At 41.8% G+C, this 57,671-nt stretch carries 41 protein-coding genes, 2 tRNA genes and 2 rRNA genes (1 of these 45 running past the window's edge); 11 read left to right on the forward strand and 34 right to left on the reverse strand.

Annotated features, from left to right (window positions below; all coding sequences use genetic code 11):
• From DCO56_RS17960 to DCO56_RS17980, 5 genes are all read right to left on the reverse strand, one after another.
• Nucleotides 1-2,211: ribosomal RNA gene (locus tag DCO56_RS17960) — 23S ribosomal RNA — on the reverse strand; the annotation flags it as partial.
• 227 nt (nucleotides 2,212-2,438) lie between these two features.
• A tRNA-Ala gene (locus DCO56_RS17965) sits at nucleotides 2,439-2,512 on the reverse strand.
• 11 nt (nucleotides 2,513-2,523) lie between these two features.
• Nucleotides 2,524-2,597: transfer RNA gene (locus DCO56_RS17970), tRNA-Ile, on the reverse strand.
• A gap of 122 nt (nucleotides 2,598-2,719) precedes the next feature.
• A 16S ribosomal RNA gene (locus tag DCO56_RS17975) occupies nucleotides 2,720-4,249 on the reverse strand.
• Nucleotides 4,250-4,578: 329 nt separating this feature from the next.
• Nucleotides 4,579-4,764 carry a hypothetical protein gene (locus tag DCO56_RS17980; protein WP_146191078.1) on the reverse strand — a complete coding sequence of 62 codons (186 nt, stop codon included), beginning with the start codon at nucleotides 4,762-4,764 and terminating at the stop codon, nucleotides 4,579-4,581.
• A 513-nt stretch (nucleotides 4,765-5,277) separates the two neighbouring features.
• Here DCO56_RS17980 and DCO56_RS17985 point away from each other — a divergent pair.
• On the forward strand, nucleotides 5,278-5,664 hold the full coding sequence (locus DCO56_RS17985) for a hypothetical protein (RefSeq protein ID WP_108635147.1): 387 nt from the start codon (nucleotides 5,278-5,280) through the stop codon (nucleotides 5,662-5,664).
• A 121-nt stretch (nucleotides 5,665-5,785) separates the two neighbouring features.
• Nucleotides 5,786-8,125: a hypothetical protein gene (locus tag DCO56_RS17990; RefSeq protein WP_108635148.1), complete on the forward strand. Its 2,340-nt coding sequence runs from the start codon at nucleotides 5,786-5,788 to the stop codon at nucleotides 8,123-8,125.
• Nucleotides 8,126-8,324: 199 nt separating this feature from the next.
• Here DCO56_RS17990 and DCO56_RS17995 read toward each other — a convergent pair whose 3' ends face one another.
• From DCO56_RS17995 to DCO56_RS18065, 15 genes are all read right to left on the reverse strand, one after another.
• The gene (locus DCO56_RS17995) at nucleotides 8,325-9,746 is read right to left on the reverse strand and encodes a discoidin domain-containing protein (protein WP_108635149.1); all 1,422 of its coding nucleotides are present in this window, start codon (nucleotides 9,744-9,746) and stop codon (nucleotides 8,325-8,327) included.
• A 56-nt stretch (nucleotides 9,747-9,802) separates the two neighbouring features.
• Nucleotides 9,803-11,572 carry an alkaline phosphatase family protein gene (locus DCO56_RS18000; protein ID WP_108635150.1) on the reverse strand — a complete coding sequence of 590 codons (1,770 nt, stop codon included), beginning with the start codon at nucleotides 11,570-11,572 and terminating at the stop codon, nucleotides 9,803-9,805.
• Between the two features lie 9 nt (nucleotides 11,573-11,581).
• Nucleotides 11,582-13,591, reverse strand: coding sequence for a M60 family metallopeptidase (locus tag DCO56_RS18005; RefSeq protein WP_108635151.1), 2,010 nt, complete (start codon nucleotides 13,589-13,591; stop codon nucleotides 11,582-11,584).
• A 15-nt stretch (nucleotides 13,592-13,606) separates the two neighbouring features.
• Entirely contained in the window at nucleotides 13,607-15,337 is a 1,731-nt protein-coding gene (locus DCO56_RS18010; RefSeq protein ID WP_181390597.1) for a DUF4983 domain-containing protein, read from the reverse strand.
• 20 nt (nucleotides 15,338-15,357) lie between these two features.
• A complete protein-coding gene (locus tag DCO56_RS18015) occupies nucleotides 15,358-16,947 on the reverse strand; it encodes a DUF5008 domain-containing protein (RefSeq protein WP_108635153.1) in 1,590 nt (529 codons plus the stop codon).
• Nucleotides 16,948-16,962: 15 nt separating this feature from the next.
• Entirely contained in the window at nucleotides 16,963-17,718 is a 756-nt protein-coding gene (locus DCO56_RS18020; RefSeq protein ID WP_108635154.1) for a hypothetical protein, read from the reverse strand.
• A gap of 11 nt (nucleotides 17,719-17,729) precedes the next feature.
• The gene (locus DCO56_RS18025) at nucleotides 17,730-19,247 is read right to left on the reverse strand and encodes a RagB/SusD family nutrient uptake outer membrane protein (RefSeq protein WP_108635155.1); all 1,518 of its coding nucleotides are present in this window, start codon (nucleotides 19,245-19,247) and stop codon (nucleotides 17,730-17,732) included.
• Nucleotides 19,248-19,260: 13 nt separating this feature from the next.
• Complete coding sequence (locus DCO56_RS18030) at nucleotides 19,261-22,422, reverse strand: SusC/RagA family TonB-linked outer membrane protein (protein WP_108635491.1); 3,162 nt, start codon at nucleotides 22,420-22,422, stop codon at nucleotides 19,261-19,263.
• A gap of 29 nt (nucleotides 22,423-22,451) precedes the next feature.
• Nucleotides 22,452-23,492 (reverse strand): DUF5007 domain-containing protein, encoded by a 1,041-nt coding sequence (locus DCO56_RS18035; RefSeq protein WP_108635156.1) that lies wholly within the window; start codon nucleotides 23,490-23,492, stop codon nucleotides 22,452-22,454.
• 1 nt (nucleotide 23,493) lies between these two features.
• The gene (locus DCO56_RS18040) at nucleotides 23,494-24,165 is read right to left on the reverse strand and encodes a hypothetical protein (protein ID WP_245935870.1); all 672 of its coding nucleotides are present in this window, start codon (nucleotides 24,163-24,165) and stop codon (nucleotides 23,494-23,496) included.
• A gap of 14 nt (nucleotides 24,166-24,179) precedes the next feature.
• On the reverse strand, nucleotides 24,180-25,697 hold the full coding sequence (locus tag DCO56_RS18045) for a RagB/SusD family nutrient uptake outer membrane protein (RefSeq protein WP_108635158.1): 1,518 nt from the start codon (nucleotides 25,695-25,697) through the stop codon (nucleotides 24,180-24,182).
• 21 nt (nucleotides 25,698-25,718) lie between these two features.
• A complete protein-coding gene (locus DCO56_RS18050) occupies nucleotides 25,719-28,652 on the reverse strand; it encodes a SusC/RagA family TonB-linked outer membrane protein (protein WP_108635159.1) in 2,934 nt (977 codons plus the stop codon).
• 672 nt (nucleotides 28,653-29,324) lie between these two features.
• Nucleotides 29,325-30,899 (reverse strand): signal peptidase I, encoded by a 1,575-nt coding sequence (lepB, locus tag DCO56_RS18055; RefSeq protein ID WP_108635160.1) that lies wholly within the window; start codon nucleotides 30,897-30,899, stop codon nucleotides 29,325-29,327.
• 35 nt (nucleotides 30,900-30,934) lie between these two features.
• Nucleotides 30,935-31,669, reverse strand: a complete 735-nt coding sequence (locus DCO56_RS18060; RefSeq protein WP_108635161.1) for a hypothetical protein — start codon at nucleotides 31,667-31,669, stop codon at nucleotides 30,935-30,937.
• Between the two features lie 294 nt (nucleotides 31,670-31,963).
• Nucleotides 31,964-32,437 carry an LIC11966 family surface protein gene (locus DCO56_RS18065; protein WP_241254897.1) on the reverse strand — a complete coding sequence of 158 codons (474 nt, stop codon included), beginning with the start codon at nucleotides 32,435-32,437 and terminating at the stop codon, nucleotides 31,964-31,966.
• 265 nt (nucleotides 32,438-32,702) lie between these two features.
• Between DCO56_RS18065 and DCO56_RS18070 the strand changes: the two genes are divergently transcribed.
• From DCO56_RS18070 to DCO56_RS18080, 3 genes are all read left to right on the forward strand, one after another.
• Complete coding sequence (locus DCO56_RS18070) at nucleotides 32,703-34,880, forward strand: TonB-dependent receptor (protein WP_108635163.1); 2,178 nt, start codon at nucleotides 32,703-32,705, stop codon at nucleotides 34,878-34,880.
• Between the two features lie 65 nt (nucleotides 34,881-34,945).
• Nucleotides 34,946-35,422 (forward strand): DUF4625 domain-containing protein, encoded by a 477-nt coding sequence (locus DCO56_RS18075; RefSeq protein ID WP_108635492.1) that lies wholly within the window; start codon nucleotides 34,946-34,948, stop codon nucleotides 35,420-35,422.
• 62 nt (nucleotides 35,423-35,484) lie between these two features.
• Complete coding sequence (locus tag DCO56_RS18080) at nucleotides 35,485-36,504, forward strand: DUF4625 domain-containing protein (RefSeq protein WP_108635164.1); 1,020 nt, start codon at nucleotides 35,485-35,487, stop codon at nucleotides 36,502-36,504.
• Between the two features lie 83 nt (nucleotides 36,505-36,587).
• On the opposite strand, the gene DCO56_RS18085 is transcribed toward DCO56_RS18080, so the two are convergent.
• The 3 genes from DCO56_RS18085 to DCO56_RS18095 form a co-directional block, all read right to left on the reverse strand.
• Nucleotides 36,588-37,040 (reverse strand): PepSY-like domain-containing protein, encoded by a 453-nt coding sequence (locus DCO56_RS18085; protein WP_108635165.1) that lies wholly within the window; start codon nucleotides 37,038-37,040, stop codon nucleotides 36,588-36,590.
• Between the two features lie 62 nt (nucleotides 37,041-37,102).
• Entirely contained in the window at nucleotides 37,103-38,389 is a 1,287-nt protein-coding gene (locus DCO56_RS18090) for a sensor histidine kinase (RefSeq protein ID WP_108635166.1), read from the reverse strand.
• Entirely contained in the window at nucleotides 38,386-39,063 is a 678-nt protein-coding gene (locus DCO56_RS18095) for a response regulator transcription factor (protein ID WP_108635167.1), read from the reverse strand. The genes DCO56_RS18090 and DCO56_RS18095 overlap by 4 nt, the downstream gene beginning before the upstream one ends.
• Nucleotides 39,064-39,269: 206 nt before the next feature.
• Here DCO56_RS18095 and DCO56_RS18100 point away from each other — a divergent pair, with 206 nt between their 5' ends.
• The gene (locus DCO56_RS18100) at nucleotides 39,270-40,130 is read left to right on the forward strand and encodes a helix-turn-helix domain-containing protein (protein ID WP_108635168.1); all 861 of its coding nucleotides are present in this window, start codon (nucleotides 39,270-39,272) and stop codon (nucleotides 40,128-40,130) included.
• Nucleotides 40,131-40,246: 116 nt separating this feature from the next.
• Nucleotides 40,247-41,593, forward strand: a complete 1,347-nt coding sequence (locus tag DCO56_RS18105; RefSeq protein WP_108635169.1) for an amidohydrolase — start codon at nucleotides 40,247-40,249, stop codon at nucleotides 41,591-41,593.
• Nucleotides 41,594-41,864: 271 nt separating this feature from the next.
• Here the strand turns inward: DCO56_RS18105 and DCO56_RS18110 are convergent, their stop codons facing one another.
• From DCO56_RS18110 to DCO56_RS18135, 6 genes are all read right to left on the reverse strand, one after another.
• Nucleotides 41,865-42,905 carry an acyltransferase family protein gene (locus DCO56_RS18110; protein ID WP_181390599.1) on the reverse strand — a complete coding sequence of 347 codons (1,041 nt, stop codon included), beginning with the start codon at nucleotides 42,903-42,905 and terminating at the stop codon, nucleotides 41,865-41,867.
• Nucleotides 42,906-42,981: 76 nt separating this feature from the next.
• Nucleotides 42,982-43,842 (reverse strand): glucose-1-phosphate thymidylyltransferase RfbA, encoded by an 861-nt coding sequence (gene rfbA / locus DCO56_RS18115; protein WP_108635171.1) that lies wholly within the window; start codon nucleotides 43,840-43,842, stop codon nucleotides 42,982-42,984.
• A gap of 78 nt (nucleotides 43,843-43,920) precedes the next feature.
• A complete protein-coding gene (rfbD, locus tag DCO56_RS18120) occupies nucleotides 43,921-44,778 on the reverse strand; it encodes a dTDP-4-dehydrorhamnose reductase (protein WP_108635172.1) in 858 nt (285 codons plus the stop codon).
• 87 nt (nucleotides 44,779-44,865) lie between these two features.
• Nucleotides 44,866-45,417 (reverse strand): dTDP-4-dehydrorhamnose 3,5-epimerase, encoded by a 552-nt coding sequence (gene rfbC / locus DCO56_RS18125; RefSeq protein ID WP_108635173.1) that lies wholly within the window; start codon nucleotides 45,415-45,417, stop codon nucleotides 44,866-44,868.
• Nucleotides 45,418-45,419: 2 nt separating this feature from the next.
• Nucleotides 45,420-46,475, reverse strand: a complete 1,056-nt coding sequence (gene rfbB, locus DCO56_RS18130) for a dTDP-glucose 4,6-dehydratase (RefSeq protein WP_108635174.1) — start codon at nucleotides 46,473-46,475, stop codon at nucleotides 45,420-45,422.
• A 193-nt stretch (nucleotides 46,476-46,668) separates the two neighbouring features.
• On the reverse strand, nucleotides 46,669-48,645 hold the full coding sequence (locus DCO56_RS18135; RefSeq protein WP_245935871.1) for a polysaccharide biosynthesis protein: 1,977 nt from the start codon (nucleotides 48,643-48,645) through the stop codon (nucleotides 46,669-46,671).
• Nucleotides 48,646-49,030: 385 nt separating this feature from the next.
• Between DCO56_RS18135 and DCO56_RS18140 the strand changes: the two genes are divergently transcribed.
• Nucleotides 49,031-49,828 carry a tyrosine-protein phosphatase gene (locus DCO56_RS18140; protein WP_108635176.1) on the forward strand — a complete coding sequence of 266 codons (798 nt, stop codon included), beginning with the start codon at nucleotides 49,031-49,033 and terminating at the stop codon, nucleotides 49,826-49,828.
• 302 nt (nucleotides 49,829-50,130) lie between these two features.
• Here DCO56_RS18140 and DCO56_RS18145 read toward each other — a convergent pair whose 3' ends face one another.
• The 3 genes from DCO56_RS18145 to DCO56_RS18155 form a co-directional block, all read right to left on the reverse strand.
• Nucleotides 50,131-50,955 (reverse strand): helix-turn-helix domain-containing protein, encoded by an 825-nt coding sequence (locus tag DCO56_RS18145; protein ID WP_108635177.1) that lies wholly within the window; start codon nucleotides 50,953-50,955, stop codon nucleotides 50,131-50,133.
• A gap of 145 nt (nucleotides 50,956-51,100) precedes the next feature.
• On the reverse strand, nucleotides 51,101-52,696 hold the full coding sequence (locus DCO56_RS18150) for a FimB/Mfa2 family fimbrial subunit (protein WP_108635178.1): 1,596 nt from the start codon (nucleotides 52,694-52,696) through the stop codon (nucleotides 51,101-51,103).
• 43 nt (nucleotides 52,697-52,739) lie between these two features.
• Nucleotides 52,740-52,925: a hypothetical protein gene (locus DCO56_RS18155; RefSeq protein ID WP_108635179.1), complete on the reverse strand. Its 186-nt coding sequence runs from the start codon at nucleotides 52,923-52,925 to the stop codon at nucleotides 52,740-52,742.
• 1,172 nt (nucleotides 52,926-54,097) lie between these two features.
• Between DCO56_RS18155 and DCO56_RS29330 the strand changes: the two genes are divergently transcribed.
• The 3 genes from DCO56_RS29330 to DCO56_RS18170 all read left to right on the forward strand — a co-directional run bounded on the left by DCO56_RS29330 (nucleotide 54,098) and on the right by DCO56_RS18170 (nucleotide 57,236).
• Nucleotides 54,098-54,265, forward strand: coding sequence for a hypothetical protein (locus DCO56_RS29330; RefSeq protein ID WP_181390600.1), 168 nt, complete (start codon nucleotides 54,098-54,100; stop codon nucleotides 54,263-54,265).
• Nucleotides 54,266-54,303: 38 nt separating this feature from the next.
• Nucleotides 54,304-56,184 carry a fimbrillin family protein gene (locus tag DCO56_RS18165; protein WP_108635181.1) on the forward strand — a complete coding sequence of 627 codons (1,881 nt, stop codon included), beginning with the start codon at nucleotides 54,304-54,306 and terminating at the stop codon, nucleotides 56,182-56,184.
• A gap of 431 nt (nucleotides 56,185-56,615) precedes the next feature.
• Complete coding sequence (locus tag DCO56_RS18170; RefSeq protein WP_108635182.1) at nucleotides 56,616-57,236, forward strand: hypothetical protein; 621 nt, start codon at nucleotides 56,616-56,618, stop codon at nucleotides 57,234-57,236.
• Here the strand turns inward: DCO56_RS18170 and DCO56_RS18175 are convergent.
• Together DCO56_RS18175 and DCO56_RS18180 are read right to left on the reverse strand one after the other, a co-directional pair.
• Nucleotides 57,231-57,638, reverse strand: coding sequence for a hypothetical protein (locus DCO56_RS18175; RefSeq protein WP_108635183.1), 408 nt, complete (start codon nucleotides 57,636-57,638; stop codon nucleotides 57,231-57,233). The genes DCO56_RS18170 and DCO56_RS18175 overlap by 6 nt on opposite strands.
• Before the next feature lie 31 nt (nucleotides 57,639-57,669).
• Nucleotides 57,670-57,671 carry a 2-nt sliver of a helix-turn-helix domain-containing protein gene (locus tag DCO56_RS18180; RefSeq protein ID WP_108635184.1) on the reverse strand. Its footprint extends 832 nt past the window's final position, so only 2 of the gene's 834 nt are visible here; its start codon lies off the right edge, out of view; the stop codon is cut by the window's right edge — 2 of its three bases fall inside, at nucleotides 57,670-57,671.

The raw sequence follows: 57,671 nt of genomic DNA on the forward strand, positions 1-57,671 counted from the left end.
CGAGTTAGAAACCGGATACAGAAAGGGCGGTATTTCAAGGTTGATTCCACGACTCCTGGCGAAGCCGCTTCAACATCTCCCGCCTATCCTACACATCCTGTACCCAATCTCAATGTTAAGCTATAGTGAAGGTGCATGGGGTCTTTCCGTCCCGTTGCGGGTAATCGGCGTCTTCACCGATACCACAATTTCACCGAGCTCATGGCTGAGACAGCGCCCAGATCGTTACACCATTCGTGCAGGTCGGAACTTACCCGACAAGGAATTTCGCTACCTTAGGACCGTTATAGTTACGGCCGCCGTTTACTGGGGCTTCGATTCAATGCTTCTCTTGCGATGACATCCCCTCTTAACCTTCCAGCACCGGGCAGGTGTCAGGCCTTATACCTCATCTTGCGATTTTGCAAAGCCATATGTTTTTGTTAAACAGTCGCCTGGGCCTTTTCACTGCGGCTGCTCATCACTGAGACAGCGCCCCTTCTCCCGAAGTTACAGGGCCATTTTGCCGAGTTCCTTAGCCATGACTCACTCGAGCACCTTAGGATTCTCTCCTCGACCACCTGTGTCGGTTTGCGGTACGGGTCTTCATAACCTGAAGCTTAGCGGGTTTTCTTGGAAGTCTGTTTACCTGCTCTATCAGCGCCACCGGAGCTTTGCTGTACTATTGGGTTTCAGCTAGAGTTGCGGATTTGCCTACAACCCAATACCTACGCCTTTCAACGAACTATTCCGTCAGTTCGCGGCAGTGTCACTACTCCGTCACCACATCGCAGTTATGAAGAGTACTGGAATATTAACCAGTTGTCCATCGGCTTGCCCCCTTCGGGTGCGCCTTAGGTCCCGACTGACCCTGATCCGATTAACGTTGATCAGGAAACCTTGGTCTTTCGGTGGGCGGGTTTCCCACCCGCCTTATCGTTACTTATGCCTACATTTGCTTTTCCATACGGTCCAACACCCATTACCAGGTATCTTCGCCCCATATGGAATGCTCCCCTACCAGATGCATATATCTCAATGCAAATCCATAGCTTCGGTACCGTTCTTGATGCCCGTTTATTATCCACGCCCGGCCGCTCGACTAGTGAGCTGTTACGCACTCTTTAAATGAATGGCTGCTTCCAAGCCAACATCCTAGCTGTCTGGGCAACCGGACCTCGTTAGTTCAACTTAGAACGGATTTGGGGACCTTAGCTGATGGTCTGGGTTCTTTCCCTCTCGGCCTTGGACCTTAGCACCCAAAGCCTCACTGCCGGCCATATCTGATAGCATTCGGAGTTCGTCTGGATTTGGTAGGATTTGACTCCCCCGCACCCAATCGGTAGCTCTACCTCTATCAGACTCCATGCCGACGCTGTTCCTAAAAACATTTCGGGGAGTACGAGCTATTTCCCAGTTTGATTGGCCTTTCACCCCTACCCTCAGGTCATCCGGAAACTTTTCAACGTTTATCGGTTCGGTCCTCCATTACATGTTACTGCAACTTCAACCTGCCCAAGGGTAGATCACAAGGTTTCGCGTCTACCTCATCTGACTATGCGCCCTATTAAGACTCGCTTTCGCTTCGGCTGCGTCCCTGAAGGACTTAACCTTGCCAGACAAGAGTAACTCGTAGGCTCATTATGCAAAAGGCACGCTGTCACAGGACCTGCCTGCTCCAACCGCTTGTAAGCACACGGTTTCAGGTTCTTTTCACTCCCCTGTTCGGGGTTCTTTTCACCTTTCCCTCACGGTACTGGTTCACTATCGGTCTCTCAGGAGTATTTAGCCTTACCAGATGGTGCTGGTGGATTCCCACAGGATTTCTCCGGTCCCGCGGTACTCAGGATACCACTATGTCAACATTCTTTACCTGTACGGGGCTCTCACCCTTGTCGCGCAGTTTCCCACCTGCTTCCAGTTCATAGCGCTGTACAATGTCGTGGTCCTACAACCCCGACCATGCCGTAACATGATCGGTTTGGGCTATTTCCCGTTCGCTCGCCACTACTTGGGAAATCATTGTTATTTTCTTCTCCTACGCCTACTTAGATGTTTCAGTTCAGCGCGTTCGCGTTTTATACGACTATTCTTCAAATAGTCAGGTTGCCCCATTCGGAAATCTCTGGATCAAGTCGCATTTGCCAATCCCCAAAGCTTATCGCAGCTTATCACGTCCTTCTTCGCCTCTGAGAGCCTAGGCATCCCCCGTGTGCCCTTATTTACTTTCTTCACCGGCATAGCCTTTTGCTACTATGCGGCTGCTTTTGATATATACACCAGCATGCTACGCAATGATTCGTTCGGCCTTGACCGAGGGTCTCCTCATCACATCAGGCACATACCAGCATTGTCTCTACTGTTGTCTTCTCTTGTAATTTTTTTTCTCTTTCAATATGTCAAAGAACTCTTTTTCCGGTATTTTATGATGTGTACCGTTATACGCATCCCCGGAGACGTGGAGAATAACGGATTCGAACCGTTGACCCCCTGCGTGCAAGGCAGGTGCTCTAGCCAGCTGAGCTAATTCCCCTTATGTTTTCGTAGTCCCGAGCAGATTTGAACTGCTGACCCCTACATTATCAGTGTAGTGCTCTAACCAACTGAGCTACGGGACTAGCTATTCTGTTCATCTCTTCTCTCAGGGACCGCTCCATTAGGGGCGGGCACTTTCTTCTGATGTTTTTTCTTCTTTTGCAATCATATGTAACGTGACGAGCACCGGTCCGCGATACTCTAGAAAGGAGGTATTCCAGCCGCACCTTCCGGTACGGCTACCTTGTTACGACTTAGCCCCAATTATCGGTTTTACCCTAACACGCTCCTTGCGGTCACATGCTTTAGGTACCCCCAACTTTCATGGCTTGACGGGCGGTGTGTACAAGGCCCGGGAACGTATTCACCGCGTCATTGCTGATACGCGATTACTAGCGAATCCAACTTCATGGGGTCGAGTTGCAGACCCCAATCCGAACTGTGAATGGCTTTTAGAGATTAGCATCATATTGCTATGTAGCTGCCCGCTGTACCATCCATTGTAGCACGTGTGTAGCCCCGGACGTAAGGGCCATGATGACTTGACGTCGTCCCCACCTTCCTCACTGTTTGCACAGGCAGTCTGTTTAGAGTCCCCACCATTACATGCTGGCAACTAAACATAGGGGTTGCGCTCGTTGCGGGACTTAACCCAACACCTCACGGCACGAGCTGACGACAGCCATGCAGCACCTAGTTTCGTGTCCCGAAGGACGGATGCGTCTCTGCATCCTTCACTAACTTTCAAGCCCGGGTAAGGTTCCTCGCGTATCATCGAATTAAACCACATGCTCCTCCGCTTGTGCGGGCCCCCGTCAATTCCTTTGAGTTTCACCCTTGCGGGCGTACTCCCCAGGTGGATAACTTAACGCTTTCGCTGGGACGCTGGCTGTCTATCGCCAACATCGAGTTATCATCGTTTAGGGCGTGGACTACCAGGGTATCTAATCCTGTTCGATCCCCACGCTTTCGTGCATCAGCGTCAATACCAGCTTAGTGAGCTGCCTTCGCAATCGGAGTTCTAAGACATATCTATGCATTTCACCGCTACTTGTCTTATTCCGCCCACTTCAAATGGATTCAAGCCCATCAGTATCAAAGGCACTGCGATGGTTGAGCCACCGTATTTCACCCCTGACTTAATGGGCCGCCTACGCACCCTTTAAACCCAATAAATCCGGATAACGCTCGGATCCTCCGTATTACCGCGGCTGCTGGCACGGAGTTAGCCGATCCTTATTCTTCCGGTACATTCAGCCAGGTACACGTACCTGGGTTTATTCCCGGACAAAAGCAGTTTACAACCCATAGGGCAGTCATCCTGCACGCGGCATGGCTGGTTCAGGCTTCCGCCCATTGACCAATATTCCTTACTGCTGCCTCCCGTAGGAGTCTGGTCCGTGTCTCAGTACCAGTGTGGGGGATTCTCCTCTCAGAGCCCCTAGACATCGTCGCCTTGGTAAGCCGTTACCCTACCAACTAGCTAATGTCACGCGAGCCCATCTCTATCCTATAAATATTTAATAACCAGACGATGCCGAATAGTTATATTATGCGGTGTTAATCTCTCTTTCGAGAGGCTATCCCCCTGATAGAGGTAGGTTGCTCACGCGTTACGCACCCGTGCGCCACTCTCACCATCTTTGAGCAAGCTCTCCGATGGATCCCGTCCGACTTGCATGTATTAGGCCTGCCGCTAGCGTTCATCCTGAGCCAGGATCAAACTCTCCATTGTAAAATGAAGTTTTTGATTCCAACTATTTATAATAATCAGAATTCTTTTTTTATATCTCTGATCTTGGATCGAATTGAACTAATTCTTGAATTTGTTCATGACTTTCGACTTTCGTCTGTCTACTCGTCACGCTTACATGATTGTGTTTTCTTAAAGAACTTTTGTCGCTTCAACTTCCGTATCCGCTATATTCCGATGGCATTGCGCCGTCTTTATCTTTTTTGTTTTTCCCTTCGTTTCCGTTGGGACTGCAAAGGTAGAAATCTTTTCTGAACTTCCAAAAACTTTTTGAAGTTTTTTTTTCTTTTCTCTTTTCTCGATTTCCGCGTTTAAAATAAACTCAGCGGGATTTTAAATCCTGTCAAGCTCTCGTTAAACCCTTCTTTTTTCATGATTTCTTCTTTCGAAGTAACCGTTCCTCCCTTGCGGAGTGGTGCAAAGATAGGGAGTTTTCGGGCAGACTTCCAAGCCTTTTGTTTTATTTTCTTTTCATATAACCCTAACTGGCTGGACATGTGGCTGATTGTTTTTCCGCAGGAGGCCTTTCCGCGCCCGAAAGGCGGGTTATCCGCGGATCCGAAGCGGAAACGCGACAAAACGGAGAACAACAGCGCAGCCCAGCGTTTAATGCCTTACATATGTATAATAGAGATAGGATGTGATTGAACCCCGAAACCAAAGAAACAGAGGGTGGCAGAGCTTGCAATATCTAGTACCCGCTCTGCAGTTATAGCAAGAGCAACAAAACCGTCTACCAGTGCACTTGGTTCAGTTTGGAATTTACGTAGGATTCCCGGACCTGTAATTTTTGGTGCAGGGATTAGCTTACCGTAGACTTTGATCAACCTTTACTTTAGTATATGCTTTACTTAGGTTTTATTTAGGTTTAGTTTAGGTATAGATTCCTTTTATTAGAAAAAACAAACATGATCCCTAGAGTATTTTACGCAATCGATTGATTTCTTTATTTATTTTTTTTATAACCAACAAATTACTTATTTCAACCTGACCAATAAACTTAAAGAAATATGAGGGCCATAATTCTCTTATTAGCCATGTTGTCGATTTTGAGCAAAATAGACGTTAAAGGCCAAAATCTAATTTATGCAAAAGACATTCCAACTGAAAAGCTTAGGATAATTCCCGAAACAACACAAGGGGGAACCGTCTCCGATCTGTTAACTGACCTTGAATATATTCCTTTAAAAGGAAACAAGAATCAGCTCCTAAGCAATGTCGTTGAAATGAACTGCAATGCTGAGCGAATAGGAGTATTAAATTCAAAAGGTGAATTTTACCTCTATGATATCCGCGGCAATCTGTTGAAAATTATAAATAGTGTAATCGGTAATCTTTACTCAAGGAAAATAGAGGATTGTATATCGACTTACCGAATTTACATAGGGCTATCGTAATAATTTAACGCAATATTTTATGCTATCTTTAACTTATTTCCCTCGGAAATTCGGTTTCAAATAAGATGCGATAAGAATAATAAATTTTATCAAGAAAGCCAGTAACTAAAATTTAAGAACCATGCGCCTTATTTTACTCACCATAATTACTCTATTTGCTTCACTGCACTTAAAGGCACAAAGCCGCAGCATTTATATTCACACCGACAGGGATTATTATATTCCTACCGACACGGTCTGGTTTAAAGCCTACCTGCTCGAAGATGGAAGGCCTGCCAATACAGTATTCAACCTCTATATGCGCATGGCCAATGACGAAGGAATAGAATTTCAACGATCTGTCGCGATGGTCACCGAGGGCATAAGTGCAAGCTTTTTTATTATTCCTCCAGACTTCAAAGGAAACAATATTTACATCAATGCTTACGCACGAAGTCAGCCATATTGTGTACAGAAGCCTTACTTTAAAAAACTAGGCGTATTACATTTCGATGAGGCACAAACATCATCTGCTGCTCACCCAAAATCCAAACAAACATTCTTACATATAAAGCCCAGCGGTGGAATATTATTAAGCGGAATTGAAAATCAGGTTCTATTTCATGCACTCGACCAATCTGGTTTACCTTTTATGACAAAGGGGAGCTTGCTGGACGATCAAAACAAACAGATCACGACATTTGAAACCGATTCAGCAGGACTAGCCGAAGTAACCTTCATCCCATCGACGTCAGCCCGCTATAGGATCGAATGGGTAGACGCCAAAGGGGATCTTCGAAGAAATAGCTTGCCGCAAGCAGTCCTAGGCACTAAAGCCCATATCGTGGCAGACACAAATTTAACAAGCATTCAATTACAAAGTAATAATGAAGCACAAACAGTCTATATAAAAGCGAGCATTGGTCAACGGCTCCTGTTTTCGCAGAACATTGAGGTCTCAAGCGCCAAGAAAACCAATATTCCAATTCAAAATAGTGATTTGGAATATGGAATTATGCAAGTACAAATAAGCGATAGTCAGGGAAATGTACTTTCCAAACAAAGTCAGCTGATTGGGCAAAATACAATCGAAATCACGCCTCGAGTAAGTATTGAGCAAGGCACAGGAAGCAAATCTGCAAATAGGCTGTCTTTAACACTTCCGAAGACAATTGAGCGAGCAAGTTTGTCAATTTCGATCACCGACATCGACGTACCTATTGACAGCTCTAGTAATATCGTAACCGATCTTATTTTCAAACCCATAACTGCATATGAAATTCCAAGTGCATTAAAAATCTTGCAATCGACCAAACATAAAGACCTTTTTATTCAAAGTCAATCCTGGCTTTCGGAAGTTTGTCCCACAGACTCAGTTATACAACCTGATACCTTGATTGTATTAAGCGGTCAGATCAGCATGCAGGCTAATACATGGCCAAAATTCTACAAACGCTATCTGAAATACAACCAGCGCAACTTCAAAGAAACCGGAAAAAGAAGGGGGATCTCTTTTGGTTACAAAGATTTTCAAAGACTTGGGTTCAAATACACCGAAGCCGAAATGGATTCTCTCGGTAGGTTTACAGTGCCCAACTTAATTGTCTTTGATTCTATGGATACGCGCGTCAGCCAGATCCATTCTTTATTGAAATTTTATCCTTTCAAAGTCAATTACACTTTTGTAGCCCCAAACAAATATAAGACTCCATTTTACATCCCTATTTCTAAAGCAGGTCAAAAGCCAGGATATTCTAAACCGCAGGAGCATACAAATTTTAAGAGCTATTACTATACAGATGCTAAAGGAAATCGCATTCTCCCAACTGTTAATGTTAAACGCTTAACAAAGAGACAACGCGATATCTCACTTTTAGAACGTCGATTCAAGCTGCAAGATATTCCAACCAATCTCGAACCGGATCAAATATTGCTTCCATTACTAGACGAGGAAGTCCAGAAAAGAGACATGTCCTTGTACGATTATCTCCGTCGACATTTGAATGGATATAATTACGTGACTTATCTAAATGGACAGAGAAAACGTGATCCAGACCGAGCTTTTTTAATGGCCGACGTTTCTAACTATGCCTATATCAAATGTTATCGCTCATTTCCGCCTGCAAACGGAGCCGCAGCAGTCTTAATTTTCGAACTAGCACCATCAGAAAAAGATCGAGATTTTGGTAAATATGTAGACGAACAGACCATATTGGGTTATATGCCTATCAAGCAGTTCACCCAACGCGACTATTCTAGTGAGATTGACAAGGAACTAACGCCAGAGGATAATCGCATGACACTCTATTGGGATCCATTTGTTTCCATAGATAGTACTGCGGCATCCAAGCAGATCAAATTTTTCAACAACAGTAAGGCCAAAGGGTTCTGTATTACTATCCAAGGTGTCTGCAACACCGGTCAGCTTGTTTACTATCGCCGTATCTTCAATAGTCCAAGATCTGAACGCCCAGAAAAATAGGAATACGATTCACTTAGCCTATGGCTCCGGAATCCCGTCGAAATACTTACTGAATTAAAATCCTTCTGTCACTCATCGGAAGAATCAAAAAAAATTTCCCCAGAAAGTCATTCACTCGCTGGGGAAATTCAAATCAGACATCTTATCCCGGTATATGGATTAGCCGGGTTGTCCTTCCTTTTCTAGATTTAAAAACGGATTATTTAAGCACTATTGGGGCATATCCCGCAGCTCTAAATTCCGCCAAATGCGTTGATGTCGCACCAGCGCCCATTGGCTCCGTCATAGTTATGCGGATATACCTGGCTTTGACCATCGATACATTATAATCATGCCATACTGCTGGACCAGCCGAATCAAAAAACAGGTCTTTACCAACCATAGTCCAACTCGCTTTGTCCAACGACGTTTCAATATTAAATGTTTTAAAACCACCCGTATTATTATTATGTCGCCGTATCATTCCAAACTGCGCAAAATTTTCCACGTTCCCCAAATCAACTATAAACCAATGTGGGTAGACCGGATTATTTGACGAAGACCAGGTCGAATGCCAATATGTTCCAATATCACCATCAATCAACGAGCTCGCTTTCCCATTTGCGGCCCCCTCCTGGGATTCGGTCGAAGATACCTCTGCAGACCAAGTCGACCTACTCAACAATGTGGGTGCCTTTACTTCAGCATTTTGCACAGGCGAGGTCAGGCCATCCGTTTCTACTGTAAAAGTAAAAGCGGTAGGCTTACCCTGAAGGTCGAATAATACTCTTTTTTCGACATCTGTGCTGTTATCTATCCGTACAGTTTTCGCTGCGCCATTCAATTGGTAATTCACGATAATGGTAGCCGGATCCTTAGCCGAATTTGTCCAAGCCAGTCCCCCATTATTCCCGTCCATAAAGGCAACCACTGTTTTTAGTATTCCTTTATAAGCCAATACTCCGGGCGCTTGCTTCCGCTCGTCCACAACTGCTACTTTCAATTCTTCATCCATAGTTAAGATCTTGAAAGCTACTTCCTTGGATTCGTCTGTCAGATTCGAGATAACGACCTCACTCTCTTTATTCGAATCAAAGGTTCGTACGATCTCTTTCCCATCAAGTTCATAGCTAATTTTTGTTGTAATGGCTCGATCTGAAGTTTTAGGGAATACAAATTTTATTCCTCCGGGAACGGGTTCCAAAGTAAGTCCAGTCAGCTTGTAGGCCGCTTCATAAGGTCCCGGCTTCAATGAAACCTTACTTAATTTTGATGCAGTTCCGTCCGAAGTGAAATATTGAACTGTAACCGTATAAACCTTATAATCTTTGAAAATGATAATTGTCGGCTCGTCAAATTTGCTCACCGTAACCATTTTCTCCTCAGCTCCCTCTGTATAGCGAATCTCTGCTTTGACGACGCGATCTGACAAAGCGGGCCAATGTATTTCTAGTTTTTGGTTAAAAGCCGATACAAAAGTCAAATTTGTTGGCTTTGCTGTTGGGCGTGTCTCCGTCACAATGGCTTCCTGATCCCCTTGCTGCGGAAACACAAGTTCTTCTTCTTTACAACTCCCCATACTCAGTAAAAAAGCTCCTAAAATGACATTAAATGCCCAGCTCATTTTAAAATTCCTTTTCATCTTTAAATAACATTTATTCCACCAGTACGATGGAGCTTAGTTTATAATCTATTTTCTTATTGCTTTGGCAAGAGGAACTCTACTTCGTATTTATTTAAAAACACCTGCCCTTCCAATTTCCAGTCCTTTAAGGTCCGCACTTCCAACCAATAAAATATCTGTGGAAAAAAGTCCGCTGCCTGAATAAACACGGCATTGTCACCTAACTCACAAGGCACTACTTCGGAAGTCATCCTGGAATGAAAGTCTCCAGTAAGTCCCATTGCACTTTTGCCCGCTACCTCATTTTGAATTGAACCATTTTCAGCAGGCGACATCTTCCAATAACCTTTCAAATTATTGGCGAAAGGAGATTTTGTCAATTCTTCCGCAGAACATAATGAGTTACGGATTTCATCTTGTGTAAAAGCCTTATTAAAGATGGATACATTCGACACATCAAAATCCACCAAATCATAGGATATATTTGGTCTATAGCCAAAAATCAAGGGATCATTTGTTTTGATATTGGCCACATTCATTCCAGATGTCGTCGTTTCTTGGGCTAATGTCCCATTGTTATAAATCTTGATATTGACCTGGTCATTTCCGATCGCTTTGATGACTGTGGTCATGGTATACCACTCGCCATTAACTTTCGCTGTTTGGCAAGTAGCCTCCTTAACACCATCACTGATCTTCACTTGCAAATCATTTCCCCAAGTAAAATACATCCAACCCGGAGTACCCAACGATGTATTCGAATCCTTGCCGAATATACCGGAGTACCAATAGTTATACGTATTTGGTTGATAGGTCGATGAAATAATGGTATTATTCAAATTAAATCTGAAGCGGGCAGAAATCGTTAATTCTTTGGTGGTCGCCAAATCATAGTCGCTCGAATTACCCAAATTATCACTGACAGCCCTTACACCCAGCGGCTTATTTCCAGTACCATCGTACCCCCACATCCGGACATAACTCATGGCTTTACCTGTCAATTCAACACCTTTAAAGTTTTTATTTTGAAATATGGCAAATGTATTCCGTTCTTCCATAGTTTTTCCGCCGTAAGAGTCGCCAATTCCGCCGTGGTTTGATGTTAAAATCACTAACCAGTCTTCATTTGGATAATTCTTGCGGGCAGATAGCCCTTTTGCTATTTCACCGATATAACCATCAACTTTCTTTAGGGCATTCGCATAATCGTTATTGCTCATTGTAAAGCCACCTTTTTCGCCCGCTTCCAATAAGGATGTAAATTGTACAATCATAAAGTCACTATTCTTGGTGTTAAACAAATCTAACACCTTCTTCTTGACGTCTTCATCAGTAGCTCCATTATAGGTTTCATTTGCACTTACAAGCAGCTTATCATTCAAGGTAACCGATCGTGATACGACGCTTGTCTTCATTGATGGGGCTACTGTTGCAATACGATACAACATAGACGGATAACCCGCGACATTTTCGTGTGGATCATCTTCGTTTGGTCTTGGAATATAAGACTCGTCAATAATATGATGGTTGGCGTATGTCACTCCACTCATCATAGTCATCCAAGAAGATGGGTTACTTGTATTTTCATCCGCCAGGGCATTAAAGGTGTACTTACTTGTCTTGAGTAATTCAGCAATATTGATTGGTACGCTCTTTTTTAATTCCTGTCCTACCAACCCATCAATGGAGATAAAAAGCACCTTCCGTTTAACCGGTTGCTGCAAATTCTGTTCATAGTCTTCATATATGGCAGGCGGGTTGGCATACTTTGTACAGCCAACCAACGAAGACGCCGCAATAACGACAAGAACTAAGGCTTTCTTTATATTGAATAATCTTTTCATAACTTAAGTTTATATATCGTAAAACACCCCTAATTCGGCAATCGCCACGTGTACTGCTCCGCCAGTATTTGGATCAGGGAACACAAATTTCACGTACTGCGCCTCCACGAGGTTCGAAAACGCAAACTCTTTCATTGCTGCATTCTGAGCTGTTGTTTGGGAGGCGCTACCCAACGCATATTGCCCCATATCCGTCCAGTTTTTATTATCCTTACTAATAAAAACGTTAACCTTAGTCGCGAAGGTCGCATTTACTCTATTTTTGTAATAAAAACCTTTAAAAACATTGACTTCCTTCATATTCATGGTTAATTCCACAGGTAAAGTCGTCGGGATAGAGCAGCCAGACCAGCACGTATGCCAATAGGTATTTGGATCGCCATCCGTCATTGCACTAAACTTACCGGTACTTTCGTTGGTTGCTGTTGCAACATTGGCCGTAAATTCGAACAAACCACTAGGTAAGAAATAGCGCGGTTGCAATACGCCCTCGCCCCCTGTAAATGTCAAGGGATTGTATTCCCAAATCGCGCGATCCATCGGCGGGTATTTTTCACGCATTTCACGTTTGGCTGAACTACTTACTGGAATCCCCCAAGCGATAAAAAAGCGATTGAAATCCTTTCCTGTAAAGTTACAGAGCTGACGATAGAAGTAATCACGTTTTCCCTGATCCAAAGAATTGGTAAAATTTTCATTCCTCGCCTTGCTATAGATATAAGGGAAGAAATCCCAGCCTGACTCTCCATTTTTACCCGTTGTTTTATCAAAAATCTGAAGAAATGGTGTTAATCGCGCAAAAGGGTCATCAGCATCGATACCCAATTCTTCAGGGAAATTGGAAAAATTCTTCGCCGAAGTCAGGGCAGCAAATCTTAACGCTGCAGGAATTGATGTCTTCAATGCAGGATGGAAATCTATGCGTGAAGTATTGCCACGGTTTCGCGCAGCATTAAAAATAAACAGGTTGTTTGTTGTCTCCCCCAAATCAGACCAGCTCCAGGCCCAGCTCGCCTGATAATTGTGCCCCACTTCATGATACGATCCCCATGAAGTTCCCTTTCTGATCGTATTCGGATTGGTCAATTCATCCAGCCAATATTCATCTTCTTGCATCACCCATGGACTACCACTATGGGCATAACCTAAGGATGGATGGATATCCATCACACCTCTTTCCCAAAACTCTGGATAGCGATTTTTTGGATCGGCGGCATCTGCAGACAGTCCCATCCAATTGTAATAATCTTTGATATAGCTCTCATCCCACAAATGCAAAGCCTCATCCACCTGATCCATTTTTCCCGACTGGATAAATTTAACGACAAGCGAACGTGGGACAGAAAAGGCGACTCGTTGCCCGATGAGATCCATCCAAGGAACATCTTGTGATAAGACCTGTTTTTTCCAATCGGCCACAGTGGACTTCCCTAAAATAAAATCTGTGGTTTTAACAGCACCCGCTACCTTAATATTAACAGGGGTCGTGTTGGCTTTCTGATTAATAATCCATATTGTTCCACCATAGAGGTTCTTGATGTAATTTGTTCCCGGGAATAATTCCTTTCTCGTGTACAGAATAGGATCCCTACGTGGCGCATCTTTACCTGTTATATTATCTGTATGTACACCTATCTGCACGGTCATACCAATAGCACCAGCTGGTACCGTGATGCGAATTACCTCGCCTGCGGGAGCATATAATCCTGTGGTATAAATTGGCGCTGGCGTTACGCTGACTTTATAATCAAAAGATGACACATACTTTCTATTCATTAACATAGAAATTGTGGTATCCTTAACACGGGTCACATTTTCCCCTACCAATCCGGGATATATCCGAGCCTTGTGATACAAACTTTTATCAGCTTTACCCATGGTCGTATCCGATTGAAGTGGGGTTTCGGTAGAATCTCCAGATTGATAACCATCTGGAAACTCAGTACCATATTTACTGCAGGAGGAGGCAAAAGCCATCAACCCAACAAATAATCCAAAAACTAAATATCTCTTTCTCATTAGGTCAAAATTTGGTTATTTTCTAATTTGTGTATAGTTTGGTGTCCAGCTTTTGCCGTCCAAATTCCATGACGATTCTACCGATACCCCCAACCATTGATAAATCATAAAGGGAATATCTACGGCATTCGGCACTAGACGATAAAAGGATTTCTCAATTGGTGGTTGAAAGAACGGCACCAATTCATTGAAACTTGTCCAGGAAACCGGGCCCGTCAGTTTAATATTACCTGCACCTTTACCCGTTTTCTCCGTTAAAATTGATGTATTTACATCATCGTAACCAGGCCAATATGCTTGCAAATTATTCCAAAAGGGAAAACTTTCATCTATATGTGTGACACCACCATATTTCACTACTTCCTCATAACTAAATGCCCTGTTATAGACTTGTAAATTACACATTGATAAATTTAACGAATTGCCATCTCTTTCAGTATAACCATAAGTCAGTGGAACATTGTTACTCAAATTTGCATTTGCTAGCCGATTACGGGATACTTTTCCTGAGATCGCATTCTTCGTACCATCGGTATAGGCAAAGATGGAATCTTGTGCACCACTACCATGGATGACTACCGTGAGAGCATGCCATTCACCGTCATTGATATAATTGCCAAAAGTCTGATCATTACTTTGGCTATTAAAGCCCCATCCTCCGTTTTCGGAAAAGATATTCCATCCCGCATCTTGAAACCCCTTCAATCGCTTGGCTAAAAATGTTGCATAATTATAATTAGTATTCGGTTCATTGTGCTTAGCAAAGAAAGTAATAGTCCAATCCGTCCCAGGCGTAATATTAAACAATGTTGCATCGGCAACACTTCCTGTTACTTTGCCATTGCCAGAGTAGGTAAATCTCGTCGCATTTGCCACAAAAGGAATATCTTTAGAGTTGGGTCTAGGAACTATTTTACGTGCAAACTTTGGTGAATAAAATAAAGTGTATGTATCTCTTTTACTATCACCATATGGAGTAAAATCGGTTACAGGATCGGTAGATACCCCACCCTGAGCCGAAGTAATGATCACAATCCAGTTTTCTGTATTGAAACTCGCTCTTTTCTTGATCGTTTCCCATAAGGATTTAACCTGCTTGTCCAATACATTGACTGCAGCGACATATTTTGTATCCTCGGCGGTATAAGCGGAAGATTTTCCGGCTTTATCAACTTCCGTCAAATGGATAACATTTAGATCGGATTCGGTAGTTGACAACGAAGTGTTCGCCGCAGTTACCACCGCAGCATCATTGCTTTCCACCTTAACTTCGGCATCTTTACCCAGAGCAGCACCATATTTTGTATCGGAGGTGAAGAGGCTCGATTTACGGCTTACCGCGTTTTGCTTTAACTTCGTGAAAATTGTCGGATACTTATTCAAGTCAATCGGGCTTAAATCTGTGCCTACGACTTTATTTTTAGCACTATTAACACCGGTCAGCAATGCAGCGGTAACCGATTGATTGGTTACCTCAAAATCCATTGTCGGATCAGCCAAACTACCATAAGTCACCAAACCGTTACGCGCCATCAAATCGATATTCGTTGGAGCAATGTCCTGCATGGCAGGACCTGAAAGCCCATCAACGACAACCAATAACACCTTATCACGACTTTCTGGACTATCTTTTGCTTCATTGAAATTCTGCAACAAGTTCGGAAAATCTTTATTACAAGCAACTAATACCATTAAGGTAGCAAGAGCTAAAGAAGTATGTTTCAAAGTTTTTAAATACTTAATCATAACCAGTTTCATTTATTGGGTTAATTCTTGATTTCCAAACGTAGGAAGTTTCCTACTGTTTTTTGCCCATATTGGAGAATGCTTCCTCCTAACAACAATGCAGGTTCTCCTAAAGAAGATTTCGTCTCGATTACTTTAAAAAGTGCACCCGTGAATGGTCCTAAAGAATTATATTTTTGCAGTAATTCGCCGTTTTTTTCCAAGATCAATAAATTGGCTCTTGACACACCAGCATAGCTTTCTTGTGTTCCGTCAACAATGACTTGACCGTTATTCAATATCTGTGCATAATTAATAATTCCAGTACCGATATCCTTCAAAATGAAAGTCTCATCAACTGTACCGTCTGTATTCATCAAGGCAATATTATTTACCTTTCCTGAAGCACCAGCGCCTGTAAATATGCCCGAAACAGCTAATTTTTTCAAGGTACTATTATAGCTTACCTTAAATAATCTGGTAATATTTCCTTTTAAGGTGAAAGTTTCATCCAATGAACCGTCTGATTTGATACAGGCAATTCCGTTGGCCGCCTTACCATTGTAAGTCGTAAATGCGCCGACGATGACAATACGTTCATTATCAATCATGGCTGCATCCATAATCCGTCCATTGGCACCGGAGTTATTCAGTGCAAAAGTAGAATCCAGCGAACCATCCTCTTTCATGCGAATGATACTCTTCGCGGTCGAGATAATATATTTACGGGAATCACGAGAAGAATAGTCGTAATCAATCCTATAGTGCGATGTAAAGTTACCTACCGCAATTACCTTATTATCCGATACAGTAAAAGCTCTGATAATCATATCGTTTACACCTCCATTAAAGGCAGACACCGTATCCAATGAATTTTTCGGGTCATTACCCGGATTGATCACTTCTACAATCATGGAATCGATCGCACCGTCATTATTGATACGGACAATGTTATTTACAGCTCGTTTTGCAAAAGTTCCCAAAGCACCGGCAAAGATAAATTTACCATCGCCTGTCTTTGCGATAGATCGCACAAAACCGCCACCGAATGCCCCCTGTCCAAAATCCATATTAGTACTGGTCTTGCCATTCGCATCAATAAAATGTACCCCGTTGCGATAGACCTTTTTATCCACTGCTTCATTTTCGAAATTGTAGAAAGATCCAGCGACAATAAAACCACCAGCATTAGGCAGAATATCATATACTGAGCCTCTAAATCCGTTTACCATACCATAGTTTTCGTCTACGGAAGTATTCCCCTCAATTTCCAGCCGTGGGCCATAAAAGATTTCTTCACCCACAACGATTTTGGCATTTCCGGAGGTAATCTGCGCAGGTATTTTAATCGTGACCAGTGAATCTTTCGCCGACACCACCTCTACCGCTGTGTTATTCACAAAAAAGTTAATTTGATCTAATTTTCCTTTCAGGCCTTTTACATAAAAATCCACCAATTCACCAGGTTTGGCCGTTCCTGGTTCTGGATAGTTGATATAAAATCCGACTCCCAGTGGTTCTTTACCTCCTGCGTACGGATCTGTTCCGGTTACGATATCCTTGCTACAAGCAGCACATGCGATTAACGCTACAATCAGGACAGCTATTTTGGTTATTAAATTTCTTTTCATAGTAATATCAGATCGTTATTTAGGGAGCACACCCAACAAGTAAGCCTCATCTGCAAATTCGTAATTCTGAAATCCGAAGGAATGTTTCGAGAATTGCAGCACATGTAATACACCATTGGTCGGTTGAATATCCGATGTTGCTACCGGTGCTGTAATATAAGGGACAAAATAATCCTTAATCTCTTCAGGCACACTAAAGGAATACGGAAAATTCAGATAAAGTTGGCGATAACCCGCATATTTAATGATCTGTGTCCCTCCAGAACTTTCATTCTTACTGACAACATCATTATAGAGCACACCAATATTCATGTCGCCACCATCCAGGTTTTTATAAACCCCACCTGGAAATGCGGCCAAGTTTAGTGTATCAATCTGACGATAATCTTTGGCTACATTTTTACCTTTAAAAATATACCTGGACAGGTATTTTCTCCAGACCTCGGGTCTAATTTGCTCCAGTTTTGTTATGGAGTCCTGCCCTGACCGGAATAATGTCTGGTTCAGCAACCACACAGACTTCAAAATGCATGGATCGGGGGGAGCAAAGAAAGTTACTTCATCATTTTTGAGTACAGCATCCAATTTAGCAACTTTCAATGCAACCATTAGGGTATCAAACAAATCAGGTCTTGATTCCAGATAATTCCAGATTGTACCATTAAACTTCGCTTCATGAACGCCCGTATCGATATAATCTTCTTTTTTACACGCCGAAAAAAGCGAAACTGCCATCAACAGTAAAAAAGTATATTTCCAAATCTTTTTCATGATCTATTCCTTTAGTTCCAGTAATTATTTAATTGCATATAAGGGTTATTTGTCCGGGCAGACTTATCAATTGGCCAGGTCCAACCACCCGAGTTAAAGGCTGCAACCGACATAGGAGCACTTGTGTATTCCGAATTGATTACCTTTTTCGTGCGCACCAGGTCATAAAAGAAGTTTGCTTCTCCTAATAGCTCTCTGACGCGCTCCCACCAAATAGCATCTTTCAAATCATCCCCACTGTCTCGAATAGGTGCTGCTTTAGCACGTGTGCGAATGACGTTGACAACAGTTCTTGCCTCTTCATCTTTTCCTAATTCTGCCAAAGCTTCGGCTCGTAATAAAATTGGGTCAGAATAGCGGAATACCATTTGGTTATCATCTGGATTGTTATCTTCTCCCTCTTCCATAAATACGTTCGAAAATTTTAGACATTGAAAATCTCCATTCGTCGAATAGATATCTTTATCAAACCAATACACTTTACGCTGATCGTCTTCAGTCGGTGGATACATCTTTTCCATAAATTTTGGATCGTAATAGATATAGGACTTGGTTGTCACTTTATTTGGCGCATGTAGCACATAGTCCGAATAAGATGCCGACAAGTGAAAACTTTCGCCATAGTTGAAGTTTTGTACAATCTCAAACAAGCCTTCTTTTGTCCGGCCTTTAAAAATCTCTTTTGTTCTGCTGAGGTCCAACAAAGCATAAGCTCCCCCATTTTCTTCCATCAACTCTTTTCCTAAATCGGCAACCTTCTGATAAAGCACTGTTTTATCATCCGTTCCTAGTCCTGCGATCCACATATTGATATGCATATTAAGTGCAATGGCGGCACCGCGCATCGCTTTCACAGCAACAACAGAAGGATCATCGTAGGTCCAAGGCAGATCTTTATAGGTGGCATCCAAATCGGCCGAAAGGTTCTTTAATACCGTGAACATATTTGTCCGCGGTAAGGGATTCGTATTTACATCTGTATAATAAGGGACATCACCATACAAACGCACCATAAAAAAATAAGCTAAGGAACGTAAAAAAACAGCCTCTGCTTTATATGTTTTTTTCATATCCTCACTAAGGAATGGCATATCTTTATTTTCTAATTGGTAGATGACAATGTTCGCATTTTGAACCATCTTATAGAAGTTATTCCATTGAGTGATCCGGGGAAATCTGAAATAGGCAAAATTATTACTCACATCCTCACCAGTTCTAGACATAATCGCATTCAAATCATTTTGCCTCAACAATGAAATATAATCCCTTCCAGCCCCCGATGTTGCACTCGTCCGATTTATAGGAGCACAACGCAAGTCGCCTGATGCCGGAAAAAAGATATTCGTCATGGTTGCTTCTCTGAAAGTAGAATAGATACCTCCCATGTACTGATCGACATCTGCTTGTCTGGTCCAGTAATTATTTCCCGTTAATTTGTCAATCTGAGTAATATTTAGGAAGTCCTTTCCGCAGGAGCCCAAACCTAGGGATGCTCCCAATATAAATAGATATAAAAATTTCTTTCTCATGTTGTCTTCAAACTTAGAATTGTACACTTACCCCCAATGAATAGGTTCTTCTGCTTGGATAACCGTTTGAGCCATCACGTCCCACACCTGTTACCAATTCTGGGTCTGGCCCGGAATAGTTACTAAATGTGTACACATTGTTTGCTGTCAGGTTGATGCGGGCAGATGACACCCCAAAGCGACGTGCCCATCTTCTGTCAAAATTGTAGCCCACGGTGACCGAATTAATTTTCACGTAGGAGCCATCCTCCATAAACATGGTTGAATTGTAACGGTAAGGATTATATAACGACAAACGTGTAAAGTCTGAAACATTTGGATAATCCGCATTATCACCCAATTGACGCCATACATTATAAGCATCCAAAGGGACATAAGCACCTGGCGCTCCAGTGCCATAGTTCTGTCCACTTGGATCCGAATAGTTCCGGAAGCGATCGGTCAAGGCTGTATTTAAGATATCACGGTCTAGGGTATAGGATAATTGCGTACGCACAGACCAGTTTTTATAGCGTGAATAAAGATAAAGTCCGCCTGTGATTGCCGCCTGTGAATTACCGACATAAACTAAATCATTTTCGTCGAGGACATAGTCACCATTTAGATCCGTAAAAATGGGATCTCCGGCACGGAAGAATTTCCCTTCGCTCATTTGGCCCCCTGCCCGGTAGCGCAGTCCTGTTAATGGGTTGACAGGTACTTGATCGTCCGCTTTATAAACGCCTTTATAATCATACAAGACAAAAGTAAATGCATTACGCCCTAGACGGAAGAATTGAGGAAGATCGTATCCTGATCCATCAGCTTGCACCAATTGGCGCGCCCCGTCCGGCAATGAGGTCACATAATCCCTGTTTATCGCAAAAGTTGCATTCGCATTCAGTTCCCAATCAGAATTAGCTAATTTTGGCCGATATTGAATACTCAGCTCGTGACCTTTGTTCACCATTGCTTTCTCATTTGTCAACACATTCCTGAACGCATTATGATTTGCAATTGGTTTTTTGTCTAGGATTTTATCCGATTGTTTGTAATAAGTTTCGTAAGTAATATAGAGGGAGCTATTGAAAAATCCAAGCTCTGCTGCGGCCGACCATTGTGTTGTCGATTGCGGTACCAAACCCGTGTTGGGAGCAATTTCCAGATCCAATGATGTAGTCGGTCTATTGTTGTAGCGACCGTCATCAATCTTATACCAACCGTAAATATCCGACAAGCTTCCCGCTGGTGAAATTGTCCGGCCGACCGATCCTCTCAAGAAACCTGTGTCCCACCAACCCACATTTTCCATAAATTTCTCCTTTTTGAAATTCCAACGTAAACCCGCAGAAGGATTTTTGGTCCAAGGTGTTGCGCCGCCGGTCAACGAACTACCATCGACACGATAGGTCAGATCAAGAATATACTTTGAATCGTAGTTATATGAGAAACTCCCCGCATATGCCACTGATCTAAAATTATTCAATGAGTTTAACAAACCTCCAAGCGTGTTTCTTGTATTGTAACTAATTCCCGTTTGAAACTGATCATTGGCCGTTCCGCGAATCTTCGATAAGTCTTCAGAGGATGCGGTTATTTCCATTTCCGTAAATCCATAGACACTAAAAAGATGCTTCTCCTTAATTGGTTTTACATAGGACAGTTGATTCCGGTTATAGACTTTACTTTTATTGCTATAATAACTGTATACTTCCGAAGAGTTACCTAAAAGCACCTCTGGTGTATATCGATCTTTTGTCGACGTCGTATAGTTATAGTTTAAGGTAACGGACGCACGTACATCTTTAATAGGTACATACTGCAATTCCAATTGCCCTAAGTAATTTCCGGTTTTATTCTGGTCATCCACGCCCAATGCCGATAAGGCCCCCATACTTCCAGAAAACAGCGAAGGTGATGGATACAGGGAGGTTGTATTAACCGATTTACCTACCCCCGTCTGCATCAATGCATTCCCCGAGCCCATCTTATTTTGCGCCACATTGACATTGATATTGGTCATCATTCTGAAACGATCGCTCGGCTCATACTGCATATTGGAGGTCATTGTATATCTTTTAAAACCCGTATTGGCGATGATACCATTTTCATCATAATAGTTCATATTGGCTTTGTAATTGAATGTACGCTCTCCACCGGAGATACCAATATTATGCGTCTGATTCATTGTATTGCGGTAGAAGTACGATTGCCAGTCCGTTGAGTTATTATAATAGGGATTCAGGGAATCGGCCAATATTGGTGAATCGTTGATACGGCGTAGTGCAGCGGCCAATGTCGTATCATTCATCAGGATTTGCTCCAAACGAACCATACGTTCTCCCTTACCTCCGATCACGCGACGCAATTGTGGTACTGCAGACAGGAAAAACTGACCTTGATAATTTACGATAGGAACTTTCGAATTACCGCGTTTGGTACGCACCTGAATAACACCATAAGCACCACGCGATCCATACATCGCTGTTGCCTGCGCATCTTTCATGACCGTAATATCTTCGATATCTTCTGGCGGAATCATGGAAATGGGTGACACACCGGGGCCGGCTGTCTCAAATCCATATTCATAACCCGAGTTGTCATCGATAGGAACACCATCAATAACGAATAACGGTGAGGTCGGTGTCACAAAGGTATTATCACCGCTACCCGAAACATTAAAGCTGGACATCCCCCGAACGGCCATTGTTCCCCGCATCCCCGGGCTACCTGTATTGTTCTGAATATTTAAACCCGCAACCTTACCTTGTAAAAGATCAACAAAGTTACCTGAAGGAATATCCTGTATTTCCTTACCCGAGATTGTTACGACGGATCCTGTCAATGTCTCTCTTTTACGTTGTTGGTATCCCACGACAACAGTCTCTTCAAGTTCCTGTGCCGTACTTTCCAAGGTCACATTGTATTCCTTTTTTCCAGCAACAATCGTATACTTCTCCGAACGATAGCCCTGATAGGAAAATACCATCACCCCGCTGTTCGGAACCGAAATTACAAACCGTCCATCTTCTCCTGTTTTTCCCAGATCTCGTTTGGGGTTTTCCAACCGGATAGAAACGCCGCCGAGCGCTCTGTTATCATTTCCTTTCACAACACCCTTGACCATGGTTTGGGCCCATGCCTCCCCCACAAACAAGGCGCAAATGAAAGTTAATATTATGCTAAATTGTTTCATAATTTTTAAGCTAATTAGTCCGTCCATCATCAGTCAAATTTTGGCGTTTCATTGGTGAAGCGAAACTGTATCTCCCAATCTCCTTCTTCGTATATCGCAAATGGCATCTCGATCCCACAATCTTCAAGAAAACCAAACTGCCCTTTTCTGCGGAATTTGAAATTCATCACAGCATATGTACCATCACTTGAAGAATAATCGGTTTTGATCGGTGCCAATGGAATAGGATAAGCAACGTCATAAATCACCTTACCATTTTCAAATCTATGATTGAAACCATGCACCAATTTATCCCACTCTGTCGCTGCAAATTTCTTCACATCAATTGGACGATTTAAAGAGTCCAAGAAACTTATGGTCAAGGTTTTGCTTCCTGTCCCTTTGCTTTCCAACTTATTGAAATACACATTAATTAGACCTGGATAAACAAATTGATTTGTTCTTTCGCCATACAAATTGATTGTCCTGCTGGGATGCGTATAAGGAAGGGGTGATAAGCCTGTCACCGGATCCATGATACTCGGCTCAAATGCACGTTCACGATAAGGCTTTAATTTGAAATTCCGCAAATATCTGCGTCCACCAGTGTTGCTAACTTCAATATCAAACACATAGCCTGAATCTGGTTGTGCTTTGACAAAATTTGAATTCACCGACTGCCCCCAAAAGTTTATATTACCTGATTTCTCCAGAATCTCAAGAATTGGGCGATATTCTATCTTACGTTTACTTTCAATTTCTGCAATGGATTTCTCTTCACCGGTATAAGCATCTTTCCAGATTTTCACCGGGAATTTATCTTCAAAAAGTGTTGAAGGCTGTCCATCAATATCACGCACATTTACAATCTTGAAATTGAGCGGCTGTGATGTATTCTGCCCTATATTGACAATATTGTTATAGAATGTATTTCTTCCTAACAATGGCATAAATTCGTTGGTGCTATACACCACGTCAGTACCAAGTGAGTCTTGGTCATCTGGAATATACTTATTACATGAGGCTAGCATGAAAAGTCCGATCCCGAGCACCAATAACTGTTTTGCCGATTTTAATATTTTCTTTTCCATGCTATTTGTTTAATAATTTAGCGAGTTTACTAAATCCGAAATTATGACTTGGAGCCAGGACATGTAACATCCCATTGTGGGTACGGATATTCACCACAGAGGTTGCACTTTCCTGCCAGTAGCGTTGAAAAATAGATCTATTCATGTCACTCAATATGATCTGTTGCTGACCGCCACCTATAATCCCCGACGCTGATGTCACCTTATATTTTAAGGTCATATTATAATCGTCGATGGCTTTAATCACTTTCCCTTCAACAAAATCCTGCAGGTAAGGCGTATCGTATTCACCATCAAAGGCGTAATGATAAGTCAAAGAATCAAGTATTAATTGGGGAATGTCTTCGAGATAAAGTGGGGATCGATTTCCCGCTTTTCGTACACCGTTCATGGCATCCAAAGCATTGGTAAAACTGCTGTTCGTCATTGCGAAAAAGGTCGTTTTTGCATTGGCATCTTTCAATTTAGCACGTACCGACGGAACACGATCCAAGACTAACAACAAGGAGTCATAGGCATTCCCTTGGGATTCCAAAAATTCCAATGACGTTCCGTCAAATTCGGTATACTTAACTTGAAAATCTTCGTAATAGGTATTCCCTTTTTTGCAACTAGCCATGCTCAGTAGCAATACGATTAGCGATAAGCCTAAAAAAATATGTTTGTTTTTCATGATTATCTATTCTATTATTTCCAATATGAGTTTTGCACCAGTTTGGAGTTTCTTTCCAGTACATCCGACGAGATCGGCCAATAGATTCCACCTTTCTGGATCAAATCGTTCATGACAGGATTATTTTTCTTAATTTTTGCCAGACGTATTTGATCGTACCACCTCCAGCCTTCTCCCATCAATTCCCGTCTTCTCTCCAAAAAGATCTCTTCCAATAAGTCTTTTGGCGAGTTACTGATATAGGGCTTTAGACCGCGACGCTCTTTAATCACATTGAGGTATTTAATGGCATCGTCGCGTTGATTGAGAACTGCTTTGGCTTCCGCTTGCAGCAAGTAGATCTCTTCAAGGCGGGTAAAAACCAAGTTCGATCCAAAAATGGAAAAATCAGAATCACCATTACCATTACGGATGACTTTGATTTTACTAAAAATCGGAATATCGCCATTGTAGTTTGTAAAGTAGTTGGTCCGTACCAATCCCGATACAGAGTCAATACCGAAACGCGTGTCGTTGACGTCATCAAACAATTTATTGATGGTGTCTCGGCTCACATAGATATCCGGTTTAGCTTTGGTGACAATCGGATAACCCAAAGTCAATGATTCGATATGGCCTGTATTTGTCGCTTCGCCCAATTCGTAGGAAGAGCGAATCGCCAGGATCTGTGCGCGCGTACTTGGCCCAAATAGACCATCGGTCGGATTCACCAATGCTGGTGTCGTCAATAGTTCAAGATTCGCTTGGGAATAATTGTCGATAACAAATCGGGAGTATACCTCGGCATTGATGTATTTTCCCTGCCAAGCCGCTACATGTGCCAACAGGGAATAGGCTGTAATTTTGTTGACCAATACACCAACCCAAGTAGCATAACTTTCGCCATAATAACTTTGTGTTCCTACAGCATAGCGGTAAGGTAAGTCCTGCGCCGCAGCCAATAGTTCGGTTTCTGCAAAAGCTAAAACAGTCGCTTCTGTCGATCGTGCAAGTTCCACAAAGGAACCATTATCATAAGATTCTTTTAACAGAGGAACATCGCCCCAGATACGGACCATATAGAAATACATCAGCGCACGGATTGTACGTGCCTGTGCAACATCGTACTTCATATCCCTTTCTGTATATCGCTTATCTTTGGCCATCACTTCGGGAGCGCGTTCGATAAAAAGCGATGCCGCATTGATGACCGCGTAAAATCTACGCCAGTCTGTGAGATCTTTAAGTAAGGGATAAGCTGATCTCAATTTATTTTCTTGGACGACACGAAGATCGGCACGGGAATACGGTGTGAAGTCACCGTACCGCATTTCTCCATACACCCAATGCCCATAATTATCAACCAATGCTGCCCGCATCAGGCCATAAATGCCCATTAGGTGTGCGCGTGTATCAGATATGGATTGCCATTCTAGTTTCTCGGAGCCGAGATTGGATGCAACGATATCCAATTTTTTATTACATGAGCTCGTAAAAGCAGTGATGCCCAGTGCCATCAGGAACATGACCGCCCATCGATTATATCTTTTCATACTCTTTCTACTATTAAATTATTACAGCTCTAACTTAACGCCTAAGGAAACCATTGGGGACAATGGTAGTCCATAACCTGTATAATATCCATTAAAATCTATCAGTTCGGGATCCGCTCCTGAAAACTTGGAAATCGTCAATAAATTGGTACCTGAAACGTAAACATAAGCTCTACGAATGGTCTTCATCTTGTCTTTTATATTGTTCAATTTGGCAAGATCGTAGCCTATAGTCAAGGATCTCAATTTCAAGAAAGAAGCATTTTCCAAAAACAGATCTTGATCCACGCGGTAGGCAACAATCGGGCTCCAAGGATTATAAATCGGGTATTTATTCAAATCAACATCTTGCTGCCAATGAAATACTTCGCGAATCCCATCCAATGAATTGGTATTTTCGGTATTGACGAAATTATACTTATTTGAAGCGCGTTGATTCAAGGCCTTATGCCCAAGCGCAAAATACCATTGCATATTCAGGTCGAACCCTTTGTATTTGAAATAGTTTTGAAACGAACCTGTTAGCTTTGGCATAGCATTACCTTTCAAGACACGATCTTCATCATTGATTTTAAAATCTCCGTTTTGGTCTTTCCAGATCGGGTCTCCCACGGCAAAATCCACTCCGTCAAACTGAAGTTTTTGACCGTTTTGTACGGGAATACTCGCCTCAGTATCATAAGTTCCTTGATTTTCGTACAACCAAAACTGATCAATAGCTTCACCCACTTTTAATATTCTATTTCCAACTTTCAACTGCTTGCGTCCTCCTGGAAGTGCCGTCAATTTATTTTGATTGTAATTTAGATTAAGTGATGTATTCCATTGTAATGTTTCAGTATTAGACAATACTTTTGCCGACAGATTGAGATCCACCCCAGTGTTTTTTACACTTAAGCCATTAACTATTTGTCCAGAATAACCATACTCAGCAGGAATAGGTGAATTAATCAATTGATTTACATCTTTCTTTTGGTATATGGAGACTTCAAAATCAAGTTTTTTCTCCAATAAAGTTCCGTCAACGGTCAAATCGGCATGATCTGTATAAGGCCATTTGATATCGTAACCTACCCAACCTTCTGAATAAGGTCTGGATGCAACAGCAAAACCATTATAGGACACCAAGGATTTCTCGGATCCCCAATTTAGATCTGCGGTATAATTTGGGCCAATGGCAAATTTACTTGTAAATACCGGTTTCCCAATTCGCGCCCAGGAGGCTTTTACGCCTAAATTGTTAAATAAATTGTCTTCATTTTCGGGAATCAAATGATATTTCGCAGCGAATGAAGGTGTCATCAACCAACGTGAGTCAGGTTGCATTGTTGAAGAACCATCATAACGTAATACCGCACTTAAGTCCAAGAGATTTTTGTAGCTATAATTGGCCGCCAAATACAGGGAGTGCAATCTAAAATCTTCGCGATTACTGTACCTATTCACATATAGCCCCCCAATCGGCACTAAATAACTGCCTTTTTGAGGATCGCCATCTACAACATTAACCTTGATAAAATCGTTTGGTCCATCATAAGCACGTGCATAATTGTAACGATAGAGGTCCTGTGTATAAGATGATCCTAAAGTCAAATCCAATTTATGCTGTTCTTGGAATTCCAAGTTATATTCCAGGCGGTTATTATACACCAAGCGTTGATTAAAACCAAAATAACTCGACATATAGTTATTGGTTTCCATCAATGAACCAGGAAAAAAAGCTTGTCTTGCACCCTCAGAATAATCAATTCCTAAGGAAGTATTAAATTTTAGGTTCTTGAGAAAATAAAGATCTAATGTTACCAGCGAATTTAAGAAATTGACGGTATTCTTATCCAAAGCCGCTTTATAGATATCTAGATACTGTGCATACATATCCTTACCCGGTGAAATTGGCACAGATAAATCAGGTACATAAGACGCTTCACCGAATCGATCCCTGAGACTGCGGTTACGATCTCTCAAACTACGGCTTGCATTGATTGTAGCACCAAAATTCAACCATTTAAAGGGAGCCATATTCACGTTGAACAGGGCATTGTAGCGCTCAATATTTGTCTTGTCGGCAGAGCTTGCATTTTTGGTGTATCCACCCACAAAGGAAAAATTCGCGCGATCATTACCCCCACGGATACCAATGCTTCCACCGTAAATCGGCGTGGTTTTATAATATTCTTCATTCCAATTGGCCGGTCCATAATAATTTACATTGGTCGAATCACTGAGATAGCCGGGATAATTCAAACGGTCTGTTGCAGATCCATATTTATTATAGAATATCGATCGGAACATATTTTCATACTGAGCATTCACAGGTGTCACTACCGGTTTTGTGGCTAGTCCAACATAGGTATTAATGAAAATTTGGCGTTCCCCTTCTTTACCCGGTTTTGTCAGGATCCAAATTGCTCCATTGGCTGCTAACGGTCCAAGCCTTGCCAATTTAACGGGATCTTTTATCACTTCGATAGACTCTACAGTTGCTAGGTCAATACCTGCGAAGTTGTCGGTTCCGGGTCCAATACGATTAAACTGATACTGTTGAATGGAGTAAGCAAAATTGTTGTCTCTTGCGATGGGTATTCCATTAATAAATACGGTTGGTTGTACATTAACGGCATCTTTAATTTCAAACAATGGCGACCCTAACCCCCGAAGCACCATATTCTTTGGTGCACCTGGTTCGCCTGTCGCTTCTTGTACGTAGAGACCGGCAACTTGCCCTTTCAAAACCTCCGGAATACTGACAACAGGCAGTGTTTCAACGTTTCTTAAGTTTAGACTGTCTTTGACACCCTGCTTTTTCAACAAAGTAGCCAGTCGTCCTTTAAGCAATCGCTTGTCAACCTCATTGATTTCAGAAGTATCTTGTTTTGAAGTCCAAAAGTTAAGGTGATTAGCCTTCGCAGCTGGAAACATAGGGACAAGAAATAAAAAACAAAATAGTCTTTTCATTCGATTTATGTCTTTAGGCATTAAAAAAAATTGGTGTTATTCGGCTAGCAAATAAATTTAGTTTCGGCTTTAATAAAAGTTGGACTTCGAGTCCTATTAATAATTGATAGTATGTAACAATGCTACAACAATATTTTTAAAGTCGGACATAATGGTATAAACGAAATCGATTGCGTAATCAAAGCAAACGATTGCACAATTTCTTATGCATAGTCTATGAAAATAGTAGTTTTATAAATTTATAAAAAAAGCGGATCGCATCTTTATATTTAATTAAGAATCTCCTTGTTTTTAGTCAATATATTTTTCTATTGATTTTGTAAAACCAATGGAAAAATTATTCGCCATTTAGCATCTTAATCGAAGAATAGTCGCAATAAAATCGAAGGAAAAATTATAAGAAAATAGGAGTATTATCGCTATCTCGACATAGCTTTCTTTCAAATGATGCAAAAAATATGTTTAAAGTATTCTTTGCACGGTTGAGGGGCACAGTATTGGCTGTCGCATTCATATATAATTGACTCCAGCCCTAGATTTTCTTTGCGTTTTTAGAAAATTCCATTTATAACTAATGCGGCACAAAAGGATTGGTCCGCATTAGTTATCTAAACATGTAAATAAGCCCCCTTTAGCAGTCTTATCTTAAATATTCCGCCTGGGGATATTCTTTTATTTTATACCCTTAAAAATCCGGTTCCACCGTATTTTAGAAAATCCATTTCCGTTTGTGTTCCAGCTCATCCAGGTAAATAAAGCTTTACCCACAATATGATCCTCCGGCACAAAGCCCCAATCCCTTGCGTCCAACGAATTATGTCTGTTGTCCCCCATCATCCAATAGTAATCCATTCTGAATGTGTAGGAATCCACTTTGTTGTCATTCAGGTATAAACCATCCGCCCTCTTTTCCAGGCGGTTATTTTCATAAACCCTGATCGCGCGTTCATAAAGCGGTAGTGTTTGCGCATTCAAAGCAACTTTCATTCCTTTTTTTGGAATCACAAAAGGTCCAAAGTTATCGTAATTCCATTTGTACTGCGGATCATTCGGGAATGTATTGGCTTCCGGTTCCCCTGCTTTGCGCAGGTTCATCTGCATCGATTTAACATTGGACCAAGATTTTACCATGTTAACCTGCTCAGGTGTAAGAAAGACCACATAAACTCCGGGCTGAATCTGTGCGATTTCGATACCCATATCCCGCATTCGCTGTTCATCCAGGCCTGTCTCATCAGTCATCACGGTATAATCCATCTGACTTTCTGGAGCAACGAAGCCGGGTTGATCGTTTACATACAGTACAGCATCGCGCATGCTGATTTTATCACCCGGCATTCCAACACAGCGTTTGATCAGATGCTCCCGCTTGTCCACTGGACGTGTTTGAATAGTAAACTGTTGATGGACGGCTTCGTAACCCATGGAGCGAACCAGGTCGTAATAAGGCTGATCCTGATTCTCTATCGCGACAGTATCTCCGGCCGGCGCATTAAAAACAATGACATCATTACGTTTGATTTCCTGAAAACCGGGCAACCGCTTATAAGGAAGTTCGATCAGTTCAGAAAATGCTTTACCACCAAATAAAGGCATGGTATGATGTGCAAAAGGAAAAGCAATCGGCGTATTGGGAATACGGGGTCCATAATTCAACTTACTGACAAACAAATAATCGCCGATCAAAAGCGACTGTTGCATAGAACCCGAAGGGATCATAAAAGCTTCCAGCAAGAAACCGCGGATCAGCGTTGCGGCAACCGTCGCGAAGACAATGGCATCCGCCCACTCTCGCACCATAGATTTCTTATAGGGATATTTGATTTTAAATTCATTGTAGGACTCATGCAGCAGCCTCAGCTTATCCTCTTTTGTCAGCTGTGCGCCCTCAGCTGAAGCTTTCAGTTTTTTAGCATAAAGTCCATTTAGAAATTGAACGTTTTTGTCTCTTCCCCATAATGGTAATACGATAAAAGGGACCAGCACCGCAGCACAATTTTCCCAAAATCTTCTTTTACCAAAACAATGGATGAAATCCAGGTATAAATTATAAAAGACAAAGACATTCACGATCGGAATGATCAACAATACAATATACCAGACAGGCCGATTGGTTATCTGTCCTTGAATCCATTGGCTATAAACAGGTACAATACCCTCCCAGCCACGACGCCCCGCCTTCTCAAACAAAAGCCAAAAACCATAAGCAGCAATGATGGTCAGTACAATAAAAAGAATAAGCGCCATATGTTGTTTTTTTTCGAAATGTAAATGGATGAAAGTTAGTAAATAAACAGTCTGGATTGGTCTGATGGAGATTCTTTTGCCTGCTGTAGCTCATTATATCGTACAATGTATTTGATAAACACATCATAGTTATACTTTTGCTCCATTTCAAATTCAGCAAGTAACTCTGGCTCATCATTAATTAACTGCGTGAAGGTAATCTGTCTTTTCTTTTTAGCATTGCTAAATAGGCCATTGTTGTTGCTATTGATTTCAGCGACCTCACCAGTTCCTTTTTTCAGTGCATATGCATATTTATTCTTATTAACCAATATAGTTGGCATCATTCCGGCACCACCGCCACCAACATTAACTGCGGCACCACCACTAAATTTTAGTTCTGAAACATAATAGGCCATTATTTCACCATCGGCCAGCACTTCCGCAAAAGTTGGATCCTGATCTGTTCCCTTCTGTATGCGATACATTTTTGGGCTTGTTCCGGGGACCACTTCCAATCCTTTTTCTACATAGGATGGTGCATATACTTTCTTTTTGGACTGCCAGTACGCACGGTACACCTGGTCAGGTGTAAAAGTCAACTTTTCCTTTTGTTGATTTTCAAATTTAAGTTTATTGTCCTTTACAGATGAAATCTTCCCATATAAGGTGTCAGCATTCATCAACACCAGATAATCTAGCTTCTTTTGATCCCCCTGAGCCCAAAGTGCTGTCGCTGAGAATAGAAAACACAGGGTGACAGCATTGGATAAAATTGAAATAATTTTCATTAGATATAATATATTAAATTATCTTTCGCAGTATAGGGAATCCTCCCTAATCATACAGATCGTTGGTATTCCTGCCGCTATCACAAAAATTAACTGATCGCACAGGTTTTACACCAGCATTTTGTCGCATAAATCTACATAAAAATACGAGATTCAATGAAAAGTCCTTCGGCTTTAACATTTCATTTGCATCTCATGTTAAATTCCCATTCCTCGCCAAACTCAGCTAATGCCGCTATAAAAAAAGCCGCATCAAACATGACACGGCTTCAGTGGCGCTTATCGACTAAGTTTCTAGCCCTTATATTTACCCTCAAATTCGGTAGATGCTTTATTCACACCATTGCTCATATTTTCAAAGGCTTTATTGATATTATCCAGCAGTGCTGATTCGGCAGTAGCGTCAGGCGTTTTGTTCTTGCGCAACTCGATCAGTTTTGGATAGTCTTCGGTAACGATCTTTTTATACCCGTTGAGCCCATCGAGTACCGCCTTCTGAAAATTGGCGTCACCTTTGAAATCACCGAGATCCTCCACTTTCTTGATATCTTCATTCAAGGCTTTCTCCCAATCCGAACGAACCTGCTCTGCCTTCGTATAATCAGACGCATTCATGGCAGCATTCATATCAGTGATATGCTTTTCACTTCCATTGATGACCGTAATAATTGAATTGTTATAAGTTGCAGGATCCTTCGTTCCTGAACCACAACTTGACATCGTCAGTACCGCTACGGTCAAGATGCCTGTTATAAATTGTTTCATCATTGTTGATATATTTTTTAATTTATTTGTTTTCTTATTTACAAACGCTCCCTCCTATCCATTCCGTATTGACCTCCAAGAAACTGCCGTAGCAACCCTTTAATCAACTTAGTCAAAGATAGTTGAGCTACAGATTTCTTTTTATCACTGATTTCAGGGATTTATCATCACGAAATTAATTTCGCAACACAGTTGCTTTTGAAATCTTTTTAGCTATATTTGTTGCAACTTAATTGCAATACATAATTTACAAACAGCTCAACAATTGATGAACAGGCGTACGATTTTCACTCTATTATTCACCTACGGCATCCTATATCCTGTTTTTGCACAAGAAAAAGCAGCAAAAAACATTGGGCTGCGTGAGGTACATGTTGAGGGCAAACGTTATAAACATTCTGCGGAGGGCGTCCTATCTGTGGATGTCTTAACCAGCGATTCCATACAGAAATATCAGGCAGGCAGCTTGATGCAGACCTTAAGTCGGCTACCCGGCGTTAATGCGATAGGTATAGGTGCCAGCCAATCCAAACCACAAATTCGGGGTCTGGGCTTTAATCGGGTAGCCACCCTAGAAAATGGGATTAAGCACGAAGGGCAGCAATGGGGTTTGGATCATGGGCTGGAAATTGATCAATACAGCATCGGCACCGCCGAAATCATCAAGGGAGCCGGTTCATTTATGTATGGGTCGGATGCCATTGGCGGTGTTATCCGACTCCTGCCACCAGCTGAACTACAAGCGAATGGATTGAAAGGTGTTGTTAATTTATTGACCAAGTCTAATAACGCTACTTATGGAGGATCCCTGCAACTGCAGGGCAGAAAAGGCAATTGGGTCTTCGGTGGCGGTGTAACACATTTGGATTATGCCGACTATCGTGTCCCGACTGACACAGTGTATGTATACAATTATGCGGTCCGGTTAAAGGATCGCCAGGTGCGTAATACGGCCGGCAGGGAGACTAACTTTCAGCTCAGGGGAGGTTATACCTCCGATCAATTTTCCTCCATTTTCTATTTAAGCAATTATCACACTAGAATAGGCTTTTTTGCCAATGCGCATGGTTTAGAGCCACGCGGAGTGAATACAGTCTTATACGACCAATCTGACCGGGACATTCTTTACCCAAGCCAGCAGGTTAATCATTTTAAACTTATCAATCGAAATTATATCGCACAGGGCGGACATAAGATCTGGGTGGATCTCGGTTACCAAAGAAATTATCGCCAGGAGTTCAACAACTATACTGCACATGGGTATATGCCACCAGTCTATCCCGAGGATATGAACATGCCTATTCATCTTGAACGACGCTATGACAAAGAGATTGTTAATATTGCACTAAAAGATCAGTTCACCCTAGGCACACACCGGTTCACCGTTGGGGGCAATGCTGAATACCAGCATAATAAAATAGCTGGCTGGAGTTTCCTTATCCCGTCGTACAAACAACAGACAGTGGGGGCATTTATTCATGACCAATATCCGATCAACGATCAAACGATACTCTATGCTGCTTTACGTTATGACTATAGCCACATACATACCTCGCCCTATCAGGACTGGTTTGCTTCCACACTGGAAAACAATCAATCGGTTCATATTGTCAGAGCAGATGAACTTCGCCGTAGTTTCAATAGCTTGGTTTGGTCGTTAGGGGCAACGCGACAAATCGGCTCATGGGAAACCAAACTGAATGTTGGTAAAAGTTTTCGGGTACCTATTGCACAGGAACTCGCCGCCAACGGGGTAAATTATCATTATTTCAGTTATGAAAAAGGCAACGCAGCCCTTTCACCCGAACAATCCTACCAAGTCGATTTCGCCCTGGCCCGGCGTTCGAGGAATGCTTACATTGCTTTCACACCCTTCTTCAATTATTTCGCGAATTATATCTACCTCAATCCCACGTCAGGTTATGATCAGTATTACGGAGCGGGCAATCAAATATTTGAGTATGCCGAAAGCAAGGTACGTCGCTATGGTGCTGAACTAAAAATGGAATATCGCCCCTTAGCTCACTGGAAGGTAGAAGTACTGGGTGAATATGTTCGATCCGAACAATTATCCGGCAGCAAGAAAGGCTATACCTTGCCTTTCTCTCCTGCTCCTTCACTTTTGGTAGACCTCAGTTGGTTTCCAAAAAGCAGCACATATTTTAAGGAGTCTTACCTCTCTTTGGATTGCAAATGGACCGCCCGGCAAGACCATATTGTCCCACCAGAAGAGAAAACAGCAGGCTACCAAGTCTTCAATTTCAGAGCAGGAACACAGTTGACATGGGGCAAGTCAGCACTTCAATTGCGCTTACAAGTCCAGAATATGTTTGACACCAAATATATGGATCACACCAGTTTTTACCGTCTGATATCGCTCCCGGAACAGGGACGAAATATCGTCCTATCTATTGGTATACCATTCGGGAAGAAAAACCCAAGCTAATCAACATATTCATCCAATCACAGCACAACTAATTGATTAAACTCATGATAAAAATGAACACACAGATGCAGAGACTAAAACAATATGCGCTTATGGCCCTCATGTTGGCCTCCACCATCGCTTGTAAAAAGGATACCGAAAAGATTGACACCGAAAAACCAACCATCGATCTCAGTGCTGCAACGGCTTTTCCAAAGCAGTGCAGCCAAATCAAACGCGGGTCCAGTTTTACCTTCCACGCGAGACTATCCGACAACGTCGCTTTGGGCAGTTATAGCATTGACGTTCATCACAATTTTGACCATCACTCCCACAGTACCGAGGTAGAGGAATGTACATTAGAACCCGTCAAAAAACCTGTCAAACCGTTTGTGCTTGTCAAGTCCGTCAATATACCCGGACAACCACAACAGTATGATGCCCAACTTCAGATTGACGTTCCCGCAGATATCGATCCCGGAAATTACCATTTTATGATTCAAGTGACGGATCAATCCGGCTGGAGCATACAACGCGGAATTAGCGTACGTATCGTGGAATAACGCCTCTTAACATGCAACTATACTTCAATTATTTTTTATTATAAAATTCAAATCCAATGAACATGAAAACTAGAAACATTAACTTATTCCTGCTGTTTACAGCGCTTGTCTTTGGCTTTCTGTCTTCCTGTAAGAAAGACGATGCCGATATCCCCATCTCAACAAAACCCGAAATCGGTACCCTGGAAATCGGATCCGATAATAATCAAACAGTAAAAGCAGGCTCGGATCTGCATCTAGAAGGTGATATTGTAGCGGAGGCACTCATCGACAAGATTGTTATCGAAATCCACCAGGAGGGCGGAGGTAACTTCAAATTAGCCAAAGTTTATACCGACGAAAAATATGTCGGTAAAAAAAATGCAACTTTTCATGAACACATGGACATTCCATCTGAAGCGCCTGCCGGTCAATATCATTTTCACTTTACAGTAACCGACAAAGCCGGGAATTCGACAACCGTGGAGTCGCCATTGACGATACAGGCGGCAGATGCCAAAGTTGCTTTTAAACTGGTCTTTACCGAAGTCGATGCCCATGCCCATGGCGATCACTTCCACGATATCGCTGATAAGTCTGGGGTAGAACCTATTTCAGTGAGCTTTGACAACAGCGGCAAGGCATTAGGAGATGGTCACGCCCATATCAAGCCCGCAGGTGTTTATAAAATTGACTTCAAACAATTTGATGCCGCAGGGCAGGAAATTCAGGGGCAGTATATTAAAGATAAAGCAACAGCAAGCCTTTATAAAGCCTTCTTAACCGGTGGCGCTTTTGTTTTGAATTCCAATAGCACGACCTCAAGCGGTGCAGTCTTTCAGACAAAAGAAACAACTTATGGGGATGGTTCGACTGTAACAGGTGCCGTTGAAACGACTGGTATCACGAGCTATTTTACAGCCGGAAAAGATAATGCGGGGGAAAAAGATGTTGCCTTCGTGCTACGAAAATTTAAGGATGCAGCGACAAAAGCTACGATTACCCGTGCGGATTGGAACCGCGCCGACTATGTGGCGAAATATCCCGGAGAGGATATCATCCAACTATCCTTTGAGATGCATGCCGAAGAGGGTGAAGATTAATTTCAAGCGACGACTATTTTAATAAAAGACACCTTGTTAGCGCGTTTGACAAGGTGTTTTTTATTGTATGCGTCCGGCACGGCCTAATCTCTTACTTTTCCTAACACATTCCCTTTGGGATCGACCACAAGTTTCCATTCGTTTGATCCATTTTTTACTTCGAATGCATAAGTAACCTTTTGTTCCTCCGTAATCTTTTTGACATCTTCGATACGATAGCCGGGGAATTCCTTTTTCACATTGGCAATCACCGCTTGTGGTAAATCATTTTTTGCAAGTTCTTCCTTATGGCGCACAATTTTACCGTTGCTTTGAATCCAAACTTCGTGGTCTGTTCCAAACAAACCCGTTTCAAATTCGGCTTCATAAAGACCCGCTTTCAGCTCCCAGTCAACCCCTTTAGCTTTCGGGAATTTTTGCTGAAAACTATTTACCACGACAGCAGGTACTTGACTTTGGGGAATATCCTGAGCAAAAGCTCCAATCGTTGTAAGCGCAAGGATACATGCACTTAGTATTGTTTTACATTTCATCATTTTACTTTCTTTAATGTATTACAAAGTAAAGCCCTGATTCTGTAAAGATTTGGGAATGAAAATTATGCCGGGTGAAAATTCAGTTTAAATATATGCCGGCCATTGTCATAATCATATGAAATCTCAAAACCATAGAGATGACAGATGGCCTGAACAATCGCAAGCCCCAGCCCCGTGCCCTTGGAGGAAGCATCCGATTTATAAAATCTTGAAAATACCTGTTCAACATCCAAAGGCCCCTGAACACTTGTATTTGCAACCAGCAGCGCATTTTCAGTGATCGTGATAGTAACTTCCCCGCCCTCGATATTATGGAACAAAGCATTACGGATCAAATTTGACACCATGATATTGGCCAGAGAACTATCTAACTGTAGGTTAAGCTCCAGTTGTTGTAGTACCTGTATCGTGATATTTTTAAATGCGGCCATATCTTCGAGTTCCTCGACGATATGTGTCACAAGCGTATTGAGCGAAAGATCCTCGTTGTTTAAAAATTGCCTGTTTTCGATCTTTGTAAGCAGTAATAGTGACTTATTCAACCGAACCAATCGCTCCGCAGTGTTCAATACTTCGGCAATTGCATTTGCTTGTTCAGGCTGTAGGCCCTCTGTTTCAGCCACCATTTCAAGTTTGTTGATCATTATCGCCAAAGGTGTCTGCAATTCATGTGAGGCGTTCCCGATAAACTGCTTCTGCTGTTCATAGATTTCCTCGTTATGTTGGATCAATGTTGTTACAGCAAACTGCAAATCTTTGAATTCCATAATATCGGTATCCATCGCCGGTTTGTCGTCCGATTTCCCAAGACGAAATTTGGTCAGCTGATCCAAAAAATGATACAGGGGACTCCATAATCGTTCAATAACCACCTTATTGATCGAAACAATACTGACCACCAGCAGGACAAATAAAATCAGAACAGAATAAAACAAGTTTTTGATCAGATCACTCTCCTCGATCATCGAATTAATAATCGCAAGCTCGTAGTAATGCCCTTTATGCTCAAAAGCCGTTGTCAGCATACGCACAGGCTCAAGCTCAGGTTCAGGATCATCGTCATCCTGCATATAAAGCATGGTATCTTTATATACATTCTGCATGTTGATCGCCTGCTGTTCGGAAATTTCACGTACCTTATAATTGTTAACCCCAAATTCCAGATCCGGAGATACAATTGCCTCAGAAGCCAGCTCCTGAATAATTAAGCGCTTTTGATTCTCCAATTCCTCATCTATATTATCATGGATCACTTCCAGCATAAATAAATAAAAGATGGTCGACCATAGTGCAATCACAACAAGTACGGAGACAGCGAGATATTTAAGTGTCTGATTGGCTAATTTCATTTTTCAACAAGTTTATATCCTATGCCATAGACCGCCTCAAAATCCACATCCGCCTGTTTCGCCAAAAATTTCTTTCGAAGATTTTTAATCTGGGAATAGATAAAATCGAGATTATCTGCCTGATCGGTATTATCTCCCCAAACATGCTCTGCCAATGCGCTCTTACTGACCAGGCGGTTTTTATTCAGCAAAAAATAATTGAGGATATCAAACTCCTTTCTATTCAGTGCGACAGGTTCACCGGCAATCGAAAGACTACGATCATTCAGATCCAGCAGCAGATTGCCCATTGCCAATGTGTTTTTGCCCTCGCGTTGTTTTCTGCGCAATACCGCTTTAATCCGGGCATTTAACTCGGCGATATGAAAGGGTTTGGTCAGATAGTCATCGGCTCCAAGTTCCAGCCCCCGCAGCTTGTCATCCAGGGAATCTTTCGCAGAAATGATAATGACATTATCCGACTTACCCTCCTGTTTAAGTAGGTCCAAGACCTGCAATCCACTCCCCCCCGGAAGCATGATATCCAGCAAAATACAATCATAGTCATAGACAGAGACCTTATCCACCGCCGATCTAAAGTCGCCGGCTGTCTCTACAATATAATCTTCTTTAACAAGAGAGTCTTTCAATGTTTCCCTCAATTCCGCTTCGTCTTCAATTACAAGTACTTTCATTGGACAATTGTTTTTTAACCAAATTTCACCTCTATTCAACTTTTCCTTACCCGTTACAAATGTATTCCGAATTTAGGAAAGAATTGGGAAAATGGCTATTGTTCTTTGCCGACATCAGGACAGTCCATATCGAATAACTGGTTTATTTTAATCCATTGCCTCAAATGCTATGGGCTTTTCGTATTTTAGGTCTGAGACATTGTACTATGGATAAACGAAATGCTAATAGCTGGGCACCGGTCATTGGACTGGACGGTTTTCGCAAAGAACAGACCGCCGGCCGGGAAGAACTGCTCTTCAATGAATTACATGGCGAAAGGCTGATCGAAAAGCCCCATAAGCACGATTTTTTTATTATCAATTTATTTGATACCGCCTCTGGTGTCCATACGATTGATTCGATTGACTATCCGATTAAAAATCATCAGGTACATGTGCTATTCCCGGGTCAAATGCATAAGTGGCACGTTTATGCCGGTACAATTGGCTACCAATTGATGATCGAACGCTCATTTTTTGAGCATTTCGCACCCTTCTTTCGCTTTTCTTTTACCAACTACCAGAACCACCCTGTGATCGACCTGACTAAAGAAGCCTTCTTCCAGCTCCACTACGAATTTGAATCAGTCAAAAAAGAGCTGGAGCGTGAGCATTCATTGATCCCCCTGATTACAGCACGTGCTGGTGTGATCGCCGCCATCGTCAGCAGGGAAGCAGAGCATGTATTCACCGAATTTAAAGTCTATCAATCCGTCCCTCGTCTTGCCAAATTCAATATGTTGATAGACGAGTTTTTCAGGGAACAGAAATTAGTTGCTTTTTATGCCGAGAAGCTGCACATCTCCCCCAACTATCTCAATATTCTGTGCAAAAAACATTTGAAGATATCCGCCACCCAGCTCATCCATCAACGGATCTGTGTAGAAGCAAAACGCCTTCTTCAAAGTACGGAATCATCCATTAAAGAGATTACATTCGAATTGGGATTTGCGGATCAAGCCTATTTTTCGAATTTTTTTAAGCAGCAGACGGGTGTAAGTCCAAGTGATTTTCGGGAAAAAAGATAAATCGCACAAGAAATGGCAGAAATTACCCCGTAATACGCAAGGTCTCTGTATATACCTTTGTAAAAGGCTGATTCATTTAATGGATCAGTAATATTGCACCGTAAATAGAAAATAAAATGAAACCAATAGCGCTTACACGCAAAGAATTTATACGGAACTCAGCTCTTGCACTCACCGGAGCAACATTGATCCCGGGCATGCTCGTCGCCGAAGATCGTAGGGAACTTAGTCCGCAGACTTTGGCTGGACACCAAGGCAAAAAAAGTTATAGCCTAAAGAATGTTTTATTGGAAACAGGCTTTGAATATGATGGAAATGGCAATGTCATCGCAACAAAAACCGATCTTTTTACAGTACAGATCGATGGCGGAAAAATCAAAAAAATTGGGCCCAACAGTACCGATGCCAATGCCGTAGATGCAAAAGGCCGTCTGATGCTCCCTTCGTTTAGAGATATGCACATCCATCTGGATAAAACATTTTATGGGGATAAATGGCAAGCCGTGCGCCGTGGTGCCGGAGGTGTCAAAGGAATGATCGCACTAGAGCAACAGCTTCTTCCGGAACTGTTAAAAAACTCGACCTATAAGGCAGAAAAACTTATTGAGCTACTACAATCCAAAGGAACAGCCTTCGCACGTAGCCACGTCAATATAGAGCCCACATCAAAACTGGATTCCCTACATCACCTACAACTTGCACTGGAAAATAAGAAAAACAGTTTTGGAGCCGAGTTGGTTGCCTTCCCCCAGCATGGTGTATACTACACGGATTCTGTACCCTACCTCAAAGAAGCTGCAAAAACCAATATTGATTTTATCGGTGGCGTGGACCCTTTTACCATTGACGGTGCCATCGAGAAAACCATGGACTTCACTGTTCAGCTGGCATTGGATCATAACAAAGGAATTGACATCCATTTGCATGAGTCTGGAGAATCCGGATTGAAAACGGTGGAGTATCTGATCAAAAAAGTAAATGAAAATCATGCTTTAAAAGGAAAAACCTACCTCAGTCACTGTTTTGTTTTAGGAAGGCTCGAGAAAGCCAAACAACAGGAGATCGCGGAAAAGCTCGGTGCAGCACAGATCGGTATTGTCTCTACGATTCCTTTTGCTGGCTTGATTATGCCTATCCCAACACTCCTGGAAAACAAGGTCACCGTGATGACCGGAAACGACAGCATTGTTGATCACTGGAACACCTTTGGGACAGGAAGTGTCCTACAAAAAGCCAATATAGCCGCCCAGGTATATGGACAGGTCACTGAGTACGGTCTGTCACGTATGTTAAAGCTGGCAACCGCAGGCCCGATTCCATTAGATGACAAAGGGCAACAGCAATGGCCAAAACCCGGTGATGACGCAAATATCGCACTTATCGATGCAAGCTGTTCGGCCGAAGCTATTTCGCGTATTTCACCGGTGGCCTCTCTGATCTATCACGGAAATATTGTCTACTAGGCTTCTGGCAGATAAAGCACTACTCACCAGGTCTATTTTAACACAATGGCGGTCAATTGCCTTTTACAGGCTCTTGATTGCCCCCCTTGTGAAATGATTGTCACTAAAATCGTACGTACGTCTGTCGACTCCATATCTGGTCCATGATGCCATGAAAAACAGAAAGCTCGGTGTTAGATCACACTGAGCTTTTTCATTCTGTAGCGTCTCTATTTCAGGAAATCGAAGCTAATGTCGTTATTTGACGAGCTTAACATTATCGAGACAACTACTATCGTTTAAACAGCCTCATTACACGAGGCTCTACCCAATCGCTGAGAATGTAGGCAACACCCAACATCAGGAGCGTAACGGCAAAAACAAGCACATATTTATTTACGTAGCCATGAAGCTGGTTGAAAATAATAAAACCGATATGCTGATGAATAAGATATAAAGGATAGGTCAGCATCCCAATTTTGATGAATTTAGGCGAATTGAGGCATTGTAGTTTCTTACAGGAGACAACTAACATCACCATATAAAATATAACGATGGTAACAGCAATTATATAGGGGGAAAAATCGCTATGAAAAGTTCTCGTCAGCCAATGAATACGGCCAATGGCACCATCGATCGACAGGTACACGCACCAGGACAATACGATAAAATGCTTTACAGCCGGTCCCTGCAAAAAAATCTGGCAAAATACGATTCCTGCAATAAAATAAGCACTCCAGTCCAGAATGAAAAGGTGGTGGACAGTATCATAAATTTCTGATGGTCCAACAAACAGCCGCAAGCTTGACAATAACAACCAGAAGTAGACAAGATAGTCGAGGCTCAGCTGCTTAAAGCGGTTTATGACAAGAAACACCGCGATAATAAGGTAAAATTTCAATTCAACATAGAGAGACCAATACGCCCCATCGATATTTCCCTGTCCGAACAGTTCCTGAATCATGGTCAGGTTGGCGAAGAGCTGTTTGAATGTCACAAGATAGCGCGGCGCCCCAAAGAAATAAACGGTCACAAATGTAATGATCAAACAGATCCAATACATTGGATACAAGCGTTTAAAACGTGAATAGCAAAATTTGGGCAACGAACGATGTTTGATGGAAAAGGCAATCACAAAACCGCTGATGATAAAAAAAAGGTCGACACCAAGATACCCATATTTAAAATATTCACCGATCTCATCGAAATGCAGCAGGGACATGTTGCCTCCTTTATACCCCCGATATAAGTAATGGTACAATACCACCGCAGATGCCGCGATAAAGCGAAACAGATCTATTTGATAGATTCTTTTTGATTGAGATTCGGACACTGTCACATTTCTGGTTAACCTGACTACTTATTCAAATTAAAAACATAAATATCACTTATAAGCTTATACCTTCGAGTTATTTAACAACATGTTTCAGATACTCACCATAGCCAGATTTACACAACGGCTCGGCAACTTTCAGCAATTGTTGTTTATCAATATAACCCATGCGATAGGCTACCTCTTCAATTGCACCTATTTTCATCCCCTGACGCTCTTCGATCACCTGTACAAACTGTCCTGCCTGCATCAGCGACTGTATGGTGCCCGTGTCCAGCCAAGCTGTACCGCGGTCAAATATGCCGACTTTTAATTTGCCCTGACGCAGATATTCTTTGTTGATATCCGTAATCTCCAGTTCTCCCCGTGCTGATGGTTTGATACTTTTTGCAATTGCCACGACATCGTTGTCGTAAAAATAAATGCCGGGAACGGCATAACTGGATTTTGGCTGGTTGGGTTTCTCTTCGATAGAAACTACATTTTTCGCAGCATCAAATTCGACCACGCCATAACGTTCAGGATCCTGTACAGGATAAGCAAATACGACACCGCCATCAGGGTTGGCGCAAGACTGCAACAGCTTTGACAAGCCCGAACCGTAGAAAATATTATCGCCAAGAATTAATGCGACTTTGTCGTCACCGATAAACTCCTCCCCCAATATAAAGGCCTGTGCGAGGCCATCGGGGCTTGGCTGTTCCTTATATTCAAAACGACAGCCCAATTGAGAGCCATCTCCCAACAACTTTTGAAAGTTTGGTAAATCCTGTGGAGTTGAGATAATCAATATCTCGCGGATGCCTGACAACATGAGCGTAGACAATGGATAGTATATCATTGGCTTATCATATACGGGCATTAATTGCTTACTTACGGCGAGCGTTAAAGGGTGCAAACGGGTTCCCGATCCACCGGCTAATATAATTCCTTTCATTTTTATCCAGCTATTCGTATTGAGACTTTCGTATTTAAAATTTGGTTGTATAAGCCTTCAGCCTAATAATCTTTTTCTTTAATTTTTAATTTCCTCGGCCAACATTTTAGCCAGACTTAGCTTCCAATCCGGTACAGCTACATCAAAGGTCGCTTTAATCTTTGATTTATCAAGCAGTGAATACTTTGGCCGTTGCGCGGGTGTAGGGTAGGCACTCGTCGGAATTGGCTTTACCTGACAATCAAACGAACGGAAATCCCGTATTGCTACAGCGAAATCATACCAGGATATTTCCCCCTCATTGCTGTAGTTATAGATTCCGGCTTTCCAATCCGATGCATCAGCGATTTTCAAAATCGCCATCGCCAGATCTTTTGCATACGTCGGGGTACCGATCTGATCATTGATGACATTTACTTGATCCCGTTCGGCCATTAGACGACACATCGTCTTGACAAAATTCTTTCCATAAGCAGAATACACCCAAGATGTCCGGATAATAATCGACTCGGGACACCATTTCTGAATAGCCCGCTCCCCCGCAAGTTTGGTCTGGCCATAGACATTGATCGGTGCTGTCGGTGCATCTTCGCTTAGCGGAACAGCAGAATTACCATCAAACACATAATCCGTTGAAATGGCGATCAGCTTGGCACCATGGAGGCGACAGTATTGTGCAATCTCCTCACAGGCTAAATGATTGACCAAATTAGCTGTTTCATGTTCTTCTTCAGCTTTATCTACAGCCGTATAAGCGCCCGCATGAATAATCAAATCGGGCTGATACATGGCCAAAATATCCTGGATCAGCATAATCTGGTCCAAAGGCAATTGCTTACGGTCCAAAAAGTAGCACTCTTTTTCGGTATCATTGACCAATAATTCATACAATTCGGATCCTAGCTGTCCGGAAGCGCCGGTAATGACGATTTTCATCAAAATCTTTTTTATGGTTTAAGCATCCCGATCTATTTATCCCCTCCGAGCGGGAGCATTATGTCGGTCAGGCACGCTGTTCTTCTATTACAATTTATCGGATAATGCGGTGAAGTTTTGCGCCTCTTTGTCTTTCTGGGACAAGATCATCTTTTCCGCTGGAATTTGCCAGTCGACTGCCAGCAGCTTATCTAATGGATGTACACCATCTTCCGCTTCTTTGTTATACTTATTGTCGCATTTATAGGCAAATACCGCATGCTCGGACAATACCGAAAATCCGTGTAAAAATCCACGTGGTACAAATAGCTGCTTTTTATTTTCTGCGGAGAGTTCCACGGCAACATGCTGCCCATAAGTAGGGGAGCCGGGCCGAACATCAACAGCGACATCCAGTACACTACCCTCCAGTACACGGACCAATTTTGCCTGTGCATGGTCTCCAGCTTGCATATGCAATCCCCTTACAACACCATATTGAGATTTCGACTGGTTATCCTGCACAAAATGCGGATTGTAACCTAAGATGGCAGCCAGTCTGTTTTCATTATAAGATTCAAAAAAATAACCTCTTTCATCTTCGAATACCACAGGCTCCAAAATAAAACAACCGGATAGTTTCGTTTCTGTATATTTCATATTTAAGCGCCGTGATATTGATTGTTATAATAATGCTGATAGTCTCCCGAAGTCACATGATCCAGCCATTCCTGATTGGACAGGAACCAGTCTATCGTCAGTGACAGCCCCTGCTCAAAAGTTACTGACGGGCTCCAGCCCAGCTCTGCATTTATTTTACTTGCATCAATCGCATAACGCAGGTCATGGCCCGGACGATCCTTCACAAAGGTAATCAGGGAAGCTGCCGTACCCTGTTCCCGGCCTAATTTAACATCCATTTGTCGGCAAAGCTCCTTGATCAGGTCTATATTCTGCCACTCGTTAAAGCCTCCCACATTGTACGAATCGCCATTCTTACCCTCATGAAAAACCAGATCAATCGCTTTGGCATGATCAATCACAAAAAGCCAGTCGCGCGTATATTTACCGTCTCCGTATACAGGCAATGGCTTATCGTGTAAAATATTATGAATGCACAGCGGAATCAGTTTTTCAGGAAAATGATTGGGCCCATAATTGTTGGAGCAATTGGTCAGCACTATCGGCAGTCCATAGGTATCATGATAAGCACGGACAAAATGGTCCGAGCTCGCTTTGGAAGCCGAATATGGTGAGTGTGGATCATATTTGGTGTCTTCGGTAAAAAAACCGGATTCTCCCAACGCACCAAATACCTCATCCGTAGAAACATGATGAAAACGTTTTCCCACAAAATTATTCTTCCAGATTGCATAGGCAGCATTCAACAGATTTACTGTCCCGATCACATTAGTCATCACAAATGCTGTCGGATCTGCAATGGAACGATCGACATGGGATTCTGCCGCCAAGTGAATCACACCATCCGGTTGATACTGTTCAAAAACAGCATTCATCGCCGCCTGATCCGTAATATCAGCTTTGACAAAGGCATAATTCGGACGATCCTCTATATCTTTCAGATTTTCAAGATTGCCGGCGTACGTTAGGGCATCCAAGTTAATAATCTGATAATTTGGATACTTTACAACAAATTCACGAACGACGTGGGATCCGATAAATCCTGCGCCTCCTGTGATTAATATCTTTTTATTCATATATCTTGATTATAGACAGCATACCGCTCGCGTTAATCTGTCCAACATTATTACCATAACTAAATAATTCCTTAAAATTAGGTTGATTTTTGCGAACTGGCAAGTTTTAATCGATAGGGATAAGCATACTATACACAAAAGTCCCATTGACGGGACTTTTGTGTATAGTATGCTTAGATTGCTTTACCTAAGGTTATGCTTTTTTAATAAGCGAATAAACGGGAACATCATCAATATACTCCTGTTCAATCGTGCTATCCAACGCTTCGTACTCGGAATTTTGAGATTTAAATTCCGGAACAATACGCTTCATTGCTGCCACCAATTCCATAAAATCAGGCAGATGCTGATCCGCATCCACAATTTGCTGACAAACAGCATTGATACGTTCTGCTTTCAGTATCAATTCATCGTGTTTTACTTTTGCAATCATAATTTTCGGATGATGCGTTTTCAGGGTATTTTCATTATTGGCCAAAAGTTCTTCAAAGATCTTCTCTCCGGGACGCAAACCAACAATTTTGATATCAATATCTTCAGGATATCGGTAACCTTTAAGCTTGATCATCCGTTTGGCCAAATCCATTATTTTAACGGACTTGCCCATATCAAAGACAAATATCTCTCCCCCTTTCCCCATCACACCGGCTTCCTGCACCAGCTGACAAGCCTCAGGAATGGTCATAAAGAAACGCGTAATTTCGGGATGTGTCAGGGTCAATGGACCACCGCTTGCCATTTGTTTCTCAAAGAGCGGTATGACCGAACCATTTGAACCGAGCACATTACCGAAGCGTGTAATGATAAAACTCGTTTCAGACCTACCACTACAGCTACTCACATAGATTTCAGCCATTCGTTTGGTTGCCCCCATCACATTGGTTGGATTGACGGCCTTATCCGTAGAAACCATCACCATTTTCTTTGTACCATGCTGCATACAGAGATCAGCCACATTCTTACTTCCAAGTACATTTGTCTGAATGGATTCGTAAGGATTGGCCTCCATCAATGGCACATGTTTATAGGCCGCAGCATGGAAAACAAGATCCGGCTTATATTGTGCAAATATATTTTGCATAAAAGCGTAGTTGCGGACATCACCCACAATGCAATGCAGATGTTCGGGTTGTGTTGCTTTTATCGACTGTTGGATATCGTACAGCGCAGATTCCGCCTGATCCAATAGGATCAACTTTTTATAATGACGTCTTGCTATCTGACGTGCCAGCTCCGAACCAATGGATCCCGCCGCGCCCGTGACCAGAATCACTTTGCCGTTCATTTCTTCCTCAATCTCCGGGTGATCCAGCTTAATGGGCTTGCGACCGAGCAAATCTTCAATTTTTAAAGGGCGTATCTCCCGTTTTGCACCGGAGTTGAGCAAGATCCTCGCCGATGGCATAATTTTAAGTTCAAGCCCGATATTCTGAAACCAGTCCGAGACATATTCCAACCGTTCGGGGTCATTGTTTTCCACGGCAATGATCACCTGTGTAATTTCGTGTTTGCTGATATACTCCTTGGTAATTTCGGTAATATCCTTGATTTTCAATCCTGCAAGGCGTTTTCCGATACGTGAGACCTTATCTTCTACAAAGGCGACAACCTGGTACTTGATCCGGGGATCTTCTTTCAACAAAGAGAAAGATACCAGCCCGGGACGTGAAGCTCCAAAAATCAGCACATTTTCTCCTTTTCGAGCGGGTAGGAACAAATATTCAAAAATCGTTCGGTATACGACACGCGCTCCTACCATGATCACCATTAAAATACAGGCCTGCATCGTTAATACCCCGTACGAAAGACGCAGGTAATCGCCCGCAGATGTTCCCTTTTCAAAAACAGTTTTAACAACCAGCGTCAACAACATCAACGTGATATAGGCCGACGTGACCGTTTTAAATATTTTTATGGTATCGCGGATACCTGTCTGACGCACGATTCCTCTAAAGGTATTGTAACACAAAAACATCGCGAAGTACACTGGCAAAACGAGCACTAGTTTCTTCAACATAAGTGTCACATCAAAGACACCTTTGAAATTATTGACGACGTAGTTTGAAAATACATAACTTGCAAATACAAACCACATATCAATGAGCAAAATGACCCACCGAGGATTATCCTTCCGCAACCGTTTTCTTAAATCCCATAGAGATCCCATCATAGCTTTCTTCCCTTTTAGTTTATTTCTTTACCGTCGTAATCATTTGAAGTCCGTACAACGTATATGGCTTATTTCAATTTCATAAAAGATGACCAAGATACTTAAAATTTAACAATCATTTGGGCCTTTTTACTAAAAAATCAATAACGACAGATACCATATGCACGCTATTCGTATCATCGTGGAGTAAGCAACTATTATACCGAAAATATTACAAACAGCAATAAAAATTAAAAAATGCCGACACAAGGCGATTTAAATCTATTATTATTCAATAAAATCTATTTTTTCTTACCTCTTATCTTCTTCGTAAACATCAAAACTGGCATATTGTTTGTAAAACATCCTATAAGACAGACAAAACCATATACTTGAATAAGCTATTATGAATTTTTTTACCAATCTATTTACACATAAAAAGTCGCCATCCGTCCGAACTTTGGCCCAGCTGGAGTTTTTGGAAGTAGACATGCACAATCACCTTTTGCCCGGTATTGACGACGGAAGTATTTCGGTAAAAAATTCAATAAATTATATTCAGGATTTACAAAAATTGGGATTGAAGAAATTTATCTGTACCCCGCACATTATGGCCGGCGTCCATCCCAATACCAAATCTACGATTGAAGCGGCACAGACCGCGTTGATCAGCGGTCTTAAAGATACCGGAAACGACACACCGATTTTTGCGGCAGCCGAACATATGATTGATGACGGCCTGACATCCCTTATTCAACAGGATCAACTCTGCATTATACCCGGCGGTTATGTGCTGATCGAGATGTCTTATCTATCCGAGTCCAAAGCATTATTTCATACAATTCGGGATATTCAAAAACTGGGCTACAAGCCTATTTTAGCACATCCCGAACGCTATAATTATTATCATAGCAATTTCAATATTTACAAACAGATCAAGGATGCGGGCTGTTTATTGCAGCTCAACCTACTCTCGCTCAGCCGATACTATGGCGTTGATACGAAAGCAATTGCAATGACTCTATTAAAATCCGGCATGTATGATTTTGCTGGCACAGACCTGCATCACGAGCGGCATCTTGAAGCACTACAGAAAATCGCAGAAAAATATCCGGTGCGCGAAATGTTAAAAACTTCACCGATCCTGAACCAAAGCCTGGCAGATCATTTCAACAACAGTAAATCTCAGGGCATTGCCGGCTAAAAAAAACTGTTACCTGTACCATCAAAACGGCAAATCATTTGACATTGACCTTTTTTGACTTCACTTTCAACAGCAATTAACGAATTACAACATCATTATTCATTCCTATTGCAAAAAATCACCACTTCAAGGGGGAATAGTCGGTATAGGCACATAAAAATGCAGGTATCCAATGACACCTGTATTTTTATGGTTTTCATAGGGCGTGTAGGGCGCCTGTATTGATACAAAAATACGATGTCAAAGGAAGCAAAAAGTATGAATCTCGACCTAAAAAGTATAAAAACAGGAATGAATAAAACTTATCCTTGCCAGCGCTTCCTGTATTCTTTTGGAGTTACGCCGGTTTCCTTCAAAAAAAACGTACTAAAATTATTTACATTGGTATAGCCCAGCTCCCAGGCGATTTGCTTGATACTGAGCGAAGACTCTGCCAATGACTTTTTACTCACGCGCAACAATTCGCCAGTAATCACGTCTTTTGGCGTAATTCCAAGCACTTCGTTTGTTAAACTGGTCAGTTTTTTACTACCTATATTAAGCACGCTGGCATAATACATCACCCGTTTCTCCTTTTTTACATTTTTTTCCACGAGATCCTGAAAACGACGCACCAGCTCCATATTATACCCCAATAATTCACCCGGTCCTTTTTCTTCCATGTAAATAGCCGCGAGCAAAACCACTTGCTTGACAATATTATGTGCCAGGTCACGATAGATAGCTTGATTATAGTTCTGCTTGGAGAGCTTGAGCTGCTGTCCGACGAATTCGTAATACGTCGCGTATTCCTGAGGAACATTTAGCACCTGATAGGCATACTGTCGTCTGTCAAATGATTTAAAACTGCGGATGAAGGAAGCATCGATGTCGGTCCGTGCAAAAAAATTCTCGGAAAAGTAGATAATTAAAAAAGCACGCCGCTCGTCCGGGTCAAATGCAATTTTAACTCCCCTTGGCACCAGGACGAGACTGTATTCGTCTACCTCAACCATTTTTTTATCAATCTGAATCCGGCAGCCACCCGTTGAGACAAAAAGAACCGTATAATTGTCCGTTGCCGTTGCATCAGCAATAGCCGAAGCCTCCCGCTCTATCCCGATCACACGATGAACTCCAAATTCCATAATTTCCAATTATCCGAAAATAATACCTTAAACAGCAACGTAGGCCAAGCGAATTTAATAAATAATTTGGAACGAAAAAAAACGCCTTCCCAAAAAGGAAAGGCGTCTCCATTAAACTTATTATTCAAATAGATCTTTTAGTATCTTAATTTCGTACACAACGCACCTGCACAGCATCACCGGAATTAATTCCATTAATCTGACAGTCCCAACCAATACTTCCTTTAGCTCCACCCATTTCAAATTTTTTGTATCCACCACCATTAGCTGTGATCAAATAATAAGCTTTATTATTCTCACCATTTAGTGTATTAGACGTACTATATTGACCAGCAAATAACATAAATAAATACTGATCTCTTGCCGCCCCAGGATGATTATATACACCATAGAACATTCCCATCTTGCCCCCAGCGTTACCGCTAAATGTATCTACCCATCTAGCTGCAGCATCGCTACGTCTATTTTCAGCACTATTTGGGTTTGTCCTTTGGATCAATGCACTTGCCTCCTGCTCAGTTGGCAATCTCCAAGTATTACCATCCACCAATTTGCAAGGGTCACCAGCCGCACCGTTTCGCTCTCTTGAAGGAGTTTGGTAAACCCAAGGATCCTTTGTATCGGATGTCGGAATAAATTTAGGCAACACATAATCAGGAAAGAAATAATCGCCGGCTGCATTATTCGCTTGCGCAAAGCCATACTTACCCGTACTTGGGTTGTAAACCAAATTTCCCAGTCCCCAAGTACTACCACCGATATTTACGTCAATTGGCCTTTTCAAAGTGATATCCAACTGATATTTCACACCAGGTTTAAGGTTCCATCCTCCTTTGGTTAGATTCTTTGCAACACTTCCACCGATTGAAACTCCAGACAATACTATTGTTCCATTTGTTGTAGCAGCCGTTGTGATGTACGTAGAATCCGAATTGATTACTGTTCCATTGGTATTTTTAAGATTGAACGCTACCGGATTTGCAGCCCCAGTAAAGGTCATTGCACCATTCGCAAGCGCCACATCAACAGCTGCATTGGAAGGAGCAATTGTTGCACCTGTAATACTGCTTACAGACCCCAACTGCGAGGCATCAAATTTCAATGTCACTTGTGTAAACAAATGCGCCAGATCAGCATTCAATAGATTCTGTCCATCTTTTACTTCAAATGGAACCTGAGCTAACATGAGGTCCTGATCAGCGGTCAGCCCCTCAAAATTAACGGCACTCAGTTTTGCACCTGCAGCAATTGAAGGCAAGGTCTTATTGGTACCGGACGCATAAATTACGAAAGTATATTTTCCTTTTTCTATTGCAAAATCCTGCGTACCGTTTCCCTGTGTAAAAGATTTTGTTTCTTTATAGTCACCCGCTGCATCAAATATTGCAACATAATAAACAGTACCTTGTTTCAATGCTTTTTGATCAATACCTGTCGAAACGGTAGCCGCACGGTTAGATGCCTTTAAACCTGGAGCCGCTGCGGTTTCAGCGGTCAACGTCGCCACCAATGTATATTGATTGTCAAACGGAATTTCTACTATTTGTGCTGCCGAAGCATAAGAACGGCCAACTGAAGCCGCTTTTACCGGACCTTCTGGCGCAAATGCCTGTCCTATATTTAAACGTACGGTAGGTCCATCCGGAATGACCACGTTATTAGTATCTTTACTACATGATGAGATGAAAATTACGCAGGCCAAAAGAGAGGCTAAACCGAATTTTGTTGTAAACTTATTCATAAAATAATTGTTTATATCACTAATAATTTAATTATCCTAAATACTACCACTCTACATCCTGACTTTGCGTCTCAGTCTGCCAAGATTCGGTCATCGGACCACTTACAGAACCTTGATTGGAACCTGCAGCAACGCTGTATTCCAGCTCTACATGTAACGCATTCACACAAGGAGTTTCATAAGGAAGACGGCCATTTAGGTTAGCCAAATTTTTTGTGTTCGTTTTCATTTCTTATATTTTTAATGTTCTAAAGCAATTTATATTTGTGTAGCTTACACACACTACAAAAAAGAAGCTATCTAACTGATAAATAGATCTTTATTATAGAATAATATGACACTTCTTAATCAGAAGTTGCACGAAAGTAGATAATATTCGAAAGGGACCAAAGGAATTCAGACGATGTTTATTTTCCTGTAGCTAAGCCACTACAAACGAGCTAAACTAGAGACGTTTACATGACAATTCCATGAGAGTTAAGGTCAGCATTGTAAAAATTCAACCGTGAAGAAGAATTAGGGAGCTACTATTTTAGAGCAAATCAAAAAGCAAGGTCTAACTATGGACCGAAACCAGGATTACAAATCCATTAATTGCTTAAACACTTTAATTATTATGAAAATGAAAACACAAAACAACAACAAAAAACAAAAAGCCTAAATCGATATATATTTTTCTAAAACAATAAACACATTTTTATATTACTGTTTACCAACAAACATACATCGAGACATAATGGTGAATATTTTTTTAAAAACAGAAGTTAATATTATTAAGAAATTGATTATCGATATTTAAAAACACCAAACATAATTCAAAAATAATAGAGTAAATAACACACAAGTGCTAACACGTGACATTAAGAAACTACCTGTTCAAACATCTTAATTATAAAACAAAAATTTGACAGAAAAAAATTATTCCCGGTTAAAACAAAAGACAAAAAACTTTGTTAAGGCAAGTATTACGATCAATGTAAAGCGATAAAAAATACTTAAAAAGCATTTCAATTTTAAATCAAAAGACAGTTATACAAAAAATATTAATAATAAAGCCCTGAAAAGGAAAGATGATTAAATATCACAGGAATTTTATGCTAGAAAATAATTTACAATTTTTTTTTGCACAAGTTGATATTTAGTCGTAATATTACAATTCAAAAGTGTAAGTGTGTTAGCCAAGCTAGAAATAAAATAGTAGACATATATAAATTTATACAGCATTAATAGAATATTTATAACAAAATTAACGCAGCGATAACTACACCACTTGTCTGTACGCAGAGACAAGCAGCTTATCAAAACGTTAATTTCTAAATTTTTAACAATGAAAAATTAAATTGTCCATTAAATTTTAAACCCCATGTTAGTAATAGCATGGATTATCCAAATAATATTATCATGAATAAGAACGCAAAAAAAATGTACGTAGCTCCGTCCATTAAGGAGCACGTTATTGAACTTGAGCAAGGCATTGCTGCAGGTTCTCAGGCCCAACCAGGTGCTACTCCACAATCAAGCGGCTGGGGAGCCGGAGCAGACGAAACCAATAACGGTGACGCATCCTAAACAAGTATTTAAATTATTAACAACAGAAAAGCACTAAAATGAAATTTCTACAAAAGAAAGGGGCTCACTGGGTTGTTGCAATGGCAATACTTGCGATACCAGGGACGTTGATAACGAGCTGCTCCAAAGATTCAAAAACAGAACTTGTTGACACAAAAAGCAACAAATTAACCATCTCAGTTGGCGGTATCAATACAAACAACGATGAAGGTGTAAAACGTATGGGTGTTTCCTCATCCAGCAAAACAGCACAAAGCAAAATTTATTCGTTCAGTGATGTCGACATGCAAATTTCGACGGATAATAATGTTCCTGTAAAAACCAGTAGTTTGGCTAATTCTGTACGTTCAAACGGCACAGCAGCTGACGTTGCTCCTGGAGTAACAGAGAATATGGAACAAGACACAAAATATGTAGTATATATCTACTCAGGAAATACACTAGTTACGTCGAAAGAATTATTGTCAGGCACTGCAGGTACTATCGAAGGTCTTGATCCAGCCGGATCCTACACTTGGGTTGCACTTTCATACAACGCGAAAGACACAGCGCCATCAATAACGCCAGCGAGTGGATCAATTGCACTTCCTCAGAATAAAGACGTGCTTTATGCAACTGGCAGTGTTAATTTAGCGTCTAGCCCTACCATTAATATTCTATTTAACCACGCTTTTTCACGCGTTGGTATAGAATTAAATACTATCGGTGTTTTTGGTAATATCACTGGGAACCCTAGTGTTTCTGTATCAGGTTTGAATTTAGCAACAGGAAGCATTAATTTATTGGATGGTACTGTGACCGCCGGTGCATCATTCACACCGACGCTTAGCTATGCCGATTTCAAAAATATCGATCCACTACATAATGATGCTAAAATTGCTTACGTATATACAGCCTCAACCGCTGCACAAAGTGCTGTCAAAGTAACACTACAGAACTTAAACATTAACCACGTAGACGGGAGTTTAGCACGGACATACTTTGCAACTGCAACGGATTTTAATTTCTCTGTGACACCTGAGCTAGGCAAAAGCCATCGCTTATTGTTAAATGTTATTGAATCTCCATTAGTCACTGGCAGTGGCAGTACTGCTGTAAGATGGAGTCGTTCAAATTTATTTGAAAGAGATGGAAACGATCCTTTACGGAAATATGCTTTCTATGCGACAAATGCACAAAGAAGTAGAGGAGATGGCTATTTCTCTTACGGTTCTTTGGTTGCCGCTCGATTCCCATCAAGTGCTGCACAAAAGGGAGATCCTTGTACAAGAATATATCCGCAAGGACTTTGGAAACAGCCTACAAGCACGCAGGTTGAAACCCTAACTTCGACAACAGGATTGTTAAATAACGTACTCAATCTTGTCGGAACATTACTGGGCGCTGCAGATCCAGCACCGGGATCCTCAGTTGGTACTGATGGAGGAAACCACGCTCAATACGCGATTACTGGTGGAGGTACAGCTGGGACAAATGCTTTTGGTACAGCAACGTCAAATTCAAATAATCTGCGCTTCTTCTACAATGGACAGATTGTAAATACAGCAGTTCTTACTGGGATTGGTGACAGTGGCAATGGATTATTAGGACTCGGTCTTTCAAATCTTTCGGCAAATCTATTGGGTTTAAATGTTTTGAACACAAATATTCCTGTATTAGGAACTTCTTATAATGCCTCAGCTGCATTCTGGACAGATTCTCCTGTCTTAGCTGGACCTTTATTAGATTTATTAGGTACAAGAGTGGGCTACTATGGTTACCATGCTTTTACAACAAGACGTACACTTGGAGGATTAATCCCTATTGGGGATCCATTTGTAAAAGCTTCAACTACTGCTGAAGCGTTGAATGTAGAACTTTTAGGCTTAGATTTATTGAGAACTTCATTCAAAAATGTTCGTTGCGTACGCGCAAACTAATATAAACTGATATTTTCAGTACTCCTATTTCAAAGCAAGCGGCTAGATAAATCTAGCCGCTTTTTTTATTGTGGCCGACTACCTACAAAAATTCTTTTTCACATTTTTTAACACGATTATCGTCAATTTTCACACGAAAAGTTCCAATTATATTTTCTACTTTTGAGCCATCAAGTCATTTTTTTTGCGTTCGACTTGATAATATTAATGGATAAAATGGAACGAAGGCGTTCGTTCCATTATTTTTTTTATAACTGATAGCAAGTCCATTAGGTCAAAATACACATCAGCTATTGCCAGTCTTTGCAAACTAAGAAGCTGACGATCTACCCCTGAAACTTCTTAAAATACCGGCAGCCTAGCTTCTGATCGAGGTGACGCGATGGAAAACTGATCTGCTGCGCTAAAGGATATCATTTTCAGAAAATAAAATGGGAAAAGTTACAGACAATGCACTGGCCACATTGATCTCATCACGGATTGTGGAGATCATGAATCAGACAGGACTCTCGCTCAATGGCCTCGCAAGTTTCTCCGGCTTAACGGCAGGACCACTGCGCAGCCATTACAACAAAACACTCACCATCACCGTGGAACATGTCGCAAAAATATGCCGGCCGTTTTCCATTTCGCTTTCAGACTTTTTCAACCCGAAAATAGCGCTGACCATACATACTGACAGTCTTCCCAACTTACATATTTTTAAAGAAACAATATCCGCTCAGGAGCAAAACTTCCTCCTGAAACAAAAAATCGAATCGGCAAATGAAGCCGTCAATGAGGACCTGAGAAGACAACGCGAGCTGATCGCCTATGTCGTTTATGCCTCGGATTATTTTTCCGAACCCCGAACACTCGAACAGATGGTCGACGATTTCCAGGAAAATTATAACATCAATTTTAGCACCGAAAGGATCTATAGCTTGTTACGAAAATATGTTGGCCGCGAAGTCTTACAACGAAAACCCTTGCCCAGAACAAAATGCAAAGGTCCCATCAGCAGAAGACCTTTCCTGTATTTTAAGTCCGCGCCCCAAACCCAACAGCTATAAAGCAGTTATTGAAACAAACGTTTTCGTCCCGGGTTGAAGCGGAAATGTTATCTGCCGCTGTCCGCTTATTCTTTTCTCCCCCGTATCGCATGATATAGCCGGCCTATTCCCGAGTATAAAATTTTTATATCCCTCTCCTTCGCTGTCGACTTCCCTACCAATAGCGATGCGCGCTCCAATTAAAAGCATCTCAAACGGCCCCAATGTCCTAACAGCCAAAGAATCCACGGAAATTGCCCGGGCGTCACCCGATGAAAAATAAGCTTGATTCGGATTACAGCTGACCGAGATAATGGTACCCAGTCGAATTGTCAATGACGCTTGTTGCGCCATAGTGGTCCATCCATTGAATAACTCAAAAACCAATGTAATCACTATCAGAAATAACCGATTAACATTCATAGGGTATAATTTTCTTAGATTTTCATCTCAGCT

This window comes from Sphingobacterium athyrii, assembly GCF_003071065.1.
GTDB classification, from domain to species: Bacteria; Bacteroidota; Bacteroidia; order Sphingobacteriales; family Sphingobacteriaceae; genus Sphingobacterium; species Sphingobacterium athyrii.

Bases quoted from the DNA above. Each gene is read 5' to 3' on its own strand.
- DCO56_RS17980 (WP_146191078.1), bottom strand. From the start codon at position 4,764: ATGTCCAGCCAGTTAGGGTTATATGAAAAGAAAATAAAACAAAAGGCT.
- DCO56_RS17985 (WP_108635147.1), top strand. From the start codon at position 5,278: ATGAGGGCCATAATTCTCTTATTAGCCATGTTGTCGATTTTGAGCAAA.
- DCO56_RS17990 (WP_108635148.1), top strand. From the start codon at position 5,786: ATGCGCCTTATTTTACTCACCATAATTACTCTATTTGCTTCACTGCAC.
- DCO56_RS17995 (WP_108635149.1), bottom strand. From the start codon at position 9,746: ATGAAAAGGAATTTTAAAATGAGCTGGGCATTTAATGTCATTTTAGGA.
- DCO56_RS18000 (WP_108635150.1), bottom strand. From the start codon at position 11,572: ATGAAAAGATTATTCAATATAAAGAAAGCCTTAGTTCTTGTCGTTATT.
- DCO56_RS18005 (WP_108635151.1), bottom strand. From the start codon at position 13,591: ATGAGAAAGAGATATTTAGTTTTTGGATTATTTGTTGGGTTGATGGCT.
- DCO56_RS18010 (WP_181390597.1), bottom strand. From the start codon at position 15,337: ATGATTAAGTATTTAAAAACTTTGAAACATACTTCTTTAGCTCTTGCT.
- DCO56_RS18015 (WP_108635153.1), bottom strand. From the start codon at position 16,947: ATGAAAAGAAATTTAATAACCAAAATAGCTGTCCTGATTGTAGCGTTA.
- DCO56_RS18020 (WP_108635154.1), bottom strand. From the start codon at position 17,718: ATGAAAAAGATTTGGAAATATACTTTTTTACTGTTGATGGCAGTTTCG.
- DCO56_RS18025 (WP_108635155.1), bottom strand. From the start codon at position 19,247: ATGAGAAAGAAATTTTTATATCTATTTATATTGGGAGCATCCCTAGGT.
- DCO56_RS18030 (WP_108635491.1), bottom strand. From the start codon at position 22,422: ATGAAACAATTTAGCATAATATTAACTTTCATTTGCGCCTTGTTTGTG.
- DCO56_RS18035 (WP_108635156.1), bottom strand. From the start codon at position 23,492: ATGGAAAAGAAAATATTAAAATCGGCAAAACAGTTATTGGTGCTCGGG.
- DCO56_RS18040 (WP_245935870.1), bottom strand. From the start codon at position 24,165: ATGAAAAACAAACATATTTTTTTAGGCTTATCGCTAATCGTATTGCTA.
- DCO56_RS18045 (WP_108635158.1), bottom strand. From the start codon at position 25,697: ATGAAAAGATATAATCGATGGGCGGTCATGTTCCTGATGGCACTGGGC.
- DCO56_RS18050 (WP_108635159.1), bottom strand. From the start codon at position 28,652: ATGAAAAGACTATTTTGTTTTTTATTTCTTGTCCCTATGTTTCCAGCT.
- lepB (WP_108635160.1), bottom strand. From the start codon at position 30,899: ATGGCGCTTATTCTTTTTATTGTACTGACCATCATTGCTGCTTATGGT.
- DCO56_RS18060 (WP_108635161.1), bottom strand. From the start codon at position 31,669: ATGAAAATTATTTCAATTTTATCCAATGCTGTCACCCTGTGTTTTCTA.
- DCO56_RS18065 (WP_241254897.1), bottom strand. From the start codon at position 32,437: ATGATGAAACAATTTATAACAGGCATCTTGACCGTAGCGGTACTGACG.
- DCO56_RS18070 (WP_108635163.1), top strand. From the start codon at position 32,703: ATGAACAGGCGTACGATTTTCACTCTATTATTCACCTACGGCATCCTA.
- DCO56_RS18075 (WP_108635492.1), top strand. From the start codon at position 34,946: ATGCAGAGACTAAAACAATATGCGCTTATGGCCCTCATGTTGGCCTCC.
- DCO56_RS18080 (WP_108635164.1), top strand. From the start codon at position 35,485: ATGAAAACTAGAAACATTAACTTATTCCTGCTGTTTACAGCGCTTGTC.
- DCO56_RS18085 (WP_108635165.1), bottom strand. From the start codon at position 37,040: ATGATGAAATGTAAAACAATACTAAGTGCATGTATCCTTGCGCTTACA.
- DCO56_RS18090 (WP_108635166.1), bottom strand. From the start codon at position 38,389: ATGAAATTAGCCAATCAGACACTTAAATATCTCGCTGTCTCCGTACTT.
- DCO56_RS18095 (WP_108635167.1), bottom strand. From the start codon at position 39,063: ATGAAAGTACTTGTAATTGAAGACGAAGCGGAATTGAGGGAAACATTG.
- DCO56_RS18100 (WP_108635168.1), top strand. From the start codon at position 39,270: ATGGATAAACGAAATGCTAATAGCTGGGCACCGGTCATTGGACTGGAC.
- DCO56_RS18105 (WP_108635169.1), top strand. From the start codon at position 40,247: ATGAAACCAATAGCGCTTACACGCAAAGAATTTATACGGAACTCAGCT.
- rfbA (WP_108635171.1), bottom strand. From the start codon at position 43,842: ATGAAAGGAATTATATTAGCCGGTGGATCGGGAACCCGTTTGCACCCT.
- rfbD (WP_108635172.1), bottom strand. From the start codon at position 44,778: ATGAAAATCGTCATTACCGGCGCTTCCGGACAGCTAGGATCCGAATTG.
- rfbC (WP_108635173.1), bottom strand. From the start codon at position 45,417: ATGAAATATACAGAAACGAAACTATCCGGTTGTTTTATTTTGGAGCCT.
- rfbB (WP_108635174.1), bottom strand. From the start codon at position 46,475: ATGAATAAAAAGATATTAATCACAGGAGGCGCAGGATTTATCGGATCC.
- DCO56_RS18135 (WP_245935871.1), bottom strand. From the start codon at position 48,645: ATGATGGGATCTCTATGGGATTTAAGAAAACGGTTGCGGAAGGATAAT.
- DCO56_RS18140 (WP_108635176.1), top strand. From the start codon at position 49,031: ATGAATTTTTTTACCAATCTATTTACACATAAAAAGTCGCCATCCGTC.
- DCO56_RS18145 (WP_108635177.1), bottom strand. From the start codon at position 50,955: ATGGAATTTGGAGTTCATCGTGTGATCGGGATAGAGCGGGAGGCTTCG.
- DCO56_RS18150 (WP_108635178.1), bottom strand. From the start codon at position 52,696: ATGAATAAGTTTACAACAAAATTCGGTTTAGCCTCTCTTTTGGCCTGC.
- DCO56_RS18155 (WP_108635179.1), bottom strand. From the start codon at position 52,925: ATGAAAACGAACACAAAAAATTTGGCTAACCTAAATGGCCGTCTTCCT.
- DCO56_RS29330 (WP_181390600.1), top strand. From the start codon at position 54,098: ATGAATAAGAACGCAAAAAAAATGTACGTAGCTCCGTCCATTAAGGAG.
- DCO56_RS18165 (WP_108635181.1), top strand. From the start codon at position 54,304: ATGAAATTTCTACAAAAGAAAGGGGCTCACTGGGTTGTTGCAATGGCA.
- DCO56_RS18170 (WP_108635182.1), top strand. From the start codon at position 56,616: ATGGGAAAAGTTACAGACAATGCACTGGCCACATTGATCTCATCACGG.
- DCO56_RS18175 (WP_108635183.1), bottom strand. From the start codon at position 57,638: ATGAATGTTAATCGGTTATTTCTGATAGTGATTACATTGGTTTTTGAG.